Here is a 57,671-nt window from a genome sequence, read left to right as displayed (position 1 = left end):
TGCCACTAAGTGATCGCCCATCTGCAAGTTAGCCAGTAATGCGGCGGATACTGCGCCCATGCCAGAAGCGGTCGCGGCGGCGGCCTCTGCCCCTTCTAAAATCGCCATTTTACGTTCAAGCTCGGCGGTTGTCGGATTCCCTAAGCGCGTGTAAATATACCCCGGCTCATTACCCGCAAATCGCTCGCCACCTTGCTGTGCAGACTCAAACACAAAAGTCGCACTTTGATAAAGCGGCGTCACTAAGGCGCCAAAGGCCTCATGCTCATGGCCGCCATGAATAACCTGTGTTGCAGCTTTCCACATCTTGCCTGACTCATCTTGCATACCTAGCTCCTTGTAATTGGCCTTGAGCGGTTCCCGTTCTTGATTGATTGTTCGTTTGGGATGTTCAATGCCAGCATTATGGACAATCCAATAGATAAGTTAATGAAACATTAGCCCTATCGAATAAGCCCTACCATAACGCGGCCAAGCACTTAAGCCAGTAGCATGGCGCAAATAGCAGCACACAAAAGTGTAATTAACTTGTTACATAGCACTTTTCAGCCGCACTTGGTCATACTCGGTACCTGCAAAAAATCATAAAAAAATGCGCTCAGGAACAAGTTCATTAGCGCATCTAATTTCGGCCATTTAAATCGGTTAATTTTTTGATATTAAATAATATCTACTCTTTAGTCTTCTCTTTAGCTGCCCGAGGTACTTTGTGATCAACATCGGCGAACTGGCCTTTTAATGCGTCGCGACCTTCTTTGGTAAACAGCTTGCCTGAAAACTGCTTAAGTTCGATCAACAACTCCTGATGCACTTTTGACAATTTAGGTCTTTGATCTTCTCTAAACACAATCGGCCGACACAGTGCCATGGCCTGATATCCAAGACGTGCCGTTAACATACCACCGCCTAAACCTTGAGCCAAGCGAGCAGACAATTTACCTGTCATTTCAACCGATAACAGCTGTGTACCTAAATCAGTGACTAACTCAGTGGTGCCCGCGTAGATGATATTAATAATAATGCTGCGGATAAGTTTAATTCGGCTCCAATAACCCAGCTCTATGCCATAACAACAAGCGACATCGCGCAGCATGCGTTGATTACGCCATAGGATTATCGCCATATCGAGCACGGCTAACGGGCTCGCGGCTAATAAAACTGCCGATTCGGCTGCATAGCGTCGCACTACTTTTTTTGCCAGTTCATCCCGCTCAGTCAGCACTAAGTCCTCGAATAACAAGACTTTCTCGGCATCATTATGCTCATCTTTTAATGAACGGCGAAGTTGCTGCAAACCTTGGCTGTCTTCATAGTGACAAACGATATTATCGATAAAGCTGTCTGCTTCACCCATTTGCATGCTCTGCGCTAACCTTGCGCCCGTTTCTTGGGTATCGGCGACCTGTTTGAGTCGCTTGAGCTTACGGTATTCACTGACTGCACCCGCCAATGCCCAAGCACTGACGACCCCAAGCACCACGCCATAAAAACTGAACAGCCAAGGGCTCTCATGCCATGCATCCCTCAGTCCTAATCCCGTTTGAACCACCACGAGCAGCAATAGGCTCGATACTGCTAGACGGGCAAGCCACGACCAACGGCGTGATTTAACCAGTTGAGGCGATACGGATTTAGCATCAATCATATTGGGATGGGCAGACAGTGTCGCATCCATTAATTCTTCAATATCAGCAGAGACTTCCTGCACTGGCGTATTGGGTTCAAAGGCTTTCGCTCCTTTGAGTTCCTCTTTGCTGGGGCTAAGCTCCACTATTTGTGGATCAAATAGCTGCTGCTTTTTCAGCGGTTTTTGTTTAACTGACTGTTCAAATGGCTTTTCAACTACATTGGCAGAGGAATTGGCAGCCGGTTCATTTGCGTTATCCGATTGCTTTAACGTCATTCCAATTTATCTCCCAGTAAGTACTGCAGCAGATGATCGAGGCGAATATGGTCAAAATGCACTTGTGAGGGGTCAACATTAATATTGCTCGGCGGCGCGAACCCAACAAAATTAAACCCTTGTTCACGCCAAAAATGCGCTTCAGGTAAGCGAGTGGGCACTTCGCCGGGAAACAAGGTCAGGGCTTTACCGTTGAGTCCCATACCCTGCACAACTTCAACTTCACCCTCTTGGGTTGTCACCATACCATGGCGAGTCGCCTTGATGGCGCTAATCGCCATCGTCTCCACTTTACAGCCATCGAAACTGGCAAAATGCTGGCTGTGTTTCAACATATCGGTCAACAAGGACAAAACATGGCTCTGCTGATCACGAGTCACATGGTCAACCTTACTCGCGGCAAATAACAAACGGTCGATGCGGGGGGCAAATAAACGCCGTAAATAACTCGACTGGCCGAAATGGAAACTTTCAATAATGGCATTGAGCGCCGCGCCCATATCCTCAAATTGCCTTTTACCGCGATTTAACGCACTAAAGCAGTCAACGAGTACTAGTTGCCTATCAAAACCAGCAAAGTGGTTTTTATAGAAAGGCTTAACTACTTTAGCCACGTATTCTTGATAACGTTTTTCAAGCACATGGAATCCACTGTGTTTATCGCTTTGCGAAAGCTCAGCAAACTTTTCATCATTAACCAATAACAGAGGGAAAAAAGCCAATAAAGGTGCGCCCTGCCATTCGCCCGGCAATAACATGCGTCCGGGTTGTGCTTGGTAGTAACCTTGTACATGCACTAAATCATTGAGTAATAACTGATATTGATCGGCAATTTGCTTTAATTGTTGCTCGTCGGCGCTGGCGGCTAGATCCAATGCTGTTAAGGATTGCTCAAATTCAGCATATAAAGGTGAGCTTTTAAGATTCTCGATGCGACCTTGCTGGGCACGGCACCAAGTAACAAAGTCTTGGCGCAGCATAGGTAAATCGAGTAACCATTCACCGGGATAATCAACTATGTCTAAATATAAGGTCGCGGTATCAGAAAACTTGGCCAGCAAGCCCTTCTTCGGCTGATATTTAATCGCCAATCGTAACTCAGAAATAGTACGAGTGGAGGCAGGCCAAGTCGCAGGCTCAGAAGTGAGCGCTAACATGGCGCCTTGATAATCAAAACTGGCGATTTCCAGATCCGGCTGCATGGCACGCTTAACCCCGAGCAAACGCTGCTCACGGCTCACCTGCCAAAGTGGCAAAGCACTGTTGTTACGGGCATGGGGTATAGTCGAGACTGGTCCAGAATTGAGTAACTGATTAACTAAGCCGGTGATAAACGCCGTTTTTCCCGCACCAGAAAGCCCAGTCACGGCCAAACGTAAATGCCGGTCCGCAGTACGATGTAACAGGGATTGACCTTTTTGAGTTAATTTATGGAGCGAGGCATCAAGCATTCCCATAGAGACTTCCATTATGTCAAATAATGTTAACTATACACTGGAACGACAAACAGATTAAGCAATAAGGGCGGACATGGCCGCCCTTTATAAGGGTTACAAACTATTGATTTGTCTTTTCAAATCAAAGTTGTCAGAGGTGACATGACGTTCTAGGTTTTGCAATCTAACTTCAAGGCTTCGAAATTGACGACTCACGTCGCTTAGCGCTTGCTTTGCGGGTTCTCCCGACTGCCACGGCTTCTTCTTCACCTCAATATCGTCTCTATCGTAATGCTTTTGCGGCTTGATGTCTAAAATCACCCACAAAGCGACATAGATGATAAATACCACACCTGAACCGCCGAGTAAGAAGATAGACACCGCCAGTACTCGCACTAACCAAGTTTCAATCGCAAAGTACTCGGCAATCCCTGCACATACACCCGCTATTTTGCCTGACTGGGGAATGCGGTACAAAGTACGACCATTAGATCCTCTCATGTTTCCCCCTCCATTCGGGCGATTCTGTATCCAGAATGGCCTCTAAGGTCTCGATACGCGCTGCCATTTTATCAGCTTTAACTATTAAATCATTGAGTTGTGAAAACTCTTCCTCTGTGAGTCCTTGGCTCACTTGTCGCTTACTGCGATAATGAAGAACTAACCATATTGGCGCGACTATCACCATAAAAATAATAATCGGCGCCATTAGTATGTCCATATCCATAACTCACCTCTGAATTGTTATTCTTTTGACTTTGTTGGTGCTTTACCTTTTACCTTGGCTTTTAGCGCTGCCAGCTCTGCATTCACAGAATCTTCGGCTTCAAGAGCGGCAAACTCGTCGGCTAAGGTTTTTTTGCTGCCAAGATCGTAAGATTCAACTTGGGCTTCTAAGCCTTCGACACGGCGCTCATATTGCTCAAACTTGAGCATGGCACTATCGATTTTGCTTGAATCTAACTGCTTTTTCACTTCTAAGCGTGATGATGCTGTTTGAGTGCGCAAAATAATGGTCTTTTGACGCGCTTTTGCATCGAGCAGTTTTTCTTGCAGCATGCCCACTTCATCTTTCAGACGTGCGATATGTTCATCGATAACGGCTAACTCTTGATTCAGCGTGTCCGCTAAACCGGTTGCTTTTTGTTTTTCAACTAAAGCGGCTTTGGCTAAGTCTTCACGGTCTTTGGACAATGCGAGCTCAGCCTTATCTTGCCAATCTTGCACTTGCTCTAACACGCGATTAATACGACGTTGCAGCTCTTTCTTCTCAGCTAATACTTTAGCTGAGGTAGAACGCACTTCAACGAGTGTGTCTTCCATTTCTTGGATAATCAGACGAACCATTTTTTCTGGGTCTTCGGCTTTATCCAGCAATGCGCTGATATTAGAGTTAATGATATCGGCGAAACGAGAGAAAATTCCCATAATCCTATCCTCAAATTGATGTTGGTCTCGTATAAGGTAATACACTAACTGTGCCAACTTTTATTTATTGTTTAAATACATGCGGATAAACAATTTTTTAACTTTTACTTTATTTTATCTTCCAAGCCACTTATTATGATTTTCACCAAATTTTAGCGCGAAAGACTAAAAAATATCGTGGATAATAAATTTCAACAAGACAATCTTATTGGCCAATCCAATGCCCTACTCGAAGTATTAGAACATGTGTCGCAAATCGCACCTTTGTCTAAACCCGTACTGATTATTGGTGAACGGGGCACAGGTAAAGAGCTGATTGCCGAACGCTTACATTATCTTTCTAAGCGCTGGGATCAAAGTTTTATTAAGCTAAACTGTTCATCTTTGAGTGAAAACTTACTCGAGAGTGAATTGTTTGGCCATGAATCAGGCGCCTTTACTGGCGCCAAAGGTAAACACGAAGGCCGCTTTGAGCGCGCCGACGGCGGCACCTTATTTCTCGATGAATTAGCCAACACTTCAGGACTTATCCAAGAAAAGCTACTGCGTGTTATTGAATATGGCGAGTTTGAACGGGTCGGTGGCAGTAAAACCGTGCAGGCTGATGTCCGCTTAATCTGCGCCGCCAACGAAGATTTACCCGCGTTAGCTGATGCAGGCGAATTTCGTGCCGACTTGCTCGATAGGCTCGCCTTCGATGTGATCACTTTGCCACCACTGCGTTGCCGCCCTGAAGACATTATGACACTAGCGGAATATTTCGCCGTTGGTATGGCACGCCAATTAAAACTGCAACTATTTAGCGGTTTTAGCGCCCATGCAGTCGAACAGTTAATGACCCACGACTGGCCGGGTAATATCCGCGAACTCAAGAACGTGGTTGAACGTAGCGTGTACCGCAATGGTGGTGAAAACCGTCCCATCGAGCATATTACCCTCGACCCCTTTGCATCGCCCTATCGACCTCAAACTCGAGTTAAAACCCGCGAGCGCCAAGTGGTACCTCAGGTTGCCACTATTGCAGATACCGCTCAAACCGGTATCGCGATTGAACCAAACTTACAAGGAGGCTCAGAGCCTTCTCTAAATAGCTTTAATTTTCCGTTGGATTTTAAAGAGCAAACTGAAAAATACGAGATGGATCTTATCCAACAGGCTCTCTCACACAGTCAATATAACCAAAAGAAGACCGCTGAGATCCTAGGATTAAGCTATCACCAGTTGCGTGGCATCCTTAAAAAATACAATTTACTCGATAAAGCATAAGCCGATTGCCCACGGGGGAGATGCACTGCTAAAATAGCTGTTCATAGTCGATAAAATAATGATTTATAAATGAGTGTGCTAATTAGACGCCTATGCCTGACAACGGCAGTTTCCTGCATGAGTTGGTTGATGGTTGCATGTGGCCCCCAACAGATCCCTTCTGGTTTGGTTTATTGCTCCGAAGGGAACCCCGAGTCTTTTAATCCGCAGTTGGTGACTTCGGGTACGACTATCGACGCGACATCCCATCAAATCTACAGCCGCTTAGTGGATTATGATACTCAGTCAGGCAATCTTGTTCCGGCATTGGCGACCAGTTGGTCTATGTCAGAGGATGGCTTAAGTTATCGTTTTAAGTTAAGGGAAGGAGTTCAATTTCAGCATTCGTCGCGCTTTACGCCTTCTCGCCCATTTAACGCCGATGATGTGTTATTTTCTTTTAATCGGATCATCAATACACAGCATCCTTACCATTGGGTGTCCCGTACTGGCTATCCCTTCTTTCAAAGCATTGGATTTTCGGAACAAGTTAAGCTAATAGAAAAAGTAAACGACCACGAAATCATATTTTATTTAGCCCGTAAAGACGCTTCTTTTTTATCTAATCTTGCCACTGACTTTGCCGTAATTTTGTCCGATGAGTACGCTCAGCAGCAACTGGCGCTCGGGCATCCAGAGAATGTCGATCATTACGCCATTGGTACCGGGCCTTTTACACTAGTTAAGTACGTTAAAAATGAATATATTCGCTATCGCCGTAACCCCGACTTTTGGGGCGAACCTGCAAAAGTCGATATGCTGGTATTTGATATCACGCCCAAAAGCACTGTGCGCCTAGCAAAACTTATCGCTGGTGATTGCAGTGTTTCAGCTCTACCTAAGGCAGGAGAATTACCTGTCATTGGACAACATAAAGAGTTAAATATTGAATCTCAACCTGGTCTTAATGTGGCGTTTTGGGCTTTTAATACGCTAAAACCACCACTCGATGACGTACGTGTGCGCAGCGCGCTAGCTCATGCTGTTGATAAGCAACATATTCTGCGAGCGGTTTATCAAAACACCGCTGTTGAAGCCATAGGTGTTTTACCGCCAGCATCTTGGGCCTACGACAATAACAAAGGACTTATTGATTACAATCCACAAAAAGCACGGGATTTATTGAAAGAGGCAGGCATAAAAAACCTCAGTATTGATATCTGGGCAATGCCAGTTGCACGTGCTTATAACCCTAATACACTTAAAACAGCAGAGTTAATTCAGTCAGACTTAGCCAATGTTGGGGTTAAAGTAAACATCATCAGTTACGACTGGAGCGTATTTAGCCAACGATTGAGCCGCGATGAGTATGATTCGGTATTAATTGGATGGAACGCTGACAACAGCGATCCAGATAACTTTTTCACCCCATTACTGAGCTGCTCGGCAATGTTGTCGAACAACAATCGCTCCCGCTGGTGTAACCCTGAATTTGATACCATCCTAGCAAGAGCAAAGGATGTATCAACTCAAGCTGAGCGCAAAGTGATTTATCAGCAAGCTGAAGCCTTTTTAGCGGAACAGATACCTATGCTAAGTTTGGCTCATGCTAAACGTGTAGCATTAACTCGTCACGATATTACAGGCATGCAATTAACTCCCTTTGGTGGGATATCTTTTGCACATACTGGCCTAATCCAACCGGAGACTAATTGATGTTTCGATATCTGCTTCGGCGGCTCAATCTGTTTATCGCAACGTCCTTCGTTATGATTGGAGTGCTCTTCTATGCTACCGGATTATTTCCCGTTGAACGAAGTTTTGCACTCACAGGCATCCATTCTCCTACCGCCAGCCAAGAGATTCAAATTGAGCAAGATTATCAACTAAACGACAATCAAGCTTGGCAATTTTTCGCCTATATAAAACAAAGGTTAAGCGGTAATTTAGGGGTATCGGTTACATCACAACAAAGTGTCGCTGAAGAGTTAAAAACGGTACTCCCCGCATCATTTGAACTCGCGATAATGGCTGCCATTATCGCCATTGGCTTAGGTGTGCCATTAGGCGTTTTAGCATCGCAAAGCCAACATAAACTTACTCAAAATACGATCATGGCAATCACCTTAACAGGCTACTCAGTGCCTGTTTTTTGGCTAGGTCTCTATTTATCCCTCTGGTTCGGGGTTAATCTTGGTTGGTTACCGATTTCTGGACAAATCAATTTGCTCTATGAAATCAAGCCTGTTACAGGCTTTATGTTAGTCGATACCTTGTGGTCAGATTCTGAATATGGCAAATCGGCATTTAAAGATGCGCTGCTGCACATCATTTTGCCAGCGACTACGCTTGCCGTATTACCTTTTACAGTGGTGGTTCGTAGCACTCGTTCGGCAATGATGAATGTGATGAATCAAACTTTTATCCGTGCCGCGGAGGCGAGAGGCATGCATACTAGCACTATCATTCTACGCCACGCGCTACCTAATGCGTTGATCCCTGTGCTTAAACATTTAGGATTGATGCTCGGTTCTTTTGCCAGCTATGCGATTGTCGTCGAAATGATCTTCTCATGGCCAGGTGTCGGCTCATGGTTGGTGTCAGGAATTTATCAACGGGATTATACTGTCATCCAAGGTGGTATTCTGGCCGTTGCCCTATTGATCATCTTTTTAAGTATCTTGATTGAAGTATTACACACTGTCTTTAATCCATTAAGCAGAAAAGACCTTTATGCTACCAGCTAAGATTTATCAAGAAGATCAAATTGCCTCTCCTATGATGCGAGTATGGCAAAATTTTTCAGCAAATCCGTTTGCTCTAGCAGGTTTGTGGACAATTGTATTCTTACTGCTACTCACTATTTTTGGGCCAATGATTGCGCCCTTTTCCCCTGAAACTCAGGATCCAAGAGCACTCTTGTTACCGCCATCATGGGATCCATCCGGTACTGTTGAGCATTTTTTAGGAACAGATGATCTCGGACGCGATATCTTTAGCCGACTATTACACGGCGCACACCTTACTTTTGGTATGGCCATTTTAATAGTGGTAACGGCACTATTCACAGGCTTTATTATCGGTTCTTTATCCGGCATGATGCGCGGTTTAAAATCCAGTATTCTTGGTCACTTACTCGACGCGCTATTGTCGATCCCTTCGCTGTTAATGGCCATTTTAGTCGTAGCTGTGATGGGACCGGGCCTTGATAATGTGTTTTGGGCCGTGGGGATTGCCTTAACCCCACAATTTGTCCGCTCCATACACCAGTCAGTGCATGAAGAATTACAAAAAGAATATGTCACAGCCGCGCGTTTAGACGGCGCTAACTCGATGCAAATTTTTTGGTATGTCATTATGCCAAACGTATGGGAAGTCGTGATAATTCAAACTACCTTAGCCATTTCGGCAGCCATTTTAGATATCGCGGCCCTTGGTTTTTTAAGCTTAGGCGCACAAGCTCCCAGTCCTGAATGGGGTGCAATGGTCGCACAGGGCGTAGATAATTTATTAACCGCACCTTGGACCGTCACAATTCCTGGGTTAGCAATTCTTTTTAGCGTACTCGCCATTAACTTGGTTGGCGATGGCCTACGGTCGGCGCTTGCGCCCATCAGAAACTAACTTATGCCTTTACTCGACGTACGAAATCTCACGATTGAACTCGATACGCCCCACGGTAGAGTGCGGGCACTCGAAAAAGTCAGCTTGACCCTGAATGCCGGAGAAATCCATGGATTAGTAGGCGAATCGGGTTCAGGTCGTAGCCTTCTCGCCAGGGCCATTCTTGGCATTCCAGGTCCTAACTGGACGATTACTGCCGATCGTATGATGTGGGACGGTAATAATCTGATGGCCATGACAGCTAAAGAGCGCCGCAATTTGATGGGGTCGGACATGGCGATGATTTTCCAAGATCCCTCCGGTAGCCTTGATCCTGCACAAACTGTCGGCAATCAATTAATGCAAGCTATGCCAAAGAATCCTAAGCACTATTTCTGGCAACGCCATAAACATGCACGATTGACGGCACAAAAATGGCTACATAAGGTAGGTATCAAAAATCCACAAAAAGTCATGTCTAGCTATGCATGGGAGCTATCAGAAGGTGAATGCCAAAAGGTGATGATTGCGATGGCTGTCGCCAATCAGCCACGGTTATTGATTGCAGATGAACCGACAAACTCGATGGAACTTAGCACTCAAGCCCAAATTTTTCGGTTATTATCACAGTTAAATCAACTGCAAAATGTGTCAATTTTAATCATTAGCCACGAACTTGAAACTCTAGCACAATGGTGCGATCACTTATCCGTACTCTATTGCGGGCAAGTGATGGAATCAGGGCCAACTGAAGATCTCATCACCCAGCCCTTTCATCCTTATACCAAAGCACTACTCGATAATATGCCTGACTATTCAGGTATTGTGGCCCATAAGGCCATTATGCCGACATTACCAGGTTCAGCTCCTGCACTACAGCATCTTCCAATTGGTTGTCGCTTAGGACCTCGGTGCCCTGAAGCACAGAAGAAATGTGTGAATCAGCCTAATTTAAGTCACCTTAAAGACCGCTATTTTGCTTGCCACTTTCCTTATCACGGCGAAACAACAAATGACGACCCCACTGCTTAAAGTTAACGATCTCTACAAAAGATACGACACAGGTTATAAGGGGTTCTCACGCCAATATAACGATGCATTAGCACCAGTATACTTCGAGCTTAACCGCGGAGAAACCTTAGCGATTGTGGGTGAAGCTGGATCAGGTAAAAGCACTCTTGCCCGTATCTTAGTTGGTGCAGAACCCCGTAGTGGTGGCGAAATTTTCTTTGAGGGTGAGGCCTTAGATAGCCGTGATATTAAACAGCGTTGTCGGTTGATTAGAATGATTTTTCAAGATCCTAATACTTCACTCAACCCACGCCTGACCATTGGCCAATTGCTCGATGAACCCTTACGTTTTAATACCCAACTTTCGGCTAAAGAGCGCCATAATCAGGTAGTAGATACTCTTAGAAAAGTCGGCCTATTACCCGAACATTCGGATTTTTATCCCCATATGATTTCTGAGGGCCAAAAACAACGAGTTGCCGTTGCTAGAGCGTTAATGCTCAATCCTAAGATCATCATCGCCGACGAAGCCTTGACCGCATTGGATCTTTCTGTACGCTCACAAATTCTCAATTTACTCTTAAGACTACAAAAAGATCTCGGCTTGTCTTATATCTTCGTTTCCCATAATCTCAACATCATTCGCCATGTTAGCGATAAAATCATGGTATTACACAAGGGCGTAATGGTTGAAAAAGCGCTTACAGAACAGATATTTAATTCACCACAACATGAGTACACTCAACGACTTGTTCAAGAGCAGAGTCTGTTTGTCCACAAACGCTAAACTGCTCCAACCACTTCAATAATCAGGTGAATTGGCTAAAAATAGGTGCCATTTCCCCGCTGAAATATTTATCCTATTGGTCATTTTGATAGAAGAAGCTAAAACATGATTATCAAACCCAAAATTCGCGGATTTATTTGTACCACTACACACCCAGTCGGTTGTGAAGCAAATGTTCAAGAGCAAATTACCTTTATAAAAAACAAAGGCAAAATCGCTAACGGCCCCAAAAAGGTATTAGTGGTTGGTTCATCAAGTGGTTATGGCCTATCTTCACGTATCGCTGCTGCTTTTGGTTGCGATGCGGCAACCATTGGCGTGTTCTTCGAAAAGCCAGGAACAGAAACTAAACCAGGCACAGCTGGTTGGTACAACTCTGCCGCTTTCGATAAATTTGCGAAGGCAGAAGGTTTATATTCTAAAAGCATTAACTGCGACGCTTTTAGCCATGAAGCTAAACAAAAAGTCATTGAACTTATCAAGCAAGATCTTGGTGAAATCGACATGGTTGTTTACTCATTGGCATCACCAGTACGCAGATTACCTGATTCGGGAGAGGTTATTCGTTCAGCATTAAAGCCAATTGGTGAAACTTATACTGCAACAGCCGTTGATACCAACAAAGATTGCATTATTGAAGCAACTGTTGAGCCCGCAACTGAACAAGAAATTGCTGATACTGTCACGGTAATGGGCGGGCAAGATTGGGAATTATGGATCAAAGCCCTATCAGAGGCTGGTGTATTAGCAAACAATTGCAAAACCGTCGCCTATAGCTACATAGGGACAGAACTGACGTGGCCGATTTATTGGCATGGCGCCCTTGGCAAAGCAAAAATGGATTTAGACCGTGCTGCAAAGGCCTTAAATGATCAACTGTCAGCAACCGGTGGTAGTGCTAATGTGGCGGTACTGAAGAGCGTTGTGACTCAAGCAAGTTCCGCTATTCCAGTTATGCCACTATATATCGCTATGGTCTTCAAAAAAATGCGCCAAGAAGGTCTCCATGAAGGCTGTATGGAGCAGATCTACCGTATGTTCAGCGAACGTCTATACCGTACAGATGGCGCAAAGCCAGAAACCGACAGCGACAATCGCCTACGTTTAGACGATTGGGAACTACGTGATGATATTCAGCAGCATTGCCGTGATTTATGGCCGCAAGTGACCACAGAAAACTTATCAGAATTGACTGACTATCGTGAATATAAAGCAGAATTTATAAAATTATTTGGCTTTGGAATCGAAGGGATTGATTACGATGCCGACGTTAATCCATATGTTGAGTTTGATGTTATTGAACTCCAATAAACTGCGATAACTAATAACAGCTAAACGCCACTTTTTAGTGGCGTTTTTATTTGCAACGCCCAAACTTAAATACGCAGCAGTCGCTCTTGTGGGCATCCTCATCATTTCCTCATATTCATAATCCACTTATACCAATCGATTAAATATCTGTTCATTCAGCGGGAGTTCAGCGCGCTTTAGGCAAGGCGAAGGCTTGAAGGAATAGTGATAAGCCTTAAACGCAGTATAAAGCGCACTGAAGCCCGCCCTTCGGGAGTCACACTGGCATCCCACTCCGGTGTTGCATTGACTTAAAAGGGAATGACCATTTCTGCGTCAATGCGCCTTGGATTGAGATGCCTGTGAGGCTCTGAACTGATTAGATATTTAATGTGATTGGTATTATGGAAAAATGATAAAAACTAGCGCAAGAAATACCCTCAGTGGCAAGATAAAATCCATAGGAATAGGCGATTGAAATATGGAACATCACAGTCGTGCTATAACCTTATCCAAGCGAAAAATAAAAAAGGCCAAGGTAATCACTTGGCCTTTTTAAATTATCAGTAGGATAATTGGTTTAATCCACTATCCCAATTGAATCACTCTGCTGAGTAAACCACTTTAGCATTGGCTTTAAGTGAGTCAATCAAACCACGATAGTCAGCTTCACTATATTGTGCGTTCAAGCGTTGTTTAAGAGCATTAACTAACTCATCACTCACGCCTTCTGCAGCATTGACTTTATCAAGTGCAATCACAGCATAACCATTAGCTAAACCAACAATATCGACAACTGGCGTACTGCTAGGTGTTGGCATTTGGAACGCTTTACCCACAATAGCAGCATCCACATTTTGTTCGCCGCGGCCTAGTTTCACTTTAGACACTAAACCAAGATCAGTTGCAGCAGCGTTAACTTGTGTCATCAACTCTTGTGCTTTTGCACGGGCAGCTTCATTCGCCTGGTCCTGCTTCAAACGCTCTGTGATATTGGCTTTCACTTCCGCTAGGGCTAAAGTGCCCGCATCGTGATGCTCTTTAACACGGATAACAACCACGTGATTAGGCTCAAGCTCAATCACTTCACTGTTTAAACCTTTCAACTTAACGGTATCAGAGAAGGCGGCCTTCACTAAATCAGGTTTATTGAGCCCCTCAGGTGCATCATCACGCGAAAATAGTGGCGTAGTTTTAATTGATACGCCAAGCACTTTTGCCGTTTCAGCTAAAGTATCAGGAACTTCATAGCTGGTATCCGCTAACTTACTTTGCAGACTGTAGAACTGATCTACTGCTTTCTTATCCTGCAACTGAGCGACAATTTTGGCTTTAACATCGGCAAATGGTACTGTCGCACCCGCCTGTACATCAAGTAACTTGATAATGTGGTAACCAAAGCCCGTTTTAACAACCGCAGAATGCTCGCCCTTATTGAGTGCGAATAAAGCCGCATCGAAGGTAGGCTCCATCACACCAGGTTCAAACCACTCCAGTTTACCGCCCTGCTCTGCGCTTAATCTATCGTCAGAATGCGCCTTAGCAAGTTCAGCAAAATCTGCACCATTATCGAGTTGCTTGGCTAAATCAGCAGCTTTGGTCGCTGCATCATCCTGATCTGCATTAATGAGGATATGTGCAGCTAAACGCTTCTCGTTAGCCAGATATTGCGTTTTATGTTCATCATAATAAGCTTGTGCTTCTTCGTCAGTCACAGGACTATTTTTAGCAAAATCAGCAGCGTTTAGCTCAACATACTCTAAGCTTACCTGTTCTGGGCTCATAAATTGCCCTTGGTTTGCATCATAGTAGTTTTTAACTTGCTCATCGGTCACGGTGGCATTGGCTAAAAATGGTGCAGAATCCACCACCAAATAACGAATATCACGAGTTTGACCTTGTAACTCAGCTAATTGCTTTGCTTCGCTTGGGAGCACAAATTCAGTACCCACAAGGGCGGCAGTTAACTGACGGCGAGTCATATCAACACGCATCATATTTCTAAAGCTTTGCGGTTGATAACCTAACTGGCGCAAAATCGCTTGATAACGCTCGTTATCAAATTTGCCATCGGTTTGGAAAGCAGGCTCTAACTTAATGGCAGTAATAATTTGCTCATCAGAAACTCGAAGACCCATAGTGCTCGCCGCTTGGTCGATAAGTTTATCGGCAACCAAACGCTCTAATACGCTCTGCTTAATACTTTCTAGATATCTTTCATCAGCAGATAATGCAGCAAACATCTCACCCAGTTGTTGCTCCATACGAGAGCGCTCGCTCTGATATGCTTGCTCTAACTCGGCTTTAGTGATCTTGTCACCATTGACTTCTGCAGCGGGTACGTCAGTGGTTGAGCCCAAATAGCTACTCACACCTGCAAATGCAAAAGATAAAATCACAAGTACGAGAATGCTTTTAGCAATCACGCCTTGCGAACCGTCGCGGATCTTCTCTAACATCAGATTTCTCGCTTGTTGCGATTAACAAAATAAAAAGGCGCATCAGGTTGAGATGCGCCTTTCTGTAATTTATGGGGATGATTCAGACGCTACCACAGGTAAGTGCTAAAACCCCGAGTAATGGTAGAAAATAACCTTCAAAATCCATTACTTTCAATTCGTAAAAAGCACTGATTTAACAGTGCTTGTATATTACGAACGCCTTACAAAGGCTACGATATCAAAAATTAATTGACAGCGTCTTTCAGAGCTTTACCTGCTTTAAAGGCAGGAATTTTTGCTGCTGCGATTTTGATTTCTTCACCCGTTTGTGGGTTGCGACCAGTACGCTCAGCGCGCTCACGCACTTCAAAAGTACCAAAACCAACAAGAGAAATTTTATCGCCTTCTTTCAGACCTTCGGTCACAGCAGCGATAAAAGAATCCAGTGCACGGCCAGCAGCGGCTTTAGAAATATCAGCACCAGAAGCAATTTTCTCGATTAGTTCAGATTTGTTCATGTCATCCCCTTGAATGTAATTTTTTTGCGCCGCAACCAAATCCGTCTCTAGAGCGGTCTGCGGAGGCTTTTATAACAAGCTTGAATTCAAAGTTCAAGCTGAGTTCGAAAACCAAAGAAATAAAACTGGATACAGCTCAAAGCCAGTTGCGCCAAGGGCTTGGAGCAGCTGGCTCTCCACAGACCTAGGCTACCACAGGTCTGCGCTTTGTTAAGCCCCTTTTTTCACTTTTTTTAGCTTGATAGCGCATTTTCTTGCGTTATGCCAAGTTTTTAACCACTTCAAAGCCTTCAACAGGTCTTTCTAAGGCAAGTTTTAACACTTCATCGACCCAACGCACAGGACGAATTTCTAAATCGGCAATCACATTGGCAGGAATTTCTTCCAAATCACGCTCGTTTTCTTTTGGAATGAGCACTAATTTTATGCCACCACGGTGTGCTGCTAACAGTTTTTCTTTCAAACCACCAATAGGTAATACTTCACCACGTAAGGTAATTTCCCCAGTCATGGCTACGTCGCTACGAACAGGGTTGCCTGTTAAGCTTGAAACTAAAGCAGTACACATTGCCGCACCAGCCGATGGACCATCTTTGGGTGTCGCACCTTCAGGTACATGGACATGAATATCACGCTTCTCGTAAAAGTCAGCATTGATACCCAATTGCTCGGCACGGGCACGAACTACTGTCATCGCCGCTTGAATAGATTCTTGCATCACATCACCAAGGGAACCTGTATAGGTTAACTTACCTTTACCTGGTACTGATGTTGCTTCAATCGTCAATAAATCACCGCCGACTTGCGTCCAAGCGAGGCCTGTCACTTGACCAATCTGGTTTTTAGACTCGGCTTTACCGTAGTCAAAGCGCTGCACACCAAGGAATGATTTCAAGTTATCTTGGTTCACAGTCACAGACTTAACTGACTTATCAAGCAAAATCATTTTCACGACTTTACGGCAAATCTTCGACAATTCACGCTCAAGCGAACGCACGCCCGCTTCACGGGTGTAGTAACGAATAATGCCAATAATTGCGCTGTCATCCACATGAATTTCACTGGCTTTAAGGCCGTTGCGTTCAATTTGCTTAGTCAGTAAATGTTGCTTGGCAATATTTAACTTCTCGTCTTCGGTATAACCCGACAGGCGGATAACTTCCATACGGTCTAGCAGTGGCCCTGGAATGTCCATCGAGTTGGACGTAGCCACAAACATCACATCGGATAAGTCATAATCAACTTCAAGGTAATGGTCGTTAAAGGTCGCATTTTGCTCAGGGTCAAGCACTTCTAACAATGCCGACGCTGGATCGCCGCGCATATCTGAGCTCATCTTGTCTATCTCATCGAGCAAGAATAACGGGTTCTTCACGCCCACTTTAGCCATTTTTTGAATGACCTTACCCGGCATAGAACCGATATAAGTACGGCGATGACCACGAATTTCCGCTTCATCACGCACACCGCCTAAGGCAACACGCACATATTTACGACCAGTCGCCTTAGCAATCGATTGGCCGAGCGAAGTTTTCCCCACACCTGGTGGCCCAACGAGGCACAAAATTGGCCCTTTAAGCTGACGTACTCGGCTCTGTACCGCTAAATATTCTAAGATACGTTCTTTAACCTTCTCCAGACCATAATGGTCGGTATCAAGCACTTCTTGGGCTTTGGCTAAATCACGTTTGATTTTAGAACGCTGGCTCCAAGGTACTGACGTCATCCAATCCACATAACTGCGAACAACTGTCGCTTCAGCGGACATCGGTGACATCATGCGTAGCTTGTTAAGCTCGGCGAGGGCTTTTTCCTTCGCTTCGCTTGGCATGTTGGCCTCTTCAATCTTACGATTTAAAGCTTCAAACTCATCATGGCCCTCATCTAAGTCACCCAGTTCTTTTTGGATGGCTTTCATCTGTTCATTCAGATAATACTCACGCTGGCTCTTTTCCATCTGTTTTTTAACGCGGGTGCGGATACGTTTTTCAACCTGCAGTAGGTCAATCTCCGATTCCATCATCGCCATTAAATATTCCAGACGTTCGCCGACGTTGACCATCTCAAGCACCGACTGCTTATCTTCAAGCTTAAGTGGCATGTGGGCGGCCATAGTATCGGCCAAACGCGCCGCTTCATCGATACCCGATAAAGAGGTTAAGACTTCTGGCGGGATCTTTTTGTTCAGCTTGATATAACCTTCAAACTGCCCAATAGCGCTACGCACTAAGACTTCTTCTTCTTTGTCTTCTAAAGGCTCTGATTCAAGATACTCAGCCTTAGCTACAAAGAATTCTGTCTCTTGGGTATAACGGGTTATTTTAGCGCGACGCCCCCCTTCAACAAGTACTTTTACCGTACCATCTGGCAATTTTAACAACTGCAAAATAGAAGCTACAGTACCGATATCAAAGATATCGTCTTTGGTTGGCTCATCTAACTCGGCATCACGCTGAGCCACTAAAATAATTTGTTTATCCTGGGCCATTGCCGTTTCGAGACAACGAATAGACTTTTCTCGGCCAACGAACAACGGAATTACCATATGGGGATAGACCACCACATCTCGCAGTGGCAGCACGGGGAGTTCGATATGCGCTTCACGCTCTAGGGTCATAGCTCGATTCCGTTTTGGTGAATGGGATTGATAATGGAGTATATTGGGACAGTTTATTGAGTTTCAATGGTCAATACGAAAAAAGGAGTCCGATGGACTCCTTGTTTTTCAATTTATTAGCAATCAGTACAATTATTGTTCGCCAGACGCGGCTTGAGTCTCATTGTGCTCATAAATCAGGATAGGAGCAGACTCACCATTTACCACGGATTCATCCACTACCGCCTTCACCACACCGTCAACGGAGGGGATATCGTACATAGTATCCAGCAGAATACTTTCTACGATTGAACGTAGGCCACGGGCACCCGTCTTACGCGACATGGCTTTATGGGCAATCGCTTTTAGCGCATCTTCACGGAACTCAAGTTCAACGCCTTCCATCTCAAATAACGCGCTGTATTGCTTAGTCAGGGCATTTTTTGGTTGAGATAAAATTTGCACTAGGGCTTCTTCATCCAGTTCTGTCAGCGTTGCAACTACGGGCAAACGACCAATAAACTCAGGGATAAGGCCATATTTCACCAGATCACCAGGCTCAACTTGAGACAAGGTTTCAGAAATTGTCGCCTTGTCCTTTTCGCCTTTCACCTGCGCGCCAAAACCAATACCCGAGCCCACGTGGGCACGCTGCTCAATCACTTTCTCAAGCCCAGCAAATGCGCCACCACAGATAAATAGAATCTTAGAAGTATCGACTTGCAAGAATTCTTGCTGCGGATGCTTACGGCCACCTTGTGGCGGAACCGCGGCAACTGTACCTTCGATGAGTTTTAACAGCGCTTGCTGCACACCCTCGCCCGAGACGTCACGGGTGATCGATGGATTGTCGGATTTACGGCTGATTTTATCGATTTCATCGATATACACGATACCACGTTGTGCCTTCTCTACATCGTAGTCGCACTTTTGCAGCAATTTTTGAATGATGTTTTCAACGTCTTCACCCACATAACCTGCTTCGGTTAAGGTGGTTGCATCTGCCATAGTGAAAGGCACGTTTAAAGAGCGTGCTAGCGTCTCTGCTAGCAGAGTTTTCCCGCTACCCGTTGGGCCAATCAGCAAAATATTACTCTTGCCCAATTCAACCCCATCTTTAGGTGATGAATTTTTTAAGCGTTTATAATGATTATAAACCGCCACAGAGAGTACTTTTTTGGCTCTGTCTTGACCAATGACATAATCGTCTAAATGCGCACGCAACTCATGTGGCGTTGGCAATTTATCGCTATCACGTTTTGGAGAGATCTCTTTAATCTCTTCACGAATAATATCGTTGCATAATTCAACGCATTCGTCGCATACGTATACTGATGGGCCAGCAATGAGTTTTCTCACTTCATGCTGGCTCTTACCGCAAAAAGAGCAGTACAGCAATTTACCGCTGTCACCATTATTTTTGTTGTCGCCCATTAATTACCTCATTTGCAGTCTGCTCTACTGCCAGTCTTAAATTTACTTAACCTTTCACAGAGCATAGCCCAGTCAAAAGCAAAAATCAGCCACGCTTAGTCATCACTGAATCAACTAAACCGTATTCAACGGCTTGAGTTGCGCTCATAAAGTTATCGCGATCGGTATCACGCTCAATCACTTCAAGCGGCTGGCCTGTGTGCTCAGCCAGCATTAGATTCAGTTTATGCTTTATACCTAAAATTTCTTGGGCATGAATAGCGATATCAGAAGCTTGACCTTGAAAACCACCCAGTGGTTGATGGATCATCACGCGAGAGTTAGGTAAGCAAAAACGCTTGCCCTTTTCACCACCGGCTAATAAAAACGCGCCCATGCTAGCCGCTTGGCCAATACACACAGTGCTCACATTTGGCTTGATAAACTGCATCGTATCGTAAATCGCCATACCAGCCGTCACAGAGCCACCCGGTGAGTTGATATATAAGAATATGTCTTTATCTGGGCTTTCTGATTCGAGGAAGAGTAGCTGCGCCACAATCAAATTGGCCATGTGTTCTTCAACTTGACCTACCAAAAAGATAATCCGCTCTTTCAACAAACGAGAATAAATATCGTATGAGCGTTCACCCTTAGCGGTCTGTTCTATTACCATAGGCACTAGAGCGTTTTGTATATCTGACGCATTATGCATTATTCACTTCCCTAAATAAAAATGGCTCGCATGAGGAGCCTCATACGAGCCATTATAAATGGCGAACAGCTAATCAAGTCAAGCTTAGCTTATGCGCGACCAGTAGCCTTGTTCATAAATTCTTCAAAAGCGACTTCTTTTTCGGTCACTTTGGCCGATTTCAACAGTGCTTCAACGGCTTGCTCTTCTAAAGCGACGTTACGCATGTTTTGCATCAATTCTTTATTGCTGTTGTAATAAGCAATCACTTCACTTGGATCTTCGTAGGCAGACGCCATAGAAGCAATCAAGCCTTGTACACGCTCATCTTCCGCTTTCAGCTCGTTAGTTTTGATCACTTCGCCTAATAGCAGACCGATTTTCACGCGACGAGCCGCTTGCTCAGTAAATAATTCAGCTGGCAATTCTGGCATGTTAGCCGTTTGACCACCAAAGCGTTGCATTGCTTGTTGACGTAATACGTTAACTTCGCCATCAATCAGCGCTTTTGGCAGTTCGATGTCGTTGTTCGCTAACAAACCTGCGATCACTTGCTCTTTTACGTTAGCTTTTAACGCTTGCTCAAGTTCACGATTCATATTTTTACGGATTTCAGTTTTAAGGGCTTCTAAGCCACCTTCACTGATACCAAATAGTGCTGCAAACTCATCGTTGACTTCTGGCAGGTTAGCCGCTTGAACTTCAGTCAGTGTAATCGCGAACTTAGCCGCTTTACCTTTCAGGTTTTCAGCGTGATATTCTTCTGGAAAGTTCACGTCGATAACAAATTCTTCGCCCGCTTTGTGACCTAAGATACCCGCTTCAAAACCAGGGATCATACGGCCGCTGCCTAATTGCAGTTCGAAATCTTCAGCTTTACCGCCTTCAAATTCTTCACCGTCAACAGAGCCAACAAAGTTCATTTTCACTTTGTCGCCATCTGCAGCTTCACGCTCAACCGCGGCATAAGTCGCGTGTTGTTTGCGTAAAGTTTCAATCATGCTATCAACGTCAGCATCGGTTACTGATGCTTTTGGTTGTTCGACTTCGATCGCATCTAAACCTTTTAACTCAACTTCTGGATAAATTTCAAAGGTCGCGACGAATTCAAATTTTTCGCTATCAGTTGAACCAGGAATAAAAGTTGGAGCGCCAGCTGGATTTAACTTCTCAGCAATGATGGCTTCGATAAAGTTACGTTGCATCACTTCGCCGGTGATATCTTGACGAATTGCGGCGCCATAACGTTTGTTGATTACAGTGACAGGCACTTTACCAGGACGGAAACCTGGGATACGAGCACGCTTAGCTTCACGTTGTAAACTGTCTTTAACCAACTTTTCAATTTGTTCCGCAGGAACAGAAATGGTTAGGCGACGCTCTAGGCCTTGGGTTGCTTCAACAGAAACTTGCATTGTTTTACCTCGAAATTTGTCTAACGCCCTTTGTAATAGCCGAGTCATCAACTATTCAGGTATTCGTTTCTTGATCATTAAATTTGACTACAATGCCCACCACTACTGGCTTTTGGCACAGGTCGCTCATAGTTGATATCTATCAAGACGCGACATTATAGCCACCGTTTTCTGCAGAGTCGAGCCTCAACAGCCGAATCTGAGGTATAAAAAAAGCGACCTTAGGTCGCTATTTTTATTTTGTACTCTAAGTACTAAAAAATGGGGTGACTGATGGGGCTCGAACCCACGACAACCGGAATCACAATCCGGGACTCTACCAACTGAGCTACAATCACCACTGAAACTGGTACGCCCGGCAGGATTCGAACCTGCGACCACCCGCTTAGAAGGCGGGTGCTCTATCCAACTGAGCTACGGGCGCATGGTGTACAGAATATTCTGCATCCTAACTGGCGTTGGATAGCATTTGGCTATCCATGTTATTCACTCATTTGAGTTCAATTAAACTCTGCGAGCAAATAACAATAAAGTGGTCGGTGATAGAGGATTCGAACCTCTGACCCTCTGGTCCCAAACCAGATGCGCTACCGGACTGCGCTAATCACCGAAGATCTTACATTTTATTGGGTATCAACTCAGAGGATTTCCTCTGGTCCGCTCTCATCCAAAATCTAGATGCGTTACCGGACAGCGCTAATCACCGAAGGTCTCAAATATTATTTACTTATACACTACTACATAAGTATCCTTGAGAACGGAGCGCATCTTATCCCCTCACTTTACACCCGTCAACGATTTTTTTAACCGTTCACGCTAGATGCTGAATTATCAGTCGAATACGCTTTTTTTTATCCGTTTCAGGTCGGCTTTAGCCATGACACACCCGTTACGCCCTGTTAAAATAGCCACGATTGCCAATCTCTGTGTTAACTAGTGTTTTCACCATCGCCCATATAAAGGATATCCTACACCCATGACAGCCCAAATAATCGACGGCAAGGCGATTGCTCAATCCATCCGCACTAAGCTCAGCGAAAAAGTCACCGCCCGCAAAGAGGCTGGACAACGCGTACCGGGTTTAGCCGTAATATTAGTGGGAGCCGATCCGGCATCACAAGTTTATGTTGGCAGTAAACGTAAGGCCTGTGAAGAAGTTGGATTTATTTCTCGTTCATACGATTTAGAAACAAACTGCACTGAAGATGAATTACTCAACCTGATTGATAGTCTTAATGATGATCCGACAATTGATGGCATTTTAGTGCAACTGCCATTACCCGCACATATCGAAGACTCAAAAGTCATCGAACGCATTCGCCCCGATAAAGATGTCGATGGATTCCACCCCTATAACGTTGGCCGTTTAGCCCAGCGTATTCCAGTGCTGCGCTCTTGCACTCCAATGGGGATCATGACCTTAATTAAATCGACTGGTGTCGATACCTATGGTTTAGATGCGGTTGTGGTTGGTGCCTCAAATATCGTTGGCCGCCCTATGACTTTAGAATTACTGCTAGCGGGCTGCACAACAACGACATGTCATCGTTTTACTAAGAATCTCGAGCAAAAAATTCGCCAAGCCGATTTAGTTGTAGTTGCCGTGGGTAAACCCGGCTTTATTCCTGGCGAGTGGATAAAACCGGGCGCGATTGTGATCGATGTGGGCATTAACCGTTTAGATAACGGCACCTTAGTCGGCGATGTGCAATATGACATTGCAGCGCAAAATGCCAGTTTTATTACGCCAGTCCCCGGCGGTGTTGGCCCGATGACGATTGCAAGCCTATTAGAAAACACCTTATATGCCGCCGAGCAATATCATGACTAGGTTCTAGGTTCTAGGTTCTAGGTTCTAGGTTCTAGGTTCTAGGTTCTAGGTTCTAGGTTCTAGGTTCTAGGTTCTAGGTTCTAGCAAGCATAAAAAAACCTGCATGATGCAGGTTTTTTTATTTACTGAAGATTTTCTTGAATTAAAAATATAGCGAATAAGCTTATTTCTTACGCCAAGTGGTGCCACTTGGACCATCTTCAAGCACAACGCCCAAAATATCTAAACGATTACGCGCCACATCCGCAGCAGCCCAATCTTTTTCGCTGCGAGCACGGTTACGTTCAACGATTAAGGCTTCAATTTCAGCCACTTCATCGTCACTACCCTCGCCTTTAAAGAAGGCATCAGGATCTTGGCCTAACAGCCCAAGTACATCGGCTAATTGTTTCATTGCCACAGCAAGGGCAGATGCCTTAGCAATATCCGTCGCTTTTAGGCGATTAATGTCACGCACCATATCAAACAGCACTGAATAAGCTTCTGGGGTGTTGAAATCATCGTCCATTGCCGCTTTAAACTTAGCAATAAACTCTTCAGCAGGCGCCGCTGCGACAGTCAAGTCGACATCTTTAATGGCCGTATACAAACGCTCTAACGCTGAGCGAGCCTGCTTCAAGTTATCTTCTGAGTAGTTCAGTTGACTACGATAATGACCTGATAATAGGAAGTAACGTACTGTTTCAGCATCATAATGACCAAGTACATCGCGAATGGTGAAGAAGTTGCCTAAGGACTTAGACATCTTTTCACGGTCAACCATTACCATGCCAGTGTGCATCCAGTAGTTGACGTATGGTGTGTCATGGGCACAGCAAGACTGGGCGATTTCATTCTCATGATGTGGGAACTGTAAGTCAGAGCCGCCACCATGAATATCAAAATGCAGACCTAGATGTTTGCTGTTCATGGCTGAACATTCGATATGCCAGCCAGGACGACCCGGTCCCCATGGGGATTCCCACGTTGGTTCGCCAGGTTTAGACATTTTCCACAACACAAAATCCATTGGATTTTGCTTGTTTTCGTCGACTTCAACTCGCGCACCGGCTTGCAGTTGATCTAAATTTTGCCCCGATAAACGGCCGTAATCAGGGTAAGATGCCACACTAAATAGCACATCGCCATCACTGGCAACATAGGCGTGACCACGGGCGAGTAATAACTCAACCATGTCGATAATTTCTGCAATGTGCAGTGTCGCGCGCGGTTCAAAATCGGGGCGCAGCATATTTAAGGCATCAAAATCTCGATGCATCTCGCCAATCAAACGCTCGGTTAAGGCTTCACAACTTTCGTTATTTTCGTTAGCGCGCTTGATGATTTTGTCATCGACATCGGTAATATTGCGCTGAAAATTCACCTCATAGCCCACATAGCGCAGGTAACGCACTATCATGTCAAAGGAAACAAAAGTACGGCCGTGACCAATATGACAGAGATCGTATATGGTCACACCACACACGTACATCCCAATTTTTCCGGGATTGATTGGCTTAAATTCCTGTTTTTGGCGGGTAATACTGTTGTAAATCTTCAACATCGGCATTCTCTTCAATAATACATTCAGGAGTAAAATCAAGGGGTCAGTCTATCACGGCCTAACGGGTTTTGAATACTGCACTTTGCGCGCAATCCGAGATAAGTTAGAATCGCGCCACTATTTACAGAGAGTATGAAAACATGATCACATTACACACCAATTTTGGCGACGTTAAACTGCAACTGAATGCTGAAAAAGCGCCATTAACCGTAGCAAACTTTATGAAATATGTTGACGAAGGTTTCTTCGATGGCACTATTTTCCACCGTGTGATTGACGGTTTTATGATCCAAGGTGGTGGCTTCAACGAAGATATGAGCCAAAAGCGTTGTAACGAACCAGTGAAGAACGAAGCCAATAACGGTTTATCAAACCGCACTGGTACTGTTGCCATGGCACGTACTTCAGATCCCCACTCTGCTACTGCGCAGTTCTTCATTAATGTAAACGACAATACTTTTCTCGATTTTAAATCTGAAACCTCACAGGGCTGGGGCTACTGCGTATTCGGCGAAGTCGTTGAAGGTATGGACGTTATCGAAAAAATTAAAGCGGTCAGCACAGGCAATCGCGGCATGCATCAAGATGTGCCATTAGAAGCGGTTGTGATTGAAAAAGTTAGCGTCGCGGCATAATCACTGCGAATGCGAACTCTCTTTATAGGCGATCTACACCTGAGTGCAGATCGCCTTGATATCACCCAAGCGTTCACTCACTTTCTCGACACTGAGCTCGATGATGCTGATGCACTGTATATCCTAGGTGATTTATTTGAAGTCTGGGTGGGTGATGATATTGCCGCACCTTTTGCCCTTGAACTTGCGAATAAACTCAAACAAGTTTCACTGAAACTACCAGTGTATTTTATCCATGGCAATCGTGATTTTATGTTAGGCAAACAATTTGCGCGCGCCGCAGGAATGCAAATATTGCCTGAAGTCACCTGCTTGAATTTATACGGAGTGAAAACGGTAATTTTACATGGCGATAGCTTATGTACATTAGATAAAGCCTATCAACGCTTTCGAAAACTGCGCAGTTTAGCGCTGGCTCGTTGGCTTTACGGGTGTTTATCCAAGAAAACTCGCCAAGGTATTGCCGATAACATTCGCAGCAAAAGTAAAAGCAGTAATAAGCATAAAAGCTATACCATCATGGATGTTGAACCTAACGCCGTAAATGCACTTCTGGCTAGAACACATGCGCAATATATGATCCACGGTCACACACATAGACCTGCAATTCATCAACTCGATAATGGCTGTAAACGCATCGTTGTTGGCGATTGGTATCAACAAGGCAGCGTACTGAGTGTGAGCCCTCAAGGGATTGACTTACAAAGCCTACCTTTCAGCCCACAGCAAAATTAAGTTTGTTGAAAATGAATTGATTAACAATTTATCTAAACCGTTAATCAATTCATCCACCTTACCATTTTACCTACACTGGTTGACCGCTATGAAAACGAAACTCATCATCTAGTGCCATGATCAATTCCGCTTCTTTCAGGCCAAAATAAGCAACTCTGTCACTGATATCTTCTGATGAAACTCGCTGTGCTAATTTGAGGTAATCTTCATAATGTCTCGCCTCAGAGCGTAATAATGAGACATAAAACCGATTCAATTCATCATCTAAATAAGGGGCTAACTTAGCAAAGCGTTCACAGGATCGCGCTTCAATATAAGCGCCAACAATCAGTTTATCCCTTAAAATGTGTTTTTCATGGGTAGTAACATAGCTCATCATACCTTTGGCATAACGTCCTGCACGAATATTACGGTAAGGAATGTGCCTTGCGTGCATCAACTCTAATACTTGCTCAAAATGATGAAATTCTTCTTTAATCAAACGAATAAGTGGCTGAATTAAATCTATCGCAAATTCAAAATTTCCGTTTGGAATAAATTGAGTTGCCAACTCATTCTTTTTGGCATCACGACTAAGAAATTGCTCAATATCACGATCTTTCAGATAGACAAACTCTTCATAGGGTTTAGCCCACGCTAAAAGTAAGCGTCCACTATCCATATCTAATGCATATCGTCTAAGTAAAAACATCGCTGTCTGCGCGGCTTTTAGCTCACAATTACAATGATCTATCAGTAACTCATCAAGGGATGTTGGTAATTTGGCATTATCAATCCAAGTTTGGGGCGTTTCACAACGAAGAAATGCATGAATAGGGGCAAGAAGTTGCTGCATAGCTTGACTCTCTATCATTTTGAAATATTTTGTCATTCTACGCATATTTACCCATAAGCTGTAGCATTAGCCTTCGGTAAACTTGACGATCTGAACTTTTTGTCCAATAAATAATCTACACTATAGAGAACTGAGATCGGGATCACATGAGATTTGTTTCTCAGTGTAACATCAATCTGAAATCAACAAGACAAACAAGATGTCGACTTAGATTGTAGAGCTGTTATCAGCTCGTCTGACGTTTGGCGAGCCATCCATCAATGCTGAACAAGGATAATTATAATGATACTAAATCATTTAATGGGGCTATACACTCATCCAAAACAAGAGTGGCAGGCAATCGAGAAAAACCATGAATCACTTAAAAGCAGCTTAAGTCATGTATTGCTGATCGCGCTCATTCCGGCAATTTGTAGCTACATTGCCACCGCACATATTGGTTGGAATCCAGGTGCTGGTGAGCCTATATATTTAACCTCTCAAAGTGCAATATTTATGTCTGCAGGTATGTATTTTGGCCTAATTGCAGGTGTATTTTCCCTCGCTTATTTAGCCTATTGGATGGCAAAAACCTTCGATGCAAAACCAAGTTATACCCAAGCACTCGAACTTGCTTCTTATACTGCTACACCACTCTTTATGGTGGGGCTCGCGGCTCTTTACCCCGTTCTGTGGTTCATCATGATTGTAGGACTGATAGGTTTAGCCTACTCAATTTACCTTCTCTATACTGGCGTGCCCATCATTATGAATATCCCAGAAGAAAAAGGTTTTATCTATGCAAGTTCGATGGTGACGGCAGGCTTAGTACTTTTGGTGGGACTAATGGCGACCAGCGTTATTTTATGGAGTTTAGGTTTTGGACCTATGTATCAATAAGCTATTTATCTCGATTAAAAATTGACAATAAAAAAGAAGGCTCACGTGGCCTTCTTTTTATTTAACTCATGTTATACCCCAATTTACGGGGACTTAATCCTACTCAAAAGAGTCACGCAGCGCGACTGTTAAGTTGAAGACTAAATGATCAGCTGTAGAATCTTTATTATCAGCACAGAAATAACCTTCACGCTCAAACTGATATGCCTTCTCGGCTGGAGCATTGATTAGACTTGCTTCAACAAAACCATTTACTACGACCAAAGAGTCTGGGTTTAGGACTTCATCTACGGTCTCAGCAGCCGCCGGATTAGGATCGGTAAATAAACGTTGATACAAACGGAATTCAGCAGGTTTAGCAGTTGTTGCTTCAACCCAGTGGATCACACCTTTGACTTTGCGGCCATCGGCAGGGTTTTTACCTAAGGTTTCAGGATCATAAGTACAATAAACTGTTGTGATATTGCCTTCACTATCTTTATCACAACGCTCGGCCTTAATCACATAGGCGTTACGTAAACGCACTTCTTTACCCGCTACAAGACGTTTATATTGCTTATTGGCTTCTTCTTTAAAGTCAGCGATATCAATGAATATTTCACGGCCAAAAGCCAGTTCTCGCGTTCCCATACTTTCATCATTAGGGTGCGATGCGGCCTGAATCGTTTCGAGTTGACCTTCTGGATAATTTTCAATGATGACTTTTAATGGACGCAGGACCGCCATGGCGCGTGGTGCATGCTCATTAAGTTCTTCACGGATGCACGCATCGAGCATGCTGACTTCGATCATATTTTCTTGCTTAGTGACGCCAATACGTTGGCAAAACTCACGAATTGATGCAGGTGTATAACCACGACGGCGCAGACCTGCAATCGTTGGCATACGCGGATCATCCCAACCCGACACCAGTTTACGGGTCACTAAATCGTTTAACTTACGCTTAGACATCAAGGTATATTCAAGATTTAAACGCGAGAACTCATACTGACGAGTACGATTCGGCGCTTGAAAATCATCTAAATTATCGAGTACCCAATCGTATAAACGACGGTTATCTTGGAACTCTAAAGTACATAACGAATGAGTAATATGTTCCAACGCATCAGAAATACAATGGGTGAAGTCATACATTGGATAAATGCACCACTTATCACCCGTTTGATGATGGTGGGCAAAACGAATACGATAAATAACCGGATCGCGCATGCACATAAATGGCGACGCCATATCTATTTTGGCACGCAATGCACACTCACCTTCTTTGAATTCACCTAAACGCATTTTTTCAAATAAACGCAGATTTTCTTCAACAGGTGTATCCCGGTATGGACTATTTTTACCGGGTTCTTTTAGTGTTCCACGGTATTCGCGAGTTTCATCAGCATTCAAAAAACACACGTAGGCCAAACCTTTATTAATCAGTTCAACCGCATATTGATGTAATTGATCAAAATAATTTGATGAATAACGAACATCGCCATCCCACTGGAATCCAAGCCAACGAACATCTGCCTGGATAGAATTCACATAATCAATGTCTTCTTTTTCAGGATTGGTATCGTCAAAACGTAAATTACATAGACCATTATAGTCACGTGCTATGCCAAAGTTTAAACAGATAGACTTAGCATGACCTATATGCAAATAACCATTCGGCTCAGGCGGAAAACGGGTCTGCACACTTGTATGCTTACCGCTTTGCAAATCCTCATCGATGATATTACGAATAAAGTTACTCGGACGTACTTCAGTGTCCACATGACTCATGGAATTCCTCTTTGCGAACAATGGCTATTTTAAGAAAAGCAGCATGATCCTACAGATCACTACTTGTTACAATGCCTAGCGCTAAAAACTCTGATTTTTAGACAGCCTGGGGGTTATTGCCACGATAGTAAAACAATAAAAGCAGCCTTGAAAGCTGCTTTTATCTTTGTGTCTACTAAGCTGACATTTCTTACTCAGTAATGATACGGATCCCAGGGATAATTTGCTGCGTACGACGTCCCTTACGCTTTAACCACAAGTAAAAACCAGCTAAAGCAAGCAAGAAGAACCCAATCCACAAACTCGATTGCATTGGATGCTCATTAAAGGTGGCCGCTTGGTACACAATTGTCGCAGAACCATAAGCCAGTGAGAAAGTCCAAGTTGCCGCAAATGTTGCCCAGCGAGAACCAAACTCGTTCACCAACGCCCCCATTGCAGCCACACAGGGAGTATAAAGCAAGATAAACAGTAAGTAGGAGAATGCCGCTATTTTAGTGGTAAATCCGGACTGCAATGCACTAAAGGTTGAGTTTGCTACGCCTTGAGACTCGGCCGCAACTTCCGTATTTGATACATCGCCCACAGATAATTTAAGCGGATCTTCTAAGTCTAAACCGAATAAGTTAGCAGGTATTGTGGCTAAAGCTTCATTAAAGCTATCCATTAACGGAGCTAATTCTGCATCCTCTGGCACTGCACTGGTATACAGACTATTTAATGTGCCCACAACAGCTTCTTTAGCAAAAATCCCCGTAATGATCCCCACCGTCGCAGGCCAGTTATCTTGCTCAAGTCCCATCGGTGCGAACACGGGTGTCACTTTCTGGCTTGCTACACTCAGTAAGGATGCTTGGCTATTTTCATGCCCAAAACTACCATCAACCCCAATTGCATTAATAAAGTTCAATAGTGTCACAACTAAAACAATGGTCTTACCCGCCCCTAAGATAAAGCTCTTCGTTCGCTTACCTGTGCGCACCATCACTGCTTTAAGCTTAGGTAATTCGTAACTGGGTAATTCCATAACAACAGCACTGCTGGTACCGGGTAATAAAGTACTTCTGAGCAATAATCCAGTACCAATCGCCGCAAAGATCCCAATGATATAGAGTAAAAAGACTAAATTTTGCCCTGAATCTTGGAAAAAAGCGGCAGCAAACAACGCATATACCGGTAGACGTGCACCACAGGACATAAAAGGCGCCATCATACCAGTGACGATTCGTTCACGTTCACTTCCTAAGGTGCGTGTTGCCATAATGGCAGGCACTGAACAGCCAAACCCGACTATCATAGGCACGAAAGCTTTGCCGGGTAGCCCGATACGACGCATTAAACCGTCAACTACAAACGCCGCACGCGCCATATAGCCAGAACTTTCAAGAATAGACAAACCAAGGAACAGGGCTGCAATGACAGGGATAAAAGTGGATACCGTTTGAATACCTTGGCCAACGCCACCCGCTAAGATGGTGACTAACCAGTCTGGTGATCCCATACTCGTTAAGAAAGCACCAAAATGATCGACAAATAAGGCGCCCGCAAACACATCGAAGAAATCGATAAAGGCACTGCCGATGTTAATGCTGAACATAAACATCAAGTACATCACAAACAAAAATACAGGAATGCCAAACACAGGATGCAATACGAGTTTATCGAGTTTATCGCTTAATGTAAGGAAACCATCCGCCTTCACAGAACCTTGGAACACACGCTCAACAAAATTAAAACGTGTGGTCGCCACCATGACTTCAATATCATGTCCTTGTTGTGCAATCAGTTGAGTGCAAACATTAACCTCACTCTGCAACTCCGCATTTTTGCAACTACCACACCCAGAACCATTACCAAGCATCGCCAGTGCCCGACCACGGCTAAGATTAGGATCTTTACGACAAAGTAACTGTACACCCGCTTCAATTTGCTCATCATAATCGAGCATAAGTGGCGCCTCAGAAACTCGCCCTTGTAGCAAATCAAGCACTTGAGCCTGCACTTTTTCAACATCGGCAGGATCACGCGAGCACACGCCAATGACAGGACAGCCCAACTCTTGGCTCATTTTCTGTAAATCAACTTTAATGCCGCGTTTAATGGCCGCATCAATTTTATTCAGTACCACCACCATAGGAATAGCAAGCTCACGCAACTGAGCGGTAAGATATAGATGGCGTTCAATATTCGTGGCATCGACTAAGTTAATAATGCCATCAATACGTTGCTCAGCTAAATATTGCTGGGCAATCTGTTCATCAAGGGAGCAATCACAACTGTTACCTGCGGGAAGTAAATCGTAAATACCTGGTAAATCAGTTAAATAAACATCAGCACCATTTAGGGTGAAATGTCCGGTCTTTTTCTCAACGGTCACACCAGACCAGTTACCCACTTGTTGATTCGCACCCGTGAGTGCGTTAAAGAGTGTCGATTTACCCGCATTAGGGTTACCAACTGTGACGCAATGAAACTGCTTAGTCATTCGCCTTTTCCACCTCAATGATGTCTGCCAAATCTCTACGCATGCAAAGTTTACTGCCACGAATATCCAGTTCTAAACCTGACCCCATGGGCGCTCGTCTAATCAAGGAAAATCGCGTATTTGGCGTGATACCCATAGATAATAATTTGCGCTTTACTGTTTGTGGCAAATCCAAACGCCCGATTTCAGAAATAATGCCACGGTCACCGGGACTAAGTTCGCTTAACTTCATTACGTATTCCACCTTGCAACAGGTTCAAGCTTGAAAAAACTGCGCCTATTGTAGCTGAGCGATATTGCTAATAACTTTACCTAGATCAACCTTTTTGACTGGTAACGATAATAGTTTTCAATTGTGTTGGGTATTATGTGATAAAAATCCCAATGAATAAACGACCAACTGAAAATAAAAATACCTCTCAAGCAATCATGGACGCCTGTAAACGCCCAAAAGGTTAATGAAACGTAAAGTAAACCTATTCTAAATTCGATTTTACTGACACAAGCAATTACCACTATCACGATAAAAATCATCTATCTTTACAATCAAAAAGTATAAATTTTGTTACGCAATCATCATAAAAATACTCTAACCTTAAGCGGTGCTAAATTAGCAATATAAAAATAAAAAGTAACAAAAGAATGCGTGAGTAAACAGCAGCAGATTGGATATTTGATACAAAAACCATCAAATTGAATGTCAGCATGATACCGACAGAGCCTTAGCAATCCATAACGTAAAAACGGCACTAAACCCTAATAGATGAAGTAAAAAATCGATGCATAGCTGAACTCAAGCGCTCTCGAATCGGCCCTTATGTTGCAGGTCTTAATGGCCTATCACTATGGATAAAAAGGAACTCATTTTATGCAAGCATCTAGTACTTTATCTACCCCTAAAGAAATAGTCAGATCTCAATCACATTACCCACCTAAAGTGACTGATAAATACCAGTGACTTACGTTAGCCTTACAAGTGGAAAATAATTCCACACATTTTATGCACCTAATGAGATTAATTCTTATTTACTATGCATTTGATGATGATTACAACTATTGCAGGGAAATATCATGATGAAACGGTTCAATTTCAATACCGCAACCAAAGCGATGTTGGGTGCCGGTTTACTTTCACTCCTACTCGCAGGTTGCGGTGGCAGTGATGGTAACGATGGTCCCGACGGGCAACCAGGCCCAGTTGGCTTAGATATCGCTCAAGCGACAACACTTAAAGCCAGTCTTGAAAATGTAAAAATTGAAAGCGGTACAACCAGCGTTGATATAGTACTGACCAACGCCAATGGCGTACCAGTAACGGGCTTAGAACAATATGCCCAAGTAAATGCACTTGCTTTAGGTATCGCAAAACTCGCGCCAGAAAGTGGTAAAGGTTATAAAGCGCCACAATGGATCAGCTATATCAACGCAGTCAAAGCCGCAGATCCCGCACGCAGCCTAGCAAATTATAGCTACACCGAAGGTGACGTGACGAAAGAAGTCAAGTTCACCCCTGGTGACGCCATTCAAGCTAACATAGAATCTAGCTGTAAAACCAATTGCTTAAAAGTTGTGGACAACGGTGTTTATCGTTACACGTTCCAAACTAACTTAAGCACATTAGCACCTATTGAAGGTCTTGACTTAAGTTACGACCCGACCTTGATACACCGCATCAGCTTAGAGCTTCAAACAGACGGAAGCAAATCAGCTAAGTTGATCAATACGCATATCGACTTCTTACCAAGTGATAATTTCAGAGTGGCTAACCCCACTGAAACTCGCACAGTGGTTGATTTAGAAGCTAACTGTATTAAATGTCACAGTACAAACTATGCTGACACTTCTGCAACAGCTAAACCACTTGCACTTCACGGTGGTAGACGTATTGCGATTGGCAACTGCCAAGTTTGTCACACTAGCTATAGTAAAGATCCAGAAACGGGTGCATCACTGGATATGGGCGCAATGGTCCATGCCATCCACAAAGGCACCTATACTATGGTCGGTTATAGTGGTACGGCCTATGACTTTAGCGGCACTATGGCTAAAGCAGCAGCTCAGAATGGCTACCCACAATATCGTGCAGGTAAAGATGTGTCTGAACGTGTCACTCTGCCAGTCGATATTGGAAGCTGCCAATCTTGCCACAGTACAGATGCTAAAGGCCCTGTTGATGCCGCAAACTTCAAGCATCATAAAGGGTTAGCTTGTGCTTCTTGCCATATGACAGGCTTTAATCCTGTTGATAACAGCGAATGGTTAACTCCACCAGAAGGTCAAAAAGACCGCGGATTTGTGGGTAACTACTTCCACTACTATGCAACCCCTGAGATTGATGGAATCCCTGGTGCAGATCTTGTAAATGTATTCCAAAACGGTGGTTGTGCATCTTGCCACGCAGCAGAAGGTGAAGAAGGTAGTGCAAAATACCATCTAGCCAAAGCGAATGTGACTAAGAGCGTCCGTGATGAATATGCTTATAAGCTAGGTAACGGTACTTTTGATGTGTCCGGTAATAAATTAACATTTACCGTACAATGGCACAGCGATGTTGCACCTAAAGATGATAAAGCCGTTAAAGAGTTATGGTTAGTGGCTGCAGCATTAGATGGTGAGTACAAAATAGGATATAAATCTTCAACATTTGGCAGTCATCCTGGTCGTTTCTCTGTCAATCTTGTAAAAGAGTATCCCGCCATCACTATGGTACAAGATGGTAAGACACTGACTTATACTATCTCTGGCATCACACAACCCGATATGATTGCGCTGAAAAGAGGAACCCTGTCAGCCAAGCTATTCGTATGTGCTGATCCAACAGAGACAAAAGCGGTAGATTGCACCGATACCACTGTCACCAATAAAACAGAAGTCATTATCGCGGCAAATCAAGCAAACTTTGCAAGCGCAACTGCTGGTGATCCTGCTTTTGTGGCTCGCACCGTTGTTGCATCTGAAGCAAAATGCGCAAATTGCCATGGTAAACAAGCAGACTTCTCTGTTTCACACTCTCGTGTCAGACCTACGGGCGCTGCCGATAGTGGTTGTAGCAGTTGTCATACATCACAACCTAACACAGCCGTTAATCTAACGGATGGTAGCTGTGTTAGCTGTCATAATGACTCACTGACTGCGGCAAACAGCACAGGCCATAGTGCGAATAGAGCAAAAGCCTTTAGCCGTGGTTTTGATTTCAAAGTGATGGTTCACCAAATACATGCTAATACACGTAGCGGTCGTTTCGGTAACTACACCACCGATATTACCTTCCCTGAAAACGTAGCAAACTGCGCAGTTTGCCACGATAAAGGCCAACTGAGCTTAGCTAAACTGGGTGACAAGCACGTGTTTAATGCAAGCACTGGTGAATACTCACCTACCGTTGCAGCTTGTGCTTCGTGCCATGCGCCAACGGCTGAGGGTAACAGTGCTGTGATTGGTCACTTCGAGAATAACGGTGGTATGTACAATGGTACTGCGGGTACTTACACCCCTGGTAGCGAAACCTGTGCAACCTGTCACGGTGAAGGTAAAGCATTTGGTGTGGATAAAGTTCACCCAGTGAAGTACTAATATTATTTATCACTAACAGATAATTAATCTCTAAAATCCCTCACCTCGGTGGGGGATTTTTTTTGCCAAAACCACAGCCACTTTGTAGCCAAAAATTTCAGCAAAGCAGCAATAGTTGACAGACTATTATCAATGTCAAACCTGTGTTTTTTTTACGCTAAATTCAATTTAGCCCTTAGGTTTAACTACCTCTTTAGAAATAGAAAGATCCAAGTCACACATTAGCAAAGGCCTTGGAGATTTTAACGGCATGTTAGGTTAGCCTTTCCTTGGGGAATTCTATTTCCAGCATTAACTTAAGTCGCCTCTAGTTATCAAAAACACAGACATAGAATCTGTATGAGCTAGAATATAAGCGGTTAAGCAATGCCAAACCTATGCAGGGAAAAAATGATGAACGCATATAAATCTAAAATCGCACTGCTGTTAGCAGCAAGTGCAGTCTCTATGGCCTTAGTGGGCTGTGGTGGCAGCGATGGTAATGATGGTAATCCTGGAGAACCTGGTGGCGAGCCTGCTGGTGCAATCCAAACATTAAACTTCAACTTTGAGAAAGCCTTAATAAAGGACGGCTTGCCGAGCCTTCAATTTCGGGTAACTAACGAAGATGATATGCCCGTTGTCGGGCTTCAATATTTCAAGTTTTACGCTGAGCAACTGGTTCCTCAGGGAGCAACAGGTGCTGGTGATGCGTCAAAATGGCAATATCTTATCGATGAAACTTGTGATTTAACACCTGCAGTCAAAAAATGTACTGGTACGTTAGTCGATCACAAAAATGGTACCTACAGCTATGACTTCGGTACTAACCTCAAAACAAGTACCCGTGCAACCTATAACGGTGAGTTAGCCCAGCGTATTGTACTGAATAACTATGTTCGCGGCAGTACACCAGCACCATTACCTGATGGCACCACGCTACCTGTCTTTACTGGCATATTTGACTATATGGCAGACACGGGTGCTGATGCGACTTATAGCCGTAAAATCGTTGCAACTGAAAGCTGTAATACTTGCCACGATAAAGTGATTAACGCCAAACATTACACCAATGATGTTAATTTCTGTGCGAGTTGCCATACTCCTGGCCGAGTAAAAGCAGGCAATGAATTTAATGTGTTAGTCCATGCTAAGCATAAAGACTTAACCTTAAATGCATTAGATAGCTGTCAAAGCTGCCACGCTGAAAGTGATGCCGCGCCAGATTGGAGTAATTGGTCACGTATCCCAACCGCTGCTACCTGTGGTAGCTGTCACAGCACAGTGGACTTTGCCGCAGGTAAAGGCCATTCACAACAGCTTGATAACTCAAACTGTATCGCCTGTCATAACAGTGCTTGGACCGCTGAACTTCATACGGTGAAAACCGCTAATAAGAAAGCGGTTATCGCTCAATTAGGTATGGCTGCAACATTGGTTGGTCAAGCCGATGATACCGCTGTCCTCACTGTATCCATCCTAGATAAAGACGGTAAGGCGATTGATGCAGCAAGCGTACAGAGTAAAATTAAGCGTTTAGAAAGTATCACTAACGTGGGTCCAAACTTCCCAATTATGGGCTACAACCCAAGTCCTGGTAGTGGTAAAGCTAAAATCGCTAAAGACCTCGTTAAAGATGGTGCACTGCAAGAGGGTGTTACTCTTGTTGACGGTAAACTGGTATTTACGACCCCTGCACTGCCTTTCGGTGCTGGCGATACGGATACCGCCTTTACCTTTATCGGTCTAGAAATGTGTAGCTCAGGCTCTAGCTTAATCGCTTGTGCAACGGGTAGTGAAACCACCAGTATGAAAGCTGAGTTAGCCTTTGGTACCAAATCTGGTAATGCGCCAAGCATGCGCCATATCAATTCAGTGAAATTTGATACTTGTGTAGGCTGTCACAGTGATACATTTGAAATTCACAAAGGTCACCATGCGGGCTTTGTGATGACAGAACAATTAGGTCGCCAGCTTAATGGCAAAATGACCGTTGGTGTTGATGCTTGTGTCACCTGCCATACCCCAGATGGTACTTACGCAAGTGGTGCTAACAAAGGTGCATTGGAGATGAAATTACACGTTGTTCACGGTAAACAAGGTGTCATCAAAGAATGTACTCAATGTCATAACGACTTCAACCTCGATTCATTCAAGGTCAAAGGTGCGCTGGCAACTACTGCGGGTAAATACACCACACCAATCACAGCCACTTGTATTTCATGCCATACGCCAGAATCCATTGGCCACGGCTTAGAAAATATGGGCGCGATTGTGAACGGTGATTACACCCAAGCCAACCAGGCAGTGCAGTCAGAAACCTGTTTCTACTGTCATAAACCCACTCCAACAGATCACACTCAAGTGAAAATGTAATTTGCCCAAGCGGGGGGAGTCTAACTCCCCCTTTCTTGAAATTTGTTGGGACAAATTGGGAAGCCTATTATGAAGAACAACTTAAGAATGAAAAAGTTACTACCTACACTTGCCATTTCTTTGGCGATGTCGGTAGTCATGTCATTGTGTCTTGCTCCGAGTGCTCATGCCTCGAAGTGGGATGAAAAAATGACGCCAAAGGAAGTCGAAGCCACCTTAGATAAAAAGTTCGCTGAAGGGAGTTATTCTCCTAAAGGGGCGGATTCTTGTTTAATGTGTCACAAAAAGTCTGAAAAAGTCATGGACCTCTTCAAAGGTGTTCATGGTGCGATTGATTCCTCTAAGAGCCCAATGGCTGGCCTACAATGTGAAGCCTGTCATGGTCCAATGGGGAATCACAATAAAGGTGGCAATGAACCGATGATCACTTTCGGTAAGCAATCCACCTTAAGTGCCGACAAACAAAACAGTGTCTGTATGGGCTGTCACCAAGATGACAAACGTATGTCTTGGAATGGTGGTCACCATGACAATGCCGATGTTGCCTGTGCCTCTTGTCACCAAGTTCACGTAGCCAAAGATCCTGTGTTATCAAAAAACACTGAGATGGAAGTGTGTACTAGCTGCCATACCAAGCAAAAAGCAGATATGAATAAACGCTCAAGTCATCCATTAAAATGGGCTCAAATGACCTGTAGCGATTGTCATAATCCCCATGGGAGCATGACGGATTCCGATCTTAATAAGCCTAGCGTCAACGAAACCTGTTATGCCTGTCACGCTGAAAAACGCGGCCCAAAACTTTGGGAGCATGCACCCGTTACTGAAAATTGCGTCACTTGCCACAATCCTCACGGTAGTGTGAATGATGCCATGCTAAAAACCCGCGCACCTCAGTTGTGTCAGCAATGTCATGCCAGCGACGGCCACGCCAGTAATCCATATTTAGGAAACACTGGTTTAGGCTCAAACGTGGGTGATAATGCCTTTACGGGTGGAAGAAGCTGCTTAAATTGCCATAGTCAGGTTCATGGTTCAAACCATCCATCTGGCAAGCTATTACAGCGCTAAGGAGAAGAGAAAATGAAATTTAAACTCAATTTGATCACTCTGGCGTTATTAGCAAATACCGGGTTTGCCGTTGCTGCTGATGGTTATGGCATTGCTAATGCCAACACTGAAAAGGTCAAACTTTCAGCATGGAGCTGTAAGGGCTGCATCGTTGAAACGGGCGTATCTGGTACTGTGGGTGTGGGCGTTGGTTATAACAGCGAGGATGATATTCGCTCGGCTAATGCTTTTGGCACCTCAAATGAAGTCGCAGGCAAATTTGACGCTGACTTAGCCTACAGTGGTGAAAAAGGTTATCGCGCCAACATTGATGCCTACCAGTTAGGCATGGATGGCGGGCGTTTAGACGTTAATGCGGGCAAACTTGGCCAGTACAATGTTAATGTTAATTACCGCCAAATTGCGACTTACGACACCAATAACGCCTTAACACCTTACTCAGGTATTGGTGGAAATAACTTAACATTGCCAAGCAATTGGATTACTGCTGGTTCTAGCAGCCAAATGCCGTTATTGATGGATAATCTGAACTCACTCGAACTGTCACTCAAACGTGAACGTATGGGGTTGGGTTTTGCGTATCAAGGCGAATCGCTGTGGAGCACCTATGTGAACTACATGCGTGAAGAAAAAACCGGATTAAAACAAGCATCTGGTAGTTTCTTTAACCAATCCATGATGTTAGCAGAGCCTGTGGATTACACCACAGACACCATTGAAGCGGGTATTAAGCTTAAGGGTGATCGTTGGTTTACTGCACTTAACTATAATGGTTCTATTTTCAAAAATGAGTACAACCAGTTAAATTTTGACAGTGCTTTCAACCCCACTTTTGGTGCTCAAACCAAAGGATCGATAGCCCTTGATCCTGATAACCAGTCACATACTGTGTCATTGATGGGTCAATATAATGACAATACCAATGTGGTATCTGGCCGTCTTCTTGCGGGACAAATGAGCCAAGATCAAGCGCTAGTAACGTCTGGTTATGGTTTTCAGATCCCGACCGAAGCGGTTGATGCCAAAGTTGATCTTCTCGGTATGAACTTGAAGTTAGTGAGTAAAGTCACTAACTCCTTGCGCTTAAGCGGCAGTTACGACTACCACGACCGCGATAATAATACCCAGATTGAAGAATGGACGCAGATCAGCATCAATAATGTCAACGGTAAAGTGGCTTATAACACACCTTACGATAATCGTAGCCAACGCTTTAAAGTGGCGGCAGATTACCGTATTACCCAAGGCATGAAGCTTGATGGCGGTTATGACTTCAAACGTGACGAACGTAATTATCAAGACCGTGAGACCACGGATGAGAATACCGTTTGGGCACGTTTTAGAGTCAATAGCTTTGAGATGTGGGACATGTGGGTAAAAGGCAGCTATGGCCAACGTGATGGCTCGCAGTATCAAGCCTCCGAATGGACATCTTCTGAAACCAACAGCCTGTTACGTAAGTATAATTTGGCTGACCGTGACAGAACCCAAGTAGAAGCACGTATCACCCACACGCCTATCGATAGTCTAACCATTGATGTTGGTGCCCGTTATGCGCTTGATGATTATACCGACACAGTAATTGGTTTAACGGAGTCAAAAGACACCAGTTATGATGCCAATATCAGTTATATGATCACCACTGACTTACTGGCAACGGCGTTCTACAACTACCAAATCATCGAATCTGAACAAGCGGGCAGCAGCAATTACAGCAATCCAACTTGGACAGGCTATATCGAAGATAAGGTTGATGTCGTTGGTGCTGGCATTAGTTACAACAATTTACTTGAGAACAAGCTACGTATGGGATTGGATTACACTTATTCAAACTCCGACAGTAACACTCAAGTAAGACAAGGTATCACTGGCGACTATGGTGATTATTTTGCCAAAGTACATAACATTAATTTATATGCTCAATATCAAGCGACCGAGAAAATGGCTTGGCGCTTAGATTATAAAGTTGAGAACTATAAAGATAATGACGCCGCGAATGATATCGCTGTTGATGGCATTTGGAACGTCGTAGGCTTTGGCAGCAATAGCCATGACTACACGGCACAGATGATCATGCTAAGCATGAGCTACAAACTCTAACGCTCAATATGTTTAAATCCAAAAGCCCGCATTTTGCGGGCTTTTGTTTAAGCGCTACGACAAGCAAAAATCTTGAATAAGATCAGACTCTGGAGTGAAAGTCCGTTGATAAAAACCATATTTCTTGAGTTTTAGCTCACTTTAGCGGATCTTAATTCAATCTTTTGGTTAATCGTTTGAGCCCATGCAAATTAAGTCTTCCATCTTCCCACATCAATGGTTGTCATCATTGCTCACGTTATTGTGCCTAAGCCTGCTACCCTTACCCGCTTCAGCCTTTGACGCCTCTGGCGGTATTGCCAGTATTTTTATCATTTTAGGATTAGGTGGTTTTACCTTACTTAACTTATTTTTACAGGGGTTATTCTTTTGGGCTGGTAAGTATCGTAGCAAGCGTTTTACCTATGGTCATGTCTTAAGCGCATCGCTTATCCCCATTATTAGCCTAGTACTGGCCCTTTATGATCATCGAGGATGGAGCGACTTTGCCCTTAACTTTGGCATTATTTGTGTTGGCACGGGCTTAATATTACTGCCATTACAACTGAATAAAATTGATAAAGTCACCAACCGCAATGCTGACTGGATTTTAAGTATCGGCGCACTCATTCTCTTTTTATTAAGTTATTTAATCCCGCCTTTGTGTTTTTTTACGCTTGTCGTTGCCCATATTTGCCTTGCATCTACGCCAAGTAAAATGCCTAAACTCTTAAGCTATCTTGGTTTAGCACTAGGTTACACACTATTGATTTATTGGCTCTATCAAACAGTTATTATGCTGCAACACTAATGAAAATAGCCTCTCAAGGTGCATGTACAAGTATGCCAAGTTCAGCATCCATGACATCTTTATTAGCAAAGATAAGGGCATGCAATCAGTGCCAAGCCCATTTGCCCTTAGCAGCTAAACCCATATTACAAGCAAGTCGCCAAGCGCGAATTTTAATTGCAGGCCAAGCACCGGGGATTAAAACCCACGATAAAGGCATCCCGTTCGACGATGCTAGCGGTGAGCGGCTACGCTCTTGGTTAAATGTCACTCGGGAGCAATTTTACAATCCAGCCCTTTTTGCCATCATTCCTATGGGATTTTGTTTCCCTGGCAGTATTGAAAGAAACGGTAAGAAGCAAGGTGATAAACCACCCCGCCCCGAATGCGCCGCCACTTGGCATCCTCAATTATTAGCATTAATGCCACAAATTGAGCTGATAGTGATCCTAGGGCAATATGCCATCGATTATCATCTTCCCCGCGAACTTTTTACCGAATCTACCACGCCACTGGATAGACTAGATACGGCAACGCACACACCTCGCAAACTCAAACAAAAGTCTATCACAGTGACGCAAGCAACTGAGCAATGGCAACAATGTTGGCCAACGTATATTGTGTTACCTCACCCTAGCCCACGTAATAACCGTTGGCTTAAGCAACATCCTGAGTTTGAAACAGATCAGTTACCGAGATTAAGAGCACGTGTTTTATCCCTATTACAGCAGCAAGACTAGGCCCTTTTATGTATCTTCTCGATTCAGCCATAGCCAAACAAATTGTCAGTCGCACCATGAAAATCATTGGTCACAATATCAATGTGATGAATGGCCAAGGGATGATATTAGGCTCAGGGGATCCTAAGCGAATAGGTTCCATCCACGAAGGTGCACTATTGGCAATTGCCCAAAATCGCAATGTCGAGATAAGCCAAGAGGTCGCAGCAAGTCTGCATGGTGTCAAACCCGGTATCAATTTACCTTTGCATTATCAAGGACAAATTATAGGTGTTGTCGGTATAACAGGCGATCCTAACGAGCTAACCCATTACGGCGAATTACTCAAAATGACCGCCGAAATGATTGTTGAGCAAGCCAACCTGCAAGATAAACTGCAATGGGAAAATCGCCAAAGAGAAGAGTTTATCCTGCAGCTTATCAAAGCAGAAACCGATGATAGGCAGTTACATCGCTGGGCAAAACAACTTGATATTGATATGAGTATGCCAAGAGTCGCGGCTATCATAGAGATCAGTGAGAAAAGTACGCCAATAAAAATACCGAAACGGCCCTCAGATCCCCTTGCCATTGACTTAGCGGATACCCTTCAAGTGAATGCTACTGATGATCGTAACCACAGGGTCGGTGAAACCCTTAAGCAAGTGTTGTATTTACTGCAATACCCCGATCGTGGCAACTTAATAGCTATGACCTCCATGTCGCAGCTTGTGATTTTAAAACCCGCTTTTTTAGATGGAAAACAGTGGGATCCAGAGCTTGAGAATCAACGTATAGATCGATTGCTCCAGCGCTTACCCGCGCAGATGAACCTTAATTTTAAAATCGCCCTAGGCCACTTTTTTCCCGAAAACGGCGGTATTGCACGCTCCTATCAAACGGCATTGGAAACCTTAGCACAGGGTAAACAACTCAACCCAGAAGGGAATAAATACCTGTTCGAAGATTATTCACTGCAAGTACTGCTTTCAGGGCTTAAATATGACTGGCGTGGCCAAGCACTGGCAATGCCTTATCAACAACTTGCAAAAGCGGATAAAAACGGTCAATTACGTAAAACCTTAGCCGCCTATATCACCCACTTCGGTGATGCCCAGCAATGTGCTAACACCTTATTTATTCACCGTAATACCCTAAGGTATCGCCTCGATAAAATTCAACAAATCACCCAAGCCGATATTCAATCCTTACATGGATTGCTAAGCCTGTATCTCGGGCAGCTTATTGATTCTTCAAAAAACACGGGGTAATCCGTAAAACTAAAATAGGCTAAGCCTGTAAGTAAAAATAATGGGGCGATTGAAAGATTTATACCGTATTTCCTTTCTTATTGGGTCAGAGCTATCCGGACTCAATTTATAGAAAGGAATGACCATGAACCCGAACTCACTCACGTTACTTGTCAAAGCGAGCATTATTGCAGGTTTTACCTTGATTTCACCGATACTCAGTGCTGCTGAAAAAACCATTCCTGAATTAGTCGATGCCGTCAATGGTACACCCGATGCCGCCAGTCGAGCGGCGGGAAAAGCAGTAAAGCTGCGTAATCATGCGAAAGGATTTTGTACATCAGGCACTTTTAAGCCAGATCCACAATTGCAAAAAACCTTAGATATTCCTTTCTTTCAGCAAGAGGCGATTAAAGTTACCGCACGCTTTTCCCTTGGAGGAACAAATCCACAGATTTCCGATAAAACTCCTGGACGCTTTCTTTCCCTCAAAATTGATGGTGAAAAGGAAAATCTCAATTTTGTGACGACTAACGTCCCAGTGTTTTTTGCCAGTAATCTTGAGGATTTTTTTACCTTTCAGACCAAGGTGAAACAAGGCGCCGAAGGTCGGCAGTGGCTTATCGATAATCAGCCCGATGCTAAAGCCTTTTTCGACTATTTAAAACAATTGCCACCCAGCCCAAGTTTTGCCAATAGCCGTTATTTTGGTGTAAACAGTTTTCTGTTTAGCGCGCAAAAAGATGGTGCTCAACAAGGTGAAACGGTCGCGGGTAAGTGGATTTTTGAACCCGTGGCAGGTACTGCCGCCCTCAGTGCCAAAGAGCTTTCGGATCTCAGTGATGATTTTTTAAAAGCTGAATTACTCGAGCGCATTAAAACCCAACCAGCACAATGGAACCTCTATATTCAACTTGCCGAAGCGGGCGATGAGATTAATGACCCAACCGTGATCTGGCCTGAGACTCGCCAGCGCTTGTTGGTCGGCCAAGTGATAATTAATGGTGAAAGAGACAGCGATCCCCAAGTGATGCAATGCGATAAAGGCATATTTAACCCGCTGTTATTACCCAAGGGAATTACCGCGTCGGCCGATCCTATACTCAATGCCCGTACTGCCGCTTATGTTGAGTCATTTATTCGCAGGCAATAACCTCAGCCACTCAATCCCACATTAATCCCCATTGTTAGCACGACAATGGGGATTAAATCATAAGCGACAACATTTAAGCGGTTCTCTTTATATTCATCCCACCATTTTTGTGCGCACGCACAAAAATGGGGCGGGATAACTCGGTAATTCCGTGGGTTTAACCAAAGCTATTCAAATATGCCTGCACAATAATAGGATGACCTTAAAGCACCCCGGATTTGGACTCATGCCCAAATCAGAGATGCACCCTACAATATCAGTCAAAACCTCAGCCAAGAACTGAACGGGACAAACTATGAACTTAGTGCTTATTCTTATCGGCGTGATCGCATTTATTGTTATCGCGACCTCAAAATTTAAATTACACCCCTTTTTAACCTTAATCCTCGCGGCCTTTATTGCGGCTTTTGCCTATGGATTACCCAGCGGAGAAATCGCCAAAACCATCACGACGGGTTTTGGTAACATTTTAGGCTATATAGGCTTAGTGATTGTTTTAGGAACAATTATTGGCATTATTCTCGAAAAAAGCGGCGCGGCGATTACCATGGCCGATGTGGTTATTAAAGTATTAGGTAAACGCTTTCCGACATTAACCATGTCGATTATCGGTTATCTGGTGTCGATTCCGGTCTTTTGTGACTCGGGTTTTGTCATTTTAAACGCGTTAAAGCAATCGATGGCTAACCGTATGAAGGTTTCAAGCGTGTCGATGAGTGTTGCCTTAGCCACAGGTTTATATGCAACCCACACTTTTGTCCCACCGACACCAGGCCCTATCGCAGCAGCCGGTAACTTAGGCTTAGAATCAAATTTAGGCTTAGTGATTGGCGTCGGGTTATTTGTTGCAGCGGTAGCATCACTCGCAGGGATGTGGTGGGCAAACCGTTTTGCTGGCGTTGAGCCAGATGGTGAAGGCGCAGATGAGCTAAAAGCACAATTAGAAGATTATGAATCACTGAAACAAAGCTATGGCGCGCTACCTAGTCCACTAAAGGCCTTCGCACCTATTTTTGTGCCTATCCTGTTAATTTGTTTAGGCTCTATTGCTAACTTCCCTTCTGCACCATTAGGCAAAGAAACCCTGTTTGATGTGCTAGTGTTCCTCGGTCAACCCGTTAATGCGCTGCTTATTGGTCTGTTTTTATCCTTAACGCTATTAAAAAGCGAAAATAAAATCAGTGAATTTAGCGAACGTATTAGCCAAGGACTTGTCACCGCAGCCCCGATTATTTTAATCACGGGAGCCGGCGGCGCCTTTGGTGCTGTGTTAAAAGTTACCCCTATTGGTGACTTTTTAGGTACTTCACTATCAGCCCTTGGGGTCGGTATCTTTATGCCCTTTATCGTCGCCGCGGCACTGAAATCGGCGCAGGGTTCATCTACTGTGGCGTTAGTGGCAACTTCTGCCTTGGTTGCACCTATGCTTGGCGATATTGGTCTTGGCAGCGAGATGGGCCGAGTACTGACGGTCATGGCGATTGGTGCAGGTGCGATGACGGTTTCCCACGCCAATGACAGCTTTTTCTGGGTTGTCACTCAATTTAGTCGTATGAGCGTTAAGCAAGCCTATAAAGCCCAAACCATGGCAACCCTAATTCAAGGCGTCACCGCCATGATTACCGTTTATATTCTAAGCCTAGTGCTACTCTAATCTAGCGCTAATCTCATCCTTGGGCGCGTGACTGCGCCCAAAAAGCTGTAGGATTTTTAATGAAGATAGTTATCGCCCCCGATTCATTTAAAGAAAGCTTAAGTGCACTCGATGTCGCCAACGCTATAGAGCAAGGCATTAAACAGGTGATCCCCGAATGTGACATAGTCAAAATCCCCGTTGCCGATGGCGGCGAAGGCACAGTGCAATCTATGGTCGATGCCACTGGCGGCAGTATTGTTAATCTTGAGGTCATGGGGCCACTTGGACATAAAGTTCAGGCTTACTATGGCATTCTCGGTAATGGTTCAAATAGTCACCCGCATAATAAGCCCCATCAAGGCGCGATTGCGGTGATTGAAATGGCCTCTGCCTCTGGGCTACACCATGTGCCAAGGGAGCTTCGTAACCCTCTCATCACCACAAGTTATGGTACGGGCGAGCTGATTTGTGATGCGCTTAATCGGGGGATAAAGCATATCATCTTAGGGCTAGGCGGCAGTGCCACTAACGATGGAGGCGCGGGTATGGCTCAGGCGCTGGATATTCTATTGCTGGATAGCCAAGGTAAAAGCCTCCCTGCTGGCGGCGCTGCGCTGGCCAATCTAGCCAGTATTGATATGACCAACGCCCATCCATTACTCCGTGAATGTACCTTTGAAGTCGCCTGCGATGTAGATAACCCCCTGTGCGGTGAACGGGGTGCTTCGGCGATTTTTGGCCCACAAAAAGGCGCGACACCTGAAATGGTTAAACAGTTAGATGCAGCCCTTGCCCACTATGCCAATGTGTTTGCAACCACAGCCACAGAGGATCACCGTGAACAAGCTGGCGCAGGTGCGGCGGGCGGCATGGGATTTGGTGTAATGGCCTTTTTAGATGCAGAACTGAAACCCGGTGTTGAAATTGTGATGAAAACCGTAGGCCTTGCTGACAAAATCCGCGGTGCCGATTTAGTGATCACAGGCGAAGGCCGCATCGATGGACAAACCATTTTTGGCAAAACCCCAATGGGGGTTTTAAAACAGGCCAAACTTCAAGGGATCCCAACGATTGGTATTGCTGGCTGCCTAGGGGAAAATGCCAATGCCGTTCTAGAGCAAGGAATGTCAGCGATTTTTCCTATCATCCCGCACTTAAGTCCGCTTGATGATGTACTGGCAAATGCCAAACTAAATCTTTCTAATACTGCACGTAATATCGCCTCAGTGATTGTGTTAGGCCAAGGCATTCCAAGGGGTTAACTCAGAGACCAGAAGAACTTATTGATCACAGCTTCAAGGCGTCACAATGGCGCCTTATCCATTTAACCCCTGAAGCATCGTCTGTATTTATTACTTGATGCCTAAAAGACCTTGCAGTAAAGTGAGCTCCCTTTTTGGTAATCCGTTAGATTGAATTTAAGAGTCCTAGGTTTCATTGTCCTCTTTGGAAGAATTGACGGTTTCACTATAAAAATTAATAGACGGCACGCCCCATGACCCAAAAACTCCCTCGTCAAGCCACGGCATCTGAAGAAAGCCTAATGCGTATATTTACCGTGCCCGAAGATGCAGAATCGACGCTAAGTATTATCGAGCAGAAGCTTTCCGAGGATTTAGCAGGCTTTTTGGGTGACAGCATTGCCGCGCTCGAAAAACCTTTGTCGGAAATCGAAACCGATTTTCAAGCCTTTAAGATCCCAACTCAGCCACGTTTTGTCTCCGATTACACCGATGAAATTATGCGAAATCTGGTGGCGCATTCGGTACACACAGCGGCACCGAGTTTTATCGGTCATATGACATCGGCCCTGCCTTACTTTGTGTTGCCCCTGTCGAAAATGATGGTAGGTCTGAATCAAAATCTGGTCAAAATCGAAACGTCTAAGGCTTTTACGCCCCTTGAGCGCCAAGTGCTCGGCATGATGCACCACTTAATTTATGCCCAAGACACGGATTTTTATCAAAGCTGGATGCACAGTGCGAATCATTCCCTCGGGGCATTTTGCTCAGGCGGTACGGTTGCCAATATCACGGCGCTGTGGATTGCCCGTAACCAATTATTAAAGGCAGATGGTGAGTTTAAAGGTGTTACCCGCGAAGGGTTACTCAAGGCGCTGCGCCATTATGGCTATGATGATTTAGCGATTTTGGTCTCGGAACGCGGCCATTATTCCCTAGGTAAAGCCGTGGATCTGCTCGGTATTGGTCGCGACAATATCATCAGCATTCCGACGGATAGCCACAATAAAGTCGATATCGCGAAAATGCGCGAAGCGGCGCTTGAACTTGCCCGTAAAAATATCAAGGTATTGGCCATTGTTGGCGTGGCTGGTACAACCGAAACTGGTAATGTCGACCCGCTGATTGAGTTAGCTGCGCTGGCAAAAGAGCTAAATTGCCATTTCCATGTAGATGCAGCGTGGGGCGGCGCGAGTTTATTATCCAATAAATACCGCCACTTACTCGCAGGTATCGAACTTGCCGATTCGGTGACTATCGATGCCCACAAGCAAATGTATGTGCCTATGGGCGCAGGTATGGTGTTATTTAAAAACCCCGAGTTTGCCCACGCCATTGCCCATCATGCCGAATATATTTTGCGCCGCGGTTCAAAGGATTTAGGTAGCCAAACCTTAGAAGGCTCGCGCCCCGGCATGGCGATGTTAGTGCACGCTTGCTTACAGATCATCGGCCTCGATGGTTATGAAATCTTAATCAATAACAGCATTGAAAAAGCCCGTTATTTTGCCGAACAAATCAAAGCCCATAGGGATTTTGAGCTAGTTACTGAGCCAGAACTTTGCCTACTAACCTATCGTTATGTGCCCGCCAAGGTGCAAGCCGCGATACAAGTGGCCATTGAGCAAGGTGACACTGCAAAACTTGCCCGCTTTAATGAACTGCTCGATGGGCTGACCCAGTTTATTCAAAAGCACCAGCGCGAACAGGGCAAATCCTTTGTCTCCCGCACCCGCATCTCCCCCGCCCGCTATTTTAGACAAGCGACCGTGGTGTTTCGCGTGGTGTTAGCCAACCCCCTCACCAGCCATGAAATTCTAAATCAAGTGCTAGTCGAGCAAAGCGAAATCGCCGCATTAGATAAAGAGTTTTTACCAGCACTAATGGCGATGGTGGCTGAATAGCAAGTTTGGGATGATGAGTTTCAAATAGCGGCTTTCAGATAAAAAGTTTCTAATAGCAAAACAGCCGCAAAGATTTTTGCGGCTGTTTTGCTACGCGACACGAAATTAGTGCAACGTTAAGGCCAAGAGAAAAGCTTTAGCAACCCTTCTAAGATTAAGCACTTATGCATCACCGCTGGTACGACGAATTCAATTGCTTCCGTGACACGCCGTGAAGCCGTCCATGGCGGCTCTACGATGACATCCATGTCATCGAAGGTCACGTCCACAGTTGACTTCGCCTTGGTTAATTTCTGTGTAATCTGTGGCATTTAGAAGCACAAATGCACGAGCATTTGACGGTTATGTTCCCAGCAGAAGAGTGACACTTTTCATATCAATATGGATTAACTCGAGGCTATTCACATTTCACGCACATATTTTTTTTGCTCCTCTGAACCTATTTTTTCAGTAAACAAAGAGTATTGCGCTTCGTGAATACTATTTTCCAAAGCTTGATATTCAGCAGTGAATTTCGGTAAATTACTTTCTCCTTCTTTCACTATGGTTATTACATCTTGGTCCCGTAACTCATAATCAGGAACTTGCTCTAACAGTATTCGTTTTAAATAATCAATATCAGAGTTTGTACAGCCGACAGACTGCTTATGATCATGAGTGGAATCTAGTTTTAATTTTCCACTGTGTTCTCTCTTGACATCAAGCATTTCCTGAAGATAATTAAAAATAATTTCACCTTTTAAATCATCACCTTGAGTGACAAGCGAGTTATCTTGGTTGTTTTTACTTATCTGAGCAATTTCACGCAATACACTTCCCAAATCATCTTTATTATTTTTAATTTTAGATTCTAAATAAGCATCGGCTCTGCAGTACCGCTCAAAATAAGTTGGGTTCGTTTCTCTGAGTGCTGCAACCATAATTAAAGAATGAAAATTTATCTCTCCCATTAATTTAGTAGGCTGCCATGCTTGGTCAACTCTGCGCAGTATTTTCTTTAACTGACGAGACGAATTGATAATGGCATTGATCTGATCTAGTTTCAGCCTTTCATGAGTAGCCCCATATTCATAAAAAGTAATAACTCTTTCTGTTTCTTTAGCATTGTCAATACTGATTTTAATGAAGCTAGCAAGTGTTATCCTAAAGTTTATTTTCGCTATATCTTCTCTGTAATCTGTCGCTTTTGAGATTATTTCTGCAGCAAAAGGCTTTTCATAACCCGTAGCAACAATGAAGTTAACTTGCTTTAGCTTTCTATCCTTCAATCTATCCAGTAGCGCTGCGATAGCATTTAAACGTTTTTTACTTTCTTCATCTGTGCCGCGATCTACGTCCTGTAGAGTAATAAGTAATTTATGGTTGGTGGCTTTAAGGACATCATTAAGTCGTTGGAAGTTCTTTTCTGGGTCAACTGGCCCAGCTAATAATGTAGAAGTAAACTGCAACCAGCTGCCGCCTGATTTTAAGGCTTCTGTGTAATGCTTTGGTAAAGCACGAAAGGCACACATATCGATGTGCTGACTGATGTCATCAATGATATTGCTAAGTACTATATGGGCGACACTGCCGCTTGCTGCCCCCCATGTTGATATATCACTGTGTATCCATATTCCATCTCTTTCAGAACTTTTAGCCAACTCATTTGCAATGCTGTCAACGATGCTGCTTTTACCACAACCATAAGGCCCGCACAGTGCTATGTGCTGAGCTTGAGCTAAATCGTGTTTATCGCTATGTCGAAGCCGCTCGGTAATACGCTTGGCGTAAACCTGTAATTCAGGTCCTAGTTGTTCTGTGCACGTTATGATTGAATCGTCTTTAAACCAAGCCCTAAAGTCTTCTAAATTATTAAAATCATTGCCAGAATAACTCTTCACAGTGTATTCTTTGATAGATGCTAATTTAACGCCATTGCTAGATCTCACAATTAAAACAGCGATGATAATATAAAGTAAAATAAATATCGTAATAAGCGGCCATGGGATTTGATAATAGCCAGAGATGGCCAGTAGCGTTGCTAAAAACAGGCATAAAACCATCCACAGTTTAACACCTACCATTTTTGATGTTCCCTGCCCCTCTTGAAACAAAATAAAAAATGCACAGGACAACAAGCAAATATGAAAATACTTCAAACTAAGAAAAAGCCGTTCATCATCCAGCAAATAATTTCTGTAATTGGTGCTATTGAGAATATAAATTAGCAAGGCTGTTAATGAAAGCCATACGGCTACTGTGAGTGGCGGATATTTCCAGCTGAAGGCAATGCTGCGGTTGGCATGGGAGATGTAAAAGTTATCAAGCAGTAGCTTTATGGCAATCCCAGCTATAAATGCAAAGCTATAATGGATAAAAGGGTCAGCGTGTAAAATACTACTCCAGCTTAGATATGCTTTTTGTACAAAACTTACATTGCTTAAAAATACAGTGATAGTTGTCGCAGTTATTGCGCAAAATAAAAGTGATATCCAACGCTGTAATGGAATTGGGAGATACTGCATCAATTTAATATCCTTATCAATAATTTACATAGCCAGTTTACACTGGCTATGTAAATAGCAACAGTACAGACATAACTTTTATCGCTTACATGACGACCAAACAACAATACACATCATCCTCTCGGAGTTGCCGCAGAGCGAATGGCAAACTGCGTGAGTCTTGGCATAGATCCACAAAGAGAAAGATGGGACATAACTCTTTTGAGTTTAACAGCCGACACCTAGACCACAGAGCCACTCACTCCTGCGAAGTTGCTGAAAAAGACAAGAAAAAGACAGGACAGGTTTGAATCTTTTGGAATTAACAGTTAACTCCGAAGTAACAGAATACACTTCCCCCTCGGAGTTGCCGCAGGGCATTTGCGTTCGTTGCGTGAGCGAGGTATGGATGCCGAGATAGCGTCAGTCGAATCAGGGACGAGCGTCTGACGCGGTAGCATAAGGACGCTAAATGCCCAAGGGGCTTTCAACTCCGTTAGGGGCGTCTTGGAGCCTCCAAGGAGGATAGGACGAGCAGTCCTCCTTGGTCGGGTGTGGGGTGAAGCCCCACGACGTTGACTTTACTTTTAAATAATTTAACCCGCTTAGGTGTTCTAATAAGTTAACCAATCCCAAATCACCGCTATAAAACTTCCCTCGGAAAGCTACCTTCAGATTTATCCCAACCACCCATGTCATCGTACTCATCTGAAAAAGAAAGAAAAAAGACAGTGTAAGAATATCCACACACCTCTAAGATTAAAGATGGAAGAAATTCCTATAAATATCAGCTTAAAAATGGAAGGTTATAGAGAAAAATATGTACAGGCATGGGGTTTATTTATGATTAATGGTATTTACAATCAACTACATATGGATAAGTAAATTACTCGTAAATTTTATTATTTACTGAAAAATTACTTCAACTAGCAAAAATATTGTTGAAACCTTGCAAGCTGATGTAAGGAATATTATGGGCGCTAGGCCGAGTTAGAAAATGTTTAGCTTGAGGGTATTTATGTTGCTACTGATATCGTATATTGGGAGAGTTTTTTTAGATGTAGTGGATTATATACCGGCGTGATATTCAGTTGATACCTCGATATTTTTCACACAATACCGAAAAATCATCTTTTGGATTAAGTAAAAAATCCTTACCTACAATTGAAGTGATTTCTGATTCTAAGATTAATGGATTATCAATTTTAAAAATCCGTCTTTCATTCAACTTACTTTTTAACAGAAATTCACAGTGACGCTGATAAAATAATTTATCAAACTGACCACTCGCAATAATTCTTTTAAGACCGACTTGTATTCTCTGGGCTAACCGAGGCTGATTAGGAGACACATAATAATAGGTAGCCAGCGGTATATGTAGCAGGATATTGTCATCCACAATGAAATCTGGATAACGTTGCTTGAACAACTCAACCTCTTGAAAAGCTTCATTAACCCCTCGGCCAAATGTCACAAAGCGCCCCATAGATAACATATTGAATAAATTGTCATACTGAGTACTTTCTATCACGTTGAAACCTGCTTGTTGCATTGCTACTTTAGTAGACCATTGACTACCTGAACCTGTATCTAAAGACGTTAACTGTGCCAATGTGTTTATATTGGCTAAAATAGATAAATTCTCCTTTTTAATAATAAAAATTCTGAATCCCTGAATCCCTTTACGAATAGGGATTTTTATCGGGATAAGTTGTTCATCCCACAGCGAATTTGAGGCTTCTGCCATCACATTGACAATTTGCCCATCGACTAATGACCTAAAAATGCGATTTCGACTCATAACTACATCAGACACTTGCAGCGATGCATCCCCAAAATCAGCTTGAGTGGCCTCAATAATTAATGTTAAGAGATCATAGGTATATTCATATCGATGGTCATTTTCAGATTCGGGATGGTTGATAATAAAAACATCAACAGCATAAGAAATCGGAGTATATACACATATTCCCCAAATAAGCAGTTTAACTAATATACCTATTCTCAATGAATTAATCATAGATAAGCTCTGTGCGCTAGATAACATTCCTTTTATGCACCTCCATTATAGTAGATGGATTGCTAACCTACCCGATGGGAGAAAATACAGCAGGTAAATGGATCGTTTATTACGTGCAGTAATATAAGTATCAACTGAATTAAGGGGGGGATAAATCGCACCTTTATCGATAGGGTTTGATGATATGATTGCTCGTCCACAAGCTCTAAACAACATAGGAACTAAGATGCTTTATATGCGAAAAATCCTTCTCCCTGTGATCATGCTAAGCCTAGGCGCATTGCCTCTATATGCTCCAGCACAGGACACCAGCGCGTTATGGGGTAAAAAGTACACTGAGGTGAAATCAAGTTTATTAGCTGCTGGCTGGGTATTAGCGCCCGTAGCAGAAGATGAAACGCCAATGACAGAAGATTACCCTGAAATAACCTGTGGTAACGGCGCGATGGCAATTTGCTCTGTCGGCTTTAAGCGAGACAATAGTACACTTGCCTTAGTGGTTGAATCTATTGAACAAGAGCTTATTGTGACAGGTGAATACTAAATAGCCCAATAGATGATGTTAAACTCAGCCTAAGCATCTAATGTAGACGAGGTAGTGATGTCATCTGTACCCCAATCAAAACAAGAGCTTGAATCGGCTATTCACTCAGTTTTCCCCAAATTGATGGCAGACTATCGTTCAATCCCAGCCCAAATGTCCCGTGTGTGCAGTATAGAAGGAAACATCAAAGGTACACAAATTAGTGTAAGTGATACAGTCGCTTACCTTATTGGTTGGGGTAACTTAGTGCTCAAGTGGTACGAGTTAACATCGCAAGCACTCCCCGTTGATTTTCCCGATACGGGTTATAAATGGAATCAACTGGGATTATTAGCAGAGCGATTTCACCGAGAATATAGCCAATGGCAATATACTGATTTACTTAATGAATATGAACTGACAATGAAAAAGCTGTCAACGCTGATTGCTAGCCTCAGTGATCAGCAGTTATATGGAGTAACTTGGTACGATAAATGGACTCTGGGCCGTATGATCCAATTCAATACTTACTCCCCGATGAAGAATATGCGTACCAAAGTCAGACGATTCAAAAAAGATAATGCGTTAGCATAGCAAGCGAGTCTTTTAAGCACGGAGGTATTCATGCCAAGTCCCCACTCTCACCCGCGGTTAGGCCCAAACCCCAACGATAAAGCGCCGATGAAAGGCTTTCCTCAGGTTGGTTTTCTTAAAAATTTTATTACTCGCGAGAACATTATTGTCGGTGATTACACTTATTATGACGATCCAGCAGGGCCTGAGAGATTCGAGTCGAATGTGCTTTATCACTTTGACTTTATTGGCGATAAACTGAATATCGGTAAATTCTGTGCCATTGCGAAAGACGTGAAATTCATTATGAATGTCGCCAATCATCAAGTGTCTGGCTTCTCCACCTACCCTTTTTATATCTTCGGCAATGGCTGGGAGAAAGCGGCGCCCAAGCCCGAAGATTTACCTTTTAAGGGCGACACCTGTATCGGTAACGACGTGTGGATTGGTTATAACGCCACTATCATGCCTGGGGTGAAAATTGGCCACGGCGCCATTGTTGCCAGTCAATCCGTAGTGACAAAAGATGTACCGCCCTACGCAGTGGTTGGCGGTAATCCTGCCACAGTGATCAAGTTGAGATTCGAGCAAACTGTGATAGATGGGCTTGTTGCCATCGCTTGGTGGGATTGGCCGATAGAAAAAATCACTCAACACCTTGAGGCTATCGCGGGTGCAGAACTCACAACATTACAGCAGGCAACCTAAATAACGCCTATCGCGAGCAAGACTGAACAAAAAATCTCAAGCGACAAGCATTAAGCAACAAACATAAAAAACCGTCATTAAACGCAAACAAAATCCAATATGCGCAATTTTGTACAAAAGCACTGAGGGTTTCTGGGTTACTATCAGGCACAACCCGCCCATTCATACACTAAACACGGAGGCCTAGTGTGAACACAGAACATGCGGCCTACCAGATTGCCGATGAATTAGGTGGCCTCGAGTTACTCAATGCCCACTACCATAAACAAAACTTTAGTCGGCACACCCACGAAGGTTACACCGTCGGGGTGATTGAAACGGGGGCGCAGCGTTTTTATCGCACGGGTGGCAACCATGTGGCGCCAAAGCACAGCATCATTCTCGTTAACGCCGACGAAGTCCATAATGGCTGTAGCGCCACAGAGGGCGGTTGGTCCTATCGTGCCATGTATCCAGTACCCGCACAGTTTGCCAATATTAACAGTGATCTAGCATCAAACCGTGGTGCGCCCTATTTCCCAGAGCCCGTAGTGTACGATCCTGAATTAGCCGAATTACTGCGCTTCACCTTTACGACTTTAGATTCATCGGACAATCGCTTACTGCGCGAAAGCTTGGTCTATTCAAGCTTGACACAGTTGATGACACGCCATGGCAAGAATCACCCAAGCGATGACCTCGCTGTAATCGCGAAGCCTGCGTTAGCACTGGTGAAATCCTTTATCGACGATCATCCTGCGGCCGACATCTCCCTTGAAGATCTGGCAACACTCGCGGGATTAAGCCCCTATTATTTGCTGAAGCAATTTCAGCGTTATTACGGCTTACCACCCCATGCTTACCAAATTCAGGCCAGAGTAAGACTCGCCAAAGGAAAAATCAAACAAGGCACACGACTGCTCGATGTCGCCCTCGATTGTGGTTTTCACGATCAAAGTCACTTGAATCGACATTTTAAAAAGACAGTCGGTGTTACGCCAGGGCAATTTGCCAAAGAAATAGGCCGCAATATTATCCAAGCCTAAACAACCACTTTAGGTTAATCTACCATGCTCATTCTTGCTTTCTCCTCGATTAACTAAGCAAGCAACCTTATCCAA

At 44.0% G+C, this 57,671-nt stretch carries 45 protein-coding genes and 3 tRNA genes (1 of these 48 cut by a window edge); 26 read left to right on the top strand and 22 right to left on the bottom strand.

The window, feature by feature from the left end; translation table 11 throughout:
• From megL to pspA, 6 genes are all read right to left on the bottom strand, one after another.
• A protein-coding gene (gene megL / locus JEZ96_RS07165; RefSeq protein WP_014610299.1) for a methionine gamma-lyase crosses the window boundary here: on the bottom strand, positions 1 to 327 show its start. 867 nt of this gene lie to the left of the window's left edge; only the first 327 of its 1,194 coding nucleotides appear in the window; the start codon lies at positions 325 to 327; its stop codon lies beyond the left edge, outside the window.
• A 343-nt stretch (positions 328 to 670) separates the two neighbouring features.
• Positions 671 to 1,903 (bottom strand): TIGR01620 family protein, encoded by a 1,233-nt coding sequence (locus tag JEZ96_RS07160; protein WP_025008232.1) that lies wholly within the window; start codon positions 1,901 to 1,903, stop codon positions 671 to 673.
• Positions 1,900 to 3,360, bottom strand: coding sequence for a YcjX family GTP-binding protein (locus JEZ96_RS07155; RefSeq protein WP_198779871.1), 1,461 nt, complete (start codon positions 3,358 to 3,360; stop codon positions 1,900 to 1,902). Before JEZ96_RS07155 ends, JEZ96_RS07160 begins: the two co-directional genes overlap by 4 nt.
• Before the next feature lie 93 nt (positions 3,361 to 3,453).
• A complete protein-coding gene (gene pspC, locus JEZ96_RS07150) occupies positions 3,454 to 3,840 on the bottom strand; it encodes an envelope stress response membrane protein PspC (RefSeq protein WP_006081139.1) in 387 nt (128 codons plus the stop codon).
• Complete coding sequence (gene pspB / locus JEZ96_RS07145; protein WP_014610296.1) at positions 3,827 to 4,066, bottom strand: envelope stress response membrane protein PspB; 240 nt, start codon at positions 4,064 to 4,066, stop codon at positions 3,827 to 3,829. The genes pspC and pspB overlap by 14 nt, the downstream gene beginning before the upstream one ends.
• A gap of 17 nt (positions 4,067 to 4,083) precedes the next feature.
• Positions 4,084 to 4,767, bottom strand: a complete 684-nt coding sequence (gene pspA, locus JEZ96_RS07140) for a phage shock protein PspA (protein ID WP_011789880.1) — start codon at positions 4,765 to 4,767, stop codon at positions 4,084 to 4,086.
• A 177-nt stretch (positions 4,768 to 4,944) separates the two neighbouring features.
• Here pspA and pspF point away from each other — a divergent pair, with 177 nt between their 5' ends.
• From pspF to fabV, 7 genes are all read left to right on the top strand, one after another.
• Positions 4,945 to 6,033: a phage shock protein operon transcriptional activator gene (pspF, locus tag JEZ96_RS07135; protein WP_025008231.1), complete on the top strand. Its 1,089-nt coding sequence runs from the start codon at positions 4,945 to 4,947 to the stop codon at positions 6,031 to 6,033.
• Positions 6,034 to 6,102: 69 nt separating this feature from the next.
• Positions 6,103 to 7,728 carry an ABC transporter substrate-binding protein gene (locus JEZ96_RS07130; protein WP_011919075.1) on the top strand — a complete coding sequence of 542 codons (1,626 nt, stop codon included), beginning with the start codon at positions 6,103 to 6,105 and terminating at the stop codon, positions 7,726 to 7,728.
• Positions 7,728 to 8,759: an ABC transporter permease gene (locus tag JEZ96_RS07125; RefSeq protein WP_011789883.1), complete on the top strand. Its 1,032-nt coding sequence runs from the start codon at positions 7,728 to 7,730 to the stop codon at positions 8,757 to 8,759. Before JEZ96_RS07130 ends, JEZ96_RS07125 begins: the two co-directional genes overlap by 1 nt.
• Positions 8,746 to 9,636: an ABC transporter permease subunit gene (locus tag JEZ96_RS07120; RefSeq protein WP_011789884.1), complete on the top strand. Its 891-nt coding sequence runs from the start codon at positions 8,746 to 8,748 to the stop codon at positions 9,634 to 9,636. The genes JEZ96_RS07125 and JEZ96_RS07120 overlap by 14 nt, the downstream gene beginning before the upstream one ends.
• A gap of 3 nt (positions 9,637 to 9,639) precedes the next feature.
• Positions 9,640 to 10,647 (top strand): peptide ABC transporter ATP-binding protein, encoded by a 1,008-nt coding sequence (locus JEZ96_RS07115; protein ID WP_011789885.1) that lies wholly within the window; start codon positions 9,640 to 9,642, stop codon positions 10,645 to 10,647.
• A complete protein-coding gene (locus JEZ96_RS07110; RefSeq protein ID WP_025008230.1) occupies positions 10,628 to 11,413 on the top strand; it encodes a peptide ABC transporter ATP-binding protein in 786 nt (261 codons plus the stop codon). Before JEZ96_RS07115 ends, JEZ96_RS07110 begins: the two co-directional genes overlap by 20 nt.
• A gap of 105 nt (positions 11,414 to 11,518) precedes the next feature.
• The gene (gene fabV / locus JEZ96_RS07105) at positions 11,519 to 12,724 is read left to right on the top strand and encodes an enoyl-ACP reductase FabV (protein WP_025008229.1); all 1,206 of its coding nucleotides are present in this window, start codon (positions 11,519 to 11,521) and stop codon (positions 12,722 to 12,724) included.
• A 581-nt stretch (positions 12,725 to 13,305) separates the two neighbouring features.
• Here fabV and JEZ96_RS07100 read toward each other — a convergent pair.
• The 9 genes from JEZ96_RS07100 to JEZ96_RS07060 form a co-directional block, all read right to left on the bottom strand.
• Positions 13,306 to 15,162 carry a SurA N-terminal domain-containing protein gene (locus JEZ96_RS07100; RefSeq protein WP_025008228.1) on the bottom strand — a complete coding sequence of 619 codons (1,857 nt, stop codon included), beginning with the start codon at positions 15,160 to 15,162 and terminating at the stop codon, positions 13,306 to 13,308.
• Positions 15,163 to 15,389: 227 nt separating this feature from the next.
• Entirely contained in the window at positions 15,390 to 15,662 is a 273-nt protein-coding gene (hupB, locus tag JEZ96_RS07095; RefSeq protein ID WP_006081127.1) for a nucleoid-associated protein HU-beta, read from the bottom strand.
• A 259-nt stretch (positions 15,663 to 15,921) separates the two neighbouring features.
• Positions 15,922 to 18,279, bottom strand: a complete 2,358-nt coding sequence (lon, locus tag JEZ96_RS07090) for an endopeptidase La (protein WP_011789889.1) — start codon at positions 18,277 to 18,279, stop codon at positions 15,922 to 15,924.
• 132 nt (positions 18,280 to 18,411) lie between these two features.
• Positions 18,412 to 19,692 carry an ATP-dependent protease ATP-binding subunit ClpX gene (gene clpX, locus JEZ96_RS07085; protein ID WP_011789890.1) on the bottom strand — a complete coding sequence of 427 codons (1,281 nt, stop codon included), beginning with the start codon at positions 19,690 to 19,692 and terminating at the stop codon, positions 18,412 to 18,414.
• 85 nt (positions 19,693 to 19,777) lie between these two features.
• Positions 19,778 to 20,386: an ATP-dependent Clp endopeptidase proteolytic subunit ClpP gene (clpP, locus tag JEZ96_RS07080; RefSeq protein WP_011789891.1), complete on the bottom strand. Its 609-nt coding sequence runs from the start codon at positions 20,384 to 20,386 to the stop codon at positions 19,778 to 19,780.
• A gap of 89 nt (positions 20,387 to 20,475) precedes the next feature.
• Positions 20,476 to 21,780 (bottom strand): trigger factor, encoded by a 1,305-nt coding sequence (gene tig / locus JEZ96_RS07075; protein WP_011789892.1) that lies wholly within the window; start codon positions 21,778 to 21,780, stop codon positions 20,476 to 20,478.
• A gap of 262 nt (positions 21,781 to 22,042) precedes the next feature.
• Positions 22,043 to 22,118 (bottom strand) — tRNA-His (locus tag JEZ96_RS07070).
• Positions 22,119 to 22,127: 9 nt separating this feature from the next.
• A tRNA-Arg gene (locus JEZ96_RS07065) sits at positions 22,128 to 22,204 on the bottom strand.
• 109 nt (positions 22,205 to 22,313) lie between these two features.
• A tRNA-Pro gene (locus JEZ96_RS07060) sits at positions 22,314 to 22,390 on the bottom strand.
• A gap of 366 nt (positions 22,391 to 22,756) precedes the next feature.
• On the opposite strand from JEZ96_RS07060, the gene folD reads away from it, so the two are divergent.
• Positions 22,757 to 23,611, top strand: a complete 855-nt coding sequence (gene folD / locus JEZ96_RS07055) for a bifunctional methylenetetrahydrofolate dehydrogenase/methenyltetrahydrofolate cyclohydrolase FolD (RefSeq protein WP_014610292.1) — start codon at positions 22,757 to 22,759, stop codon at positions 23,609 to 23,611.
• A gap of 163 nt (positions 23,612 to 23,774) precedes the next feature.
• On the opposite strand, the gene cysS is transcribed toward folD, so the two are convergent.
• On the bottom strand, positions 23,775 to 25,154 hold the full coding sequence (gene cysS / locus JEZ96_RS07050) for a cysteine--tRNA ligase (RefSeq protein ID WP_061782719.1): 1,380 nt from the start codon (positions 25,152 to 25,154) through the stop codon (positions 23,775 to 23,777).
• 140 nt (positions 25,155 to 25,294) lie between these two features.
• Between cysS and JEZ96_RS07045 the strand changes: the two genes are divergently transcribed.
• Both JEZ96_RS07045 and JEZ96_RS07040 read left to right on the top strand, forming a co-directional pair.
• The gene (locus JEZ96_RS07045; protein WP_011789895.1) at positions 25,295 to 25,789 is read left to right on the top strand and encodes a peptidylprolyl isomerase; all 495 of its coding nucleotides are present in this window, start codon (positions 25,295 to 25,297) and stop codon (positions 25,787 to 25,789) included.
• Positions 25,790 to 25,798: 9 nt separating this feature from the next.
• Positions 25,799 to 26,524: a UDP-2,3-diacylglucosamine diphosphatase gene (locus JEZ96_RS07040; protein WP_061782720.1), complete on the top strand. Its 726-nt coding sequence runs from the start codon at positions 25,799 to 25,801 to the stop codon at positions 26,522 to 26,524.
• Between the two features lie 70 nt (positions 26,525 to 26,594).
• Here JEZ96_RS07040 and miaE read toward each other — a convergent pair whose 3' ends face one another.
• A complete protein-coding gene (miaE, locus tag JEZ96_RS07035; RefSeq protein WP_025007507.1) occupies positions 26,595 to 27,359 on the bottom strand; it encodes a tRNA isopentenyl-2-thiomethyl-A-37 hydroxylase MiaE in 765 nt (254 codons plus the stop codon).
• Positions 27,360 to 27,641: 282 nt separating this feature from the next.
• Here miaE and JEZ96_RS07030 point away from each other — a divergent pair, with 282 nt between their 5' ends.
• The gene (locus JEZ96_RS07030; RefSeq protein ID WP_025007506.1) at positions 27,642 to 28,238 is read left to right on the top strand and encodes a Yip1 family protein; all 597 of its coding nucleotides are present in this window, start codon (positions 27,642 to 27,644) and stop codon (positions 28,236 to 28,238) included.
• Positions 28,239 to 28,337: 99 nt separating this feature from the next.
• Here the strand turns inward: JEZ96_RS07030 and glnS are convergent, their stop codons facing one another.
• The 3 genes from glnS to JEZ96_RS07015 form a co-directional block, all read right to left on the bottom strand.
• Positions 28,338 to 30,008 (bottom strand): glutamine--tRNA ligase, encoded by a 1,671-nt coding sequence (gene glnS, locus JEZ96_RS07025; protein WP_011789899.1) that lies wholly within the window; start codon positions 30,006 to 30,008, stop codon positions 28,338 to 28,340.
• A 190-nt stretch (positions 30,009 to 30,198) separates the two neighbouring features.
• Positions 30,199 to 32,493, bottom strand: coding sequence for a Fe(2+) transporter permease subunit FeoB (gene feoB, locus JEZ96_RS07020; RefSeq protein ID WP_011789900.1), 2,295 nt, complete (start codon positions 32,491 to 32,493; stop codon positions 30,199 to 30,201).
• Entirely contained in the window at positions 32,486 to 32,725 is a 240-nt protein-coding gene (locus JEZ96_RS07015; RefSeq protein WP_011623257.1) for a FeoA family protein, read from the bottom strand. The genes feoB and JEZ96_RS07015 overlap by 8 nt, the downstream gene beginning before the upstream one ends.
• A gap of 839 nt (positions 32,726 to 33,564) precedes the next feature.
• Here JEZ96_RS07015 and JEZ96_RS07010 point away from each other — a divergent pair.
• The 11 genes from JEZ96_RS07010 (at position 33,565) to panP (ending at position 50,264) form a co-directional block, all read left to right on the top strand.
• Positions 33,565 to 36,066: an OmcA/MtrC family decaheme c-type cytochrome gene (locus tag JEZ96_RS07010; RefSeq protein ID WP_128090114.1), complete on the top strand. Its 2,502-nt coding sequence runs from the start codon at positions 33,565 to 33,567 to the stop codon at positions 36,064 to 36,066.
• 390 nt (positions 36,067 to 36,456) lie between these two features.
• The gene (locus tag JEZ96_RS07005) at positions 36,457 to 38,421 is read left to right on the top strand and encodes an OmcA/MtrC family decaheme c-type cytochrome (RefSeq protein WP_011789902.1); all 1,965 of its coding nucleotides are present in this window, start codon (positions 36,457 to 36,459) and stop codon (positions 38,419 to 38,421) included.
• A gap of 69 nt (positions 38,422 to 38,490) precedes the next feature.
• Positions 38,491 to 39,492, top strand: a complete 1,002-nt coding sequence (locus JEZ96_RS07000) for a DmsE family decaheme c-type cytochrome (protein WP_011789903.1) — start codon at positions 38,491 to 38,493, stop codon at positions 39,490 to 39,492.
• 12 nt (positions 39,493 to 39,504) lie between these two features.
• The gene (locus JEZ96_RS06995; protein ID WP_014610282.1) at positions 39,505 to 41,592 is read left to right on the top strand and encodes an MtrB/PioB family decaheme-associated outer membrane protein; all 2,088 of its coding nucleotides are present in this window, start codon (positions 39,505 to 39,507) and stop codon (positions 41,590 to 41,592) included.
• Between the two features lie 184 nt (positions 41,593 to 41,776).
• Entirely contained in the window at positions 41,777 to 42,382 is a 606-nt protein-coding gene (locus JEZ96_RS06990; RefSeq protein WP_025007503.1) for a hypothetical protein, read from the top strand.
• A gap of 50 nt (positions 42,383 to 42,432) precedes the next feature.
• The gene (locus JEZ96_RS06985) at positions 42,433 to 43,101 is read left to right on the top strand and encodes a uracil-DNA glycosylase family protein (protein WP_061782743.1); all 669 of its coding nucleotides are present in this window, start codon (positions 42,433 to 42,435) and stop codon (positions 43,099 to 43,101) included.
• Positions 43,102 to 43,109: 8 nt separating this feature from the next.
• Positions 43,110 to 44,351, top strand: coding sequence for a sugar diacid recognition domain-containing protein (locus tag JEZ96_RS06980; RefSeq protein WP_128090115.1), 1,242 nt, complete (start codon positions 43,110 to 43,112; stop codon positions 44,349 to 44,351).
• A gap of 124 nt (positions 44,352 to 44,475) precedes the next feature.
• A complete protein-coding gene (locus JEZ96_RS06975) occupies positions 44,476 to 45,483 on the top strand; it encodes a catalase family peroxidase (protein WP_061782724.1) in 1,008 nt (335 codons plus the stop codon).
• A 295-nt stretch (positions 45,484 to 45,778) separates the two neighbouring features.
• Positions 45,779 to 47,137, top strand: a complete 1,359-nt coding sequence (locus JEZ96_RS06970) for a GntP family permease (RefSeq protein WP_011919060.1) — start codon at positions 45,779 to 45,781, stop codon at positions 47,135 to 47,137.
• A 59-nt stretch (positions 47,138 to 47,196) separates the two neighbouring features.
• Positions 47,197 to 48,381 carry a glycerate kinase gene (locus JEZ96_RS06965; RefSeq protein ID WP_025007501.1) on the top strand — a complete coding sequence of 395 codons (1,185 nt, stop codon included), beginning with the start codon at positions 47,197 to 47,199 and terminating at the stop codon, positions 48,379 to 48,381.
• Between the two features lie 233 nt (positions 48,382 to 48,614).
• Positions 48,615 to 50,264 (top strand): pyridoxal-dependent aspartate 1-decarboxylase PanP, encoded by a 1,650-nt coding sequence (panP, locus tag JEZ96_RS06960; protein WP_025007500.1) that lies wholly within the window; start codon positions 48,615 to 48,617, stop codon positions 50,262 to 50,264.
• A 401-nt stretch (positions 50,265 to 50,665) separates the two neighbouring features.
• Here the strand turns inward: panP and JEZ96_RS06955 are convergent, their stop codons facing one another.
• The gene (locus JEZ96_RS06955) at positions 50,666 to 52,768 is read right to left on the bottom strand and encodes a P-loop NTPase fold protein (RefSeq protein WP_025007498.1); all 2,103 of its coding nucleotides are present in this window, start codon (positions 52,766 to 52,768) and stop codon (positions 50,666 to 50,668) included.
• A 1,066-nt stretch (positions 52,769 to 53,834) separates the two neighbouring features.
• Positions 53,835 to 54,767, bottom strand: coding sequence for a type 2 periplasmic-binding domain-containing protein (locus JEZ96_RS06950; protein WP_229781403.1), 933 nt, complete (start codon positions 54,765 to 54,767; stop codon positions 53,835 to 53,837).
• Between the two features lie 226 nt (positions 54,768 to 54,993).
• On the opposite strand from JEZ96_RS06950, the gene JEZ96_RS06945 reads away from it, so the two are divergent.
• From JEZ96_RS06945 to JEZ96_RS06930, 4 genes are all read left to right on the top strand, one after another.
• Positions 54,994 to 55,311: a hypothetical protein gene (locus JEZ96_RS06945; RefSeq protein WP_025007496.1), complete on the top strand. Its 318-nt coding sequence runs from the start codon at positions 54,994 to 54,996 to the stop codon at positions 55,309 to 55,311.
• Between the two features lie 57 nt (positions 55,312 to 55,368).
• Complete coding sequence (locus tag JEZ96_RS06940; RefSeq protein WP_011789919.1) at positions 55,369 to 55,884, top strand: ClbS/DfsB family four-helix bundle protein; 516 nt, start codon at positions 55,369 to 55,371, stop codon at positions 55,882 to 55,884.
• A 30-nt stretch (positions 55,885 to 55,914) separates the two neighbouring features.
• Entirely contained in the window at positions 55,915 to 56,571 is a 657-nt protein-coding gene (locus tag JEZ96_RS06935; protein ID WP_025007495.1) for a Vat family streptogramin A O-acetyltransferase, read from the top strand.
• A gap of 188 nt (positions 56,572 to 56,759) precedes the next feature.
• Complete coding sequence (locus tag JEZ96_RS06930; protein ID WP_061782726.1) at positions 56,760 to 57,596, top strand: AraC family transcriptional regulator; 837 nt, start codon at positions 56,760 to 56,762, stop codon at positions 57,594 to 57,596.
• Positions 57,597 to 57,671 lie beyond the last annotated feature (75 nt).

Origin of the sequence: Shewanella putrefaciens, from assembly GCF_016406325.1 — a bacterium.
Lineage (GTDB): Bacteria > Pseudomonadota > Gammaproteobacteria > Enterobacterales > Shewanellaceae > Shewanella > Shewanella putrefaciens.
The sequence above is the reverse complement of the archived record's forward strand: the minus strand, read 5'-3'. Positions and strand labels throughout refer to the sequence as shown.

Bases quoted from the DNA above. Each gene is read 5' to 3' on its own strand.
- JEZ96_RS07160 (WP_025008232.1), bottom strand. From the start codon at position 1,903: ATGACGTTAAAGCAATCGGATAACGCAAATGAACCGGCTGCCAATTCC.
- JEZ96_RS07155 (WP_198779871.1), bottom strand. From the start codon at position 3,360: ATGGGAATGCTTGATGCCTCGCTCCATAAATTAACTCAAAAAGGTCAA.
- pspC (WP_006081139.1), bottom strand. From the start codon at position 3,840: ATGAGAGGATCTAATGGTCGTACTTTGTACCGCATTCCCCAGTCAGGC.
- pspB (WP_014610296.1), bottom strand. From the start codon at position 4,066: ATGGATATGGACATACTAATGGCGCCGATTATTATTTTTATGGTGATA.
- pspA (WP_011789880.1), bottom strand. From the start codon at position 4,767: ATGGGAATTTTCTCTCGTTTCGCCGATATCATTAACTCTAATATCAGC.
- JEZ96_RS07130 (WP_011919075.1), top strand. From the start codon at position 6,103: ATGAGTGTGCTAATTAGACGCCTATGCCTGACAACGGCAGTTTCCTGC.
- JEZ96_RS07125 (WP_011789883.1), top strand. From the start codon at position 7,728: ATGTTTCGATATCTGCTTCGGCGGCTCAATCTGTTTATCGCAACGTCC.
- JEZ96_RS07120 (WP_011789884.1), top strand. From the start codon at position 8,746: ATGCTACCAGCTAAGATTTATCAAGAAGATCAAATTGCCTCTCCTATG.
- JEZ96_RS07115 (WP_011789885.1), top strand. From the start codon at position 9,640: ATGCCTTTACTCGACGTACGAAATCTCACGATTGAACTCGATACGCCC.
- JEZ96_RS07110 (WP_025008230.1), top strand. From the start codon at position 10,628: ATGACGACCCCACTGCTTAAAGTTAACGATCTCTACAAAAGATACGAC.
- fabV (WP_025008229.1), top strand. From the start codon at position 11,519: ATGATTATCAAACCCAAAATTCGCGGATTTATTTGTACCACTACACAC.
- JEZ96_RS07100 (WP_025008228.1), bottom strand. From the start codon at position 15,162: ATGTTAGAGAAGATCCGCGACGGTTCGCAAGGCGTGATTGCTAAAAGC.
- hupB (WP_006081127.1), bottom strand. From the start codon at position 15,662: ATGAACAAATCTGAACTAATCGAGAAAATTGCTTCTGGTGCTGATATT.
- lon (WP_011789889.1), bottom strand. From the start codon at position 18,279: ATGACCCTAGAGCGTGAAGCGCATATCGAACTCCCCGTGCTGCCACTG.
- clpX (WP_011789890.1), bottom strand. From the start codon at position 19,692: ATGGGCGACAACAAAAATAATGGTGACAGCGGTAAATTGCTGTACTGC.
- clpP (WP_011789891.1), bottom strand. From the start codon at position 20,386: ATGCATAATGCGTCAGATATACAAAACGCTCTAGTGCCTATGGTAATA.
- tig (WP_011789892.1), bottom strand. From the start codon at position 21,780: ATGCAAGTTTCTGTTGAAGCAACCCAAGGCCTAGAGCGTCGCCTAACC.
- folD (WP_014610292.1), top strand. From the start codon at position 22,757: ATGACAGCCCAAATAATCGACGGCAAGGCGATTGCTCAATCCATCCGC.
- cysS (WP_061782719.1), bottom strand. From the start codon at position 25,154: ATGTTGAAGATTTACAACAGTATTACCCGCCAAAAACAGGAATTTAAG.
- JEZ96_RS07045 (WP_011789895.1), top strand. From the start codon at position 25,295: ATGATCACATTACACACCAATTTTGGCGACGTTAAACTGCAACTGAAT.
- JEZ96_RS07040 (WP_061782720.1), top strand. From the start codon at position 25,799: ATGCGAACTCTCTTTATAGGCGATCTACACCTGAGTGCAGATCGCCTT.
- miaE (WP_025007507.1), bottom strand. From the start codon at position 27,359: ATGCAGCAACTTCTTGCCCCTATTCATGCATTTCTTCGTTGTGAAACG.
- JEZ96_RS07030 (WP_025007506.1), top strand. From the start codon at position 27,642: ATGATACTAAATCATTTAATGGGGCTATACACTCATCCAAAACAAGAG.
- glnS (WP_011789899.1), bottom strand. From the start codon at position 30,008: ATGAGTCATGTGGACACTGAAGTACGTCCGAGTAACTTTATTCGTAAT.
- feoB (WP_011789900.1), bottom strand. From the start codon at position 32,493: ATGACTAAGCAGTTTCATTGCGTCACAGTTGGTAACCCTAATGCGGGT.
- JEZ96_RS07015 (WP_011623257.1), bottom strand. From the start codon at position 32,725: ATGAAGTTAAGCGAACTTAGTCCCGGTGACCGTGGCATTATTTCTGAA.
- JEZ96_RS07010 (WP_128090114.1), top strand. From the start codon at position 33,565: ATGATGAAACGGTTCAATTTCAATACCGCAACCAAAGCGATGTTGGGT.
- JEZ96_RS07005 (WP_011789902.1), top strand. From the start codon at position 36,457: ATGATGAACGCATATAAATCTAAAATCGCACTGCTGTTAGCAGCAAGT.
- JEZ96_RS07000 (WP_011789903.1), top strand. From the start codon at position 38,491: ATGAAGAACAACTTAAGAATGAAAAAGTTACTACCTACACTTGCCATT.
- JEZ96_RS06995 (WP_014610282.1), top strand. From the start codon at position 39,505: ATGAAATTTAAACTCAATTTGATCACTCTGGCGTTATTAGCAAATACC.
- JEZ96_RS06990 (WP_025007503.1), top strand. From the start codon at position 41,777: ATGCAAATTAAGTCTTCCATCTTCCCACATCAATGGTTGTCATCATTG.
- JEZ96_RS06985 (WP_061782743.1), top strand. From the start codon at position 42,433: ATGACATCTTTATTAGCAAAGATAAGGGCATGCAATCAGTGCCAAGCC.
- JEZ96_RS06980 (WP_128090115.1), top strand. From the start codon at position 43,110: ATGTATCTTCTCGATTCAGCCATAGCCAAACAAATTGTCAGTCGCACC.
- JEZ96_RS06975 (WP_061782724.1), top strand. From the start codon at position 44,476: ATGAACCCGAACTCACTCACGTTACTTGTCAAAGCGAGCATTATTGCA.
- JEZ96_RS06970 (WP_011919060.1), top strand. From the start codon at position 45,779: ATGAACTTAGTGCTTATTCTTATCGGCGTGATCGCATTTATTGTTATC.
- JEZ96_RS06965 (WP_025007501.1), top strand. From the start codon at position 47,197: ATGAAGATAGTTATCGCCCCCGATTCATTTAAAGAAAGCTTAAGTGCA.
- panP (WP_025007500.1), top strand. From the start codon at position 48,615: ATGACCCAAAAACTCCCTCGTCAAGCCACGGCATCTGAAGAAAGCCTA.
- JEZ96_RS06955 (WP_025007498.1), bottom strand. From the start codon at position 52,768: ATGCAGTATCTCCCAATTCCATTACAGCGTTGGATATCACTTTTATTT.
- JEZ96_RS06950 (WP_229781403.1), bottom strand. From the start codon at position 54,767: ATGATTAATTCATTGAGAATAGGTATATTAGTTAAACTGCTTATTTGG.
- JEZ96_RS06945 (WP_025007496.1), top strand. From the start codon at position 54,994: ATGCTTTATATGCGAAAAATCCTTCTCCCTGTGATCATGCTAAGCCTA.
- JEZ96_RS06940 (WP_011789919.1), top strand. From the start codon at position 55,369: ATGTCATCTGTACCCCAATCAAAACAAGAGCTTGAATCGGCTATTCAC.
- JEZ96_RS06935 (WP_025007495.1), top strand. From the start codon at position 55,915: ATGCCAAGTCCCCACTCTCACCCGCGGTTAGGCCCAAACCCCAACGAT.